The organism is Frankia sp. RB5, from assembly GCF_059816245.1.
Genome location: NZ_JCBATA010000015.1, coordinates 1 through 57,671, shown reverse-complemented (window position 1 = coordinate 57,671; position 57,671 = coordinate 1). Strand labels below are relative to the sequence as shown.

Below are 57,671 nucleotides of genomic sequence, written 5' to 3'. Positions count from 1 at the left end.
ATCATGACCGCGAACCGAAGGTGGACTCTGCGGCCGCCAGTTGAGCTGTGGGAGCAGGGATCGTTATGACCGATTCGACGGACGCAAATGCGGTGGGTACCAACGCGCTTATCACCCTGTCGGACGTCTATGTCGCGGGACACTGGGTCCGGGTCGGCGATGAGCAGATGATCGACTTGGTGGACTCGAGCACGGAAGACGCGTTCGCTCGGGCCCCTCTCGCCGAGATCGAGGTGGCGGTTGCTGCCGCGCGGGCCGCGTTCGACTCCGGTCCGTGGCCGGCGATGTCACGCAAGAAGCGGATGGCGTCGGGTATCGGGCGTGAGCTCGGCCCGGAGCGCCTCGACCCGTATATCGAGGTTCGGGCGACCTTCCTGGACGGCGCGCCGCGTGTGGCGCTGGCTCCGAGCATGGCCTGAGATGACCACGACGTTTGACTACATCATCGTGGGCGGCGGCACCGCTGGCTGTGTGCTGGCCTACCGGCTCAGTGCCGATTCGGGTGCGTCGGTGCTGTTGTTGGAGGCCGGCGGTCATGACCGGTCGCCCAACATCCGAATTCCGGCGGGTACGCAGCGGCTTAGCCGCAAGTACGACTGGCAGTACCGTGCCGAGCCGGACGCGTCCCGCGGTGGCCATGTCGACACCTGGGCTGCGGGCAAGGTGCTCGGTGGCGGCAGCTCCATCAACGGGATGGTCTGGGTGCGGGGCGACCCGGCGGATTTCGACGAGTGGGCCAAGGCCGGCTGCGATGGCTGGTCGTATGCCAATGTGCTGCCTTACTTCAAACGCGCCGAGCATTTCCACGGCGTCGGCGACCCTGGCTACCGTGGGTCGCAGGGGCCGCAGTCGGTGAGCCCGATCCGGGTCGACCATCCTCTGACCACGTCGTTCATCGATGCCGCCGTCGAGGCCGGACATGCGTTGAACCCGGACTACAACGGGCAGACTCAACTCGGCGTCTCCCGGGGGCAGGCCAGCCAGCGCCGGGGCTGGCGGGCCAGCACGGCCCGGGCCTACCTGGCCCGAGCGGCGCGGAGGCGCAATCTCACCGTCCACACCAATGCCGTCGCCTCGCGTCTGCTGTTCGAGGGGACGCGGGCGGTCGGCGTCGAATACCTCCATCAGGGCGAGGTCAAGCGCGCGCACGCCAGCACGGAGGTGATCGTCAGCGCGGGCAGCATCGGCTCGCCGAAGCTGCTGATGCTCTCGGGTGTCGGGCCGGCCGGGCGGCTGACGGAGCTCGGCATCCCCGTGGTGGCCGACTCCCCACTGATGGGCGAGAACCTGCAGGAACACCCATATGCACACATGTTATATGGCGTCACCATGCGCACCCTGAATCGTGAGGTCACGCCGGCCGGAATGGTGAAGCACGGGCTGAATTTCGTCATCCGAGGCCGCGGAGCGGCGACGGCATCCCTGGGGCACGCGGTGGTTTTCGCCGGTAGCAAGGATCGCACCGAGATCGAGATCCTCTTCGGCCCGTTCGGCGTGAACTCCGGCAAGATAAAAAAAATGTCGACAGCGCTACCCGACAGTGCGGAACTGAGCGAGTACGAGAAGTTCCAGGCCGTGCTCGCGTCCTCCGCGGCCTATGACCACGACGTGCACGACATGCAGCTGCTGCGCACGTCCAGCGTGATCGTCATCCCGTCGGTCACGCATCCCAAGGGACGCGGCCGCGTCGGACTGCGCTCGGCCAACCCCGCCGACCCGCCGACGATCCACCACGAGCTGATCGGCCATCCCGACGACCTGCAGGGCCTCGTCAACGCCTGCCTGACCGCCCGGGAGATCTTCACCCAGCCCAGCCTGAGCAAATACGTCACCAGCGAGGAACTACCAGGAGCGGTCGCCCAATCCGAGGACGACCTGCGCCAGTGGCTGCGCAAGTTCGCACACCGCGGCTCGCACGCCGCCGGGACCGTACACATGAGCTCCAACCCGACCGCGCCACTCGACCCCACCCTGCGCGTACGCGGAGTGGAGAACCTACGCGTCGTGGATGCCTCGGTCATGCCGACGCTGACGAGCGGGAACACGAACGCCCCGACCATCATGATCGCCGAGAAAGGCGCCGATCTGATCCTCGGCCGCTAAGAAGTAAGACCGCTCTAGGCCGGCGGCGGACCGCATCCTCGGAATCATACCGGTGTCGAGGACATCCAGTGAGCAAGGAGAGATTCATGGGAGCCGCAGGAGATGTCGTACGGAAGTTCTGCGCCGCGTTCGCGAGTCTGGACGCCAGCAATCTCCGGCCCTTCCTGACACCGGAGACCGTCTTCGAGAACGTCCCGCTGACCGGGCAGTTCCACCGGGCCGTCGGCGTCAACGAGATCGTCTCTCGGATGCAGTCGAAGCTGAGCATCTGCGTGGAGACCGACTTCAAGATCCTTTCTCTGATCGAGGACGGCGGCGTGGTCTTTGCCGAGCGCAGCGACTACTTCCGCTTCCCAGCAGGAACCTTCCCCACAATCGACGCTCACGAGTGGTTGGTCTGCTCGAGATGGGACGTGGCCGACGGCAAGATCGCCCTATGGCGCGACTATTACGACGTGACGAGCAGCCTGAGCGCGCTGGGCGTGTCCTGGCAGGAGTACCGGACATACCTCGAGCGCGCCCGGGCGGCTCTGGCGTAGTTCGCGATAGACCTCGAGGGGCAGTCCAGAGCGGCCAGCGGCTGGCCAAACGAACGAGGCGAGCTCGTACTCGGTCGCGGCCGGACCTCTGGCTCGGTCTGCATGGGGATTCGTCAACGGGATTGCGAACAGCCTGCAATGCGATGGGAGGGTTCGGCGCATTCCGTTTCGCGACATCCTCTTCGGACAAGTGGCAGGCAGCGCGTGATCGAGCGAGAGTCGGCATTCATCGACGGGAGTGGCGCGAGGCGGACGGGGCGGACCTCGAGACCATTGACTTCGACGACCGAGCTGCCATTCGGGCGGATGCGCCTGTCCACGGCCAACCAGGCGGGCGAGGCCGTCCAGGCTGCGGCACGGGCCCTGCCGTACTGGAGCGGGCCCACATCGTTCTCGGCCGTGCCAACTGGAACTACTTCGTCGTGTCAGATCAGCGACGGCCCCGTCCGACGCGCATATCAGGCAGGCGCTCCTCACGATGGCCGAGCAGGGGCGGGTGACCCTGGTCGACGAGGACATGACGATAGCGCCGGGCGTACGCCTGGTCCGCGGTCCCGGGCACACGCCCGGTACTCACTCTTTGAACTCCAGGATTCCGCCCATCATGAATCCGCGCTCTGCCGATCGTCGCCGGATTCCACTGGCAGCGCCGCGCGAAGGTCCGCCTTACGGATCTTCCCCGCGGCTGTCCGGGGGATCTCGTCGAGGTATTCGAACCTGGTGGGCAGCCACCAGCTCGGATACTCGGGGGCAAGATGGTCCCGCAGCTCACGCGCGGTCGGGTGCGCGCCGGGCCTGGTCACGACGCACGCGAGCGGACGCTCCCCCCAGCGTGCGTCCGGAATCGCGATGACCGCCGCGTCGACGACCGCGGGATGCGTGCACAGGGAGGCCTCCAGCGCGATCGAGCTGATCCACTCCCCACCGGACTTGATGAGGTCCTTGGCCCGGTCGACGATCTGGATGAATCCGTGCGGATCGATCGTGACGATGTCACCGGTCAGCAGCCAGCCGTCCGCCGTGAAGGAATCCGCGCCGCGCTCGTGCAGGTACCCGCCGGTGACCGACGCGCCGCGCACCTCCAGCTCCCCCGCCGTCCGGCCGTCCCAGGGCACCAGGCCGGCGTCGTTGCGTGCCCGCACATCCAGGAAGGGAATCGGGCGGCCCTGCTTCGCCCGCTGCGCCCACCGTTCGTCGGCGCTCGCGCCGTCAAAGGCGCTGGTGAGCACCGCCATGGAGCCCATCGGGCTCATCTCGGTCATCCCGAAGCCCTGGACCACCGGAATGCCATGGCACTCCTCGAGGCGGCGCATAACGCTCGGGGCGACGGGGGCCCCGCCGAACCGCAGGATCCGCAGGCTCGACGTGTCGTAACGGCCGGGCTCCGCGTCGAGGAGCTGGAGGACGCCCTCCCACACCGTGGACACTCCACCGGTGTGCGTCACGCCGTGGCGCTCGATGAGCGTCAACAGGTTGCCGGGTGACAGGTCCCGGTGTGGCAGCACCAGCGTCGCGCCCGCGAGCGCGGCGGCGTACGGATGCCCCCAGGCGTTGGCGTGGAACATCGGCACCACGACCAGAATCGTGTCGGACTCGCGAATACCGTGAAGATCCACGGCCATCAGAGCGAGAGACTGGATCGCGAGCGCCCGGTGCGAATAAACAACCCCCTTGGGATTACCCGTGGTGCCACTTGTGTAACAGAGCGTGCATGCCTGCCGCTCGTCGATACGCGGCGGATCGGTCCCCTCGTCCACCGCTTCCGCGAGCAGGTCTTCGTACCCGACCGCCCACGCGGGCAGCCGGTCGCCCACGACGATGACGTGATCCAGCGGTGCGAGTTCGCGCGCCTCCTCGGCCAGGTCCAGGAGCGTCTCGTCGACGATGAGGACTCGGCTGCCCGCGTCGTTGAGGATGAACGCGACGTCGCGGGCGCTCAACCTCGTGTTGACCGTGTGCAGCACCGCCCCGACCAGGGGCACGCCGAAGTACGCCTCGAGATGCTCGATGGAGTTCCAGCACAGCGTCGCCACCGGCTCGCCCTGGCGCACCCCCAGCGCCGTCAGCGCCGCCCCGAGACGCCGCGCCCGCGACAGCGTCTCGGCCCAGGTCGACCGCCTGGCCTGCCCGTCGGCGCCATATCCCACGATGGCTCGACTTCCCGCCAACGACTCGGCGCGCCGCGCGATCGCGTCAATGCCGAGTTGATAGTCCATCGTCAGGCCGTCCACGACCCACGCCCCTCGCGCATCACGTGCCCGTGCCGTGCCGCCTGGCCACGAGCCGCACGGCCGCGCTCCTGGCCAAAGCCGCCACGCCCCCGGGTGGCAAGGGGTAACGCCGTCACCAGACGCTCTTCCCGCCGTCGACCACGATGACCTGTCCGGTTACGTAGTCCGACGCGGCTGACGCCAGGAAGAGCACCGCGCCCTTGATGTCGTCCGCTCCGCCGTAGCGGCGGAGCGGTACGCCGTCGAGGATCTGCTCGCCGGCCTTGTCCAGGGTGTAGCTAGACATCGCGGTCGGGAACCAGCCAGGGGCCACCGCGTTGACGTTGACCCCGCGACCGCCCCACTGACAGGCCAGGTCACGGGTGAGCGCGACCACCCCGCCCTTCGACGCCGAATAGGCGGCCGCCTGCCGAATCGACGGCGGGGCGCCGCGCAGCGCCGCCACCGAGGCGACATTCACGATCTTGCCGCCGCCGCGCTCCAGCATCACGCGTCCCGCGGCCTGCGTTACCAGGAAGGTGCCGGTCAGATTGACGTCGATGACCTTCCGCCAGCCGGCGAGCGGCTGCTCCTCGGCCGGGGCACCCCATGTCGCCCCGGCGTTGTTGACGAGGATGTCGATGCCGCCGAAGCGCTCGACGACCGTGGCGATCAGGCCGGTCACGTCGTCGGGATCGGCGACGTTGCAGCTCAGCCCCAGGGACTTGACGCCCAGATCGGCGATCTGAGACGCGGTCTGCTCGCAGCGCGCGCCGTCGCGCGCGCAGACGACGATGTTCGCGCCGGCTTCGGCCAGCGCCGTCGCCATGTGCGTCCCGATTCCCGTGGCGCCGCCGGTGACGACCGCCGTTCGACCTGAAAGATCAAACAGCCGCATGACGCCGCGGACTCTCGTCATTTCAGGCCCTTCTCATTGTTGCCCGCGCTCGCTCTGCCACGCTCCGCTGAGCACTCGGCCCGCTCGTAGCCCCGGGAAGTGGCAGCCGACCGCGAGACCTCCGTTCTGATCAAGTTCGCGGAGATATGCCTCGCGAGTACGCTTGGCCGCGACCGGGTCGACGTCGCTGGAGGCCGCCCAGTCCGTGTCGGTCAGCTGCGCCGGGCAATAGATCGCGTCACCGAACAGGATCGCCCGGTCGCCGTCGGCCTCCAGCACGTAGAGCGAGTGCCCGGGCGTGTGACCGGGACCGCCGACCAGCCGGACGCCGGGCGCGATGGTGACGTCCTCGTCCACCAGGGTCACCCGCCCCTGCTCGGCCATCGTGACGAGCGCCTGCCGGACATGTGCGGCGGATGCCTTCAGCCGGTCGGACACGACGAAGTAGTCCCAGTCGGCGCGGCCGAGGACGACCTGCGCGTTCCGGAACAGGGGCTCGCCATGCTGATCGGCGATCCATCCGGTGTGGTCGGCGTGTAGGTGGCTAAGCGCCACCACGTCGATGTCGTCGAACGAGAAGCCGAAATGGCGCAGGTGCGCCGGCAGCTGGCCACCGATCATCGCGCCCGAGCCTCCGATGCGCGGACCGTATCCTGCGTCGATCAGCACGTTCTTCTCACCTGGCCACAGGAAACAGCCGATCGGCATCCGGGCCGGTGAGATCCCGCTGGCCACCAAATCGTCGTGCAACGCCGTCGGGTTGTCGGGCGTCCCGAGAAAGCGGGGAACAGTCTCCAGCGAGAAGAACCCGTCCGACATCCCGAGAAGCGTCCGCGTGCCCACCGGGAGCCGCATCGTGGCGAGCGTCGTGAACGGGTCGCCGCCGAGCGGATGGTGGGCGAGCGGCTGCGGATGCGCGTGCTGGCCGACGTGGTCCGACTCGCTGGAGTCCCCGTCGCGCGCGTCGCCGGCGTGTCGGTTCACGCCGCGCCCACCAGCCGAGCACTCCCTGGGCTACTCAAGTGCGATCTGGATGTTCTTGTGGTGTACGAACTCCTCGATGCCGGCACGTCCGCCCTCCCGGCCGAATCCGCTAGCCTTCGTCCCCCCGAACGGCGCGCTGGCACTCATCTGGGGGAACGCGTTCACGCTGATGTAGCCGGCGTCCAGCCGGTCGGCGACCCGATGGGCCCGGATCAGGTCCCGCGTGTGCACGTAGCCGGCCAGGCCATAGCTCGAATCGTTGGCCAGCGCGACGGCTTCGTCCTCGGTGGCGAACGGGGTCACGGCCAGCACCGGGCCGAAGACCTCCTCGCGCGCCAGGCGGCTGTCGTTCGCCACGTCCGCGAACACGGTGGGCGCCACGAAGTTGCCGGCGGGCAGCCTGTCGGCCACGGCATCGGCGCCGGCGACCACACGGGCCGTCTGCCTCGCCTCGTCGACATACGTCCCGATCCGACGCACCGCGGCCGCGCTGATCACCGGGCCCATGACCGTCTCCGGGTCCAGCGGGTCGCCCATCCGCGCCCCTTCGGCGACCGCCTTGACCCGGCCGATGACGTCCTCGTACACGGATTCCTGCACAAGCAGGCGCGTCGGGAACAGGCAGCCCTGACCCGCCCCCAGCACGGTGCTCATCAACGCCGCCATCTGGCTTGCCCGGTCGAGATCGGCGTCCTCGAACACAAGATTGGCCGACTTCCCGCCCAGCTCCAGGCAGACTGGAGTGAGTGACTCTGCGGCCAGGCCCATCACCTTCCGGGCGGTGCCCGGCCCGCCGGTGAAGGACACCTTGGCCACGTCGGGGTGTCTGATGATGGCCTTGGCGGTATCCGCGTCACCAGTAATGATGTTGACAACGCCGTCCGGGATGCCCGCCTCGGTGAGGAGCTGGGCGAAACGCATGAGGGCGAACGGTCCGAGCTCGGGAGACTTGAGCACGACCGTGTTGCCCGCGGCAAGTGCCGGCGCGAGCTTCATCGCCGCATTGATGACAGGTCCGTTCCAGGTCACCAACGCCCCGATGACGCCATACGGCTCGTACCTGACGTAGTCCAGCGCCTCTCGTGGATACGTCGCGACCAGCTCACCGGCGAACTTGTCGCACCATCCGGCGTAGTACTCGAAGTAGTCGATCGCCTGCGCGAGACGGCTCGTGGCCAGGGGCGTTCCGGTCTCGAGCGCGCTGATCTGCTTGAGCTCGGACTCGTGCTCACGAAGAGTGGCGGCGACCTGGCCGAGGATCGCCCGGCGTCGGTCCGCGGGTGACCGCCGCCACGCCGGAAACGCCAGCCGCGCCGCGCGAACCGCCCGATCGACCTCGGGCGACCCGGCCACGGGAAACTCGGCGAGCTTCTGCCCGGTCGTCGGATCGACGCGTTCGAGGGTTCCACCCGCGCCGGTCGAGACTACCTCGCCACCGATGTAGAGGCCGATGTCCGGAAGCACCTTCACGGCGAGCGCACTGTGGTCCTCGACGTTCCTCACCGCTCTGCCTCCTTTTGTTTGCGGAAAGCGCGCGAATCTATGACCGGCCGCTAACCCATCGTCAGAACTTCAGCACGCCGTCCTCGACGACCAGCTCACCGTCGATGCGGATGGTGACGTTCGGAACGAGACCGTCCAGATGAAGGTCACAGACCACGTTGCCGCCGTAGCCATTCGCGCTGTCGCCCATCGCGATGTGTGCCGTGCCGCGCCGCTTCTTGGCTTCGGTGATGTCGTCCACCAACCGAGCTCCGGGGTTGATCCCGATACCGAGCTCGCCGATGTTGAGGGCGTTGGGGACACCCTCGATGATGCGGCGCAGGTGTTCGGCTTCCACCCCGCCCTTGATCTCAGCGACCTCGCCCTTGCTCACGGTCCACAGGATCGGCTCGGCCACTCCCCCGACGTCGGTCATGGCCACCTCGACGACCACCTGGCCCTCGGCCGTGCCCTCAACCGGCGGCAGGGACACCTCCCCGCCCGGCCAGGCCATCGTCTCGCAGGGGTTCTCCGCGATTCCGGACAGCCATCCGACCGCCTTGCGGTCCGCGATCGACATGGTGATGTCGGTACCGTTCGGCGCGGTCACGCGCGCCGTCGACCCCTCGGTGAGGATCTTGCGTAGCTTCGCGGCCGGCTGCCGAAGCTCGATGAAGTCGTACTGCATAGCGCCGTCCGACCAGCCCGACTCATGGGGTGGCGAGTTCAGCGCTCCCCGGACCCCGGCCTCCTGGGCCAACGGCTTGAGACTCGAGTGGTAAGGCGACCTGCTGCATGCGCTGATGACGACGTTCGCCGCCACCACGGCGTCAAGCACGGACTTCGGCAAGTCCTCACCGCTGGTGCGCCGCGGAGCGATGGTGATGACGATCGGCTCGGCGCCCGCCGCCAGGGTCGCCTCACTGAGCGCGATCGGGATCGACGGCGAGGTGACGGTGTCCACGAGGATGACCACCTGCTCCCCAGGCGTGACCGCCAGGTATTTCTGAATCGCTCGCCGGGCTACCGCGCCGATGCGTTCCTGCGGTGTCATCCTGTTCCTCCGCGCTTCTTTTGCATCCTGCATTCAGGACGTAGGTCTACCGCTGGCTGTCGGTCGAGCCCGGCAGTCGTCCGCGTTGGTGCGGACGGCGACTCAGATCTCCAGGGTCAGTGACTCGGTGGCTGCCCGTGACACGCAGATCATCATGACCTGGTTGCCGGCTCGCTCGTCGTCCTCCAGCACCGAATCGTGGTGCTCGGCCACGCCGGCGACGATCCGGGTCTCACACGTGCCGCAGATGCCCTCTTCGCACGAGGTGAGGACCTCGACACCGGCATCCTCCAGCGCCTCGACGATGGTCTTGTCGGCAGGCACCTGGATCGTGACACCGGATGTCCGGGCGATGAGCTGAAACGGACGGCGCCGCGTCGGATCAGCGAGCGCGTCGGGGTTCGCGCTGAACCGCTCGACGTGCAGGGCGATGTCCGCCCGCGCCGCGCAGACCTCCTCGAGCCGGTTGAGCAGACCGGTCGGTCCACAGGCATAGATCGACGTGCCGGCGGGGCTCTCAGCGACGATCCTCTCGAGGTCGAGCTGGCCGAAGACGTCCTCGGGCTGCAGGCGCACCTGCTCCCCGTAACGCGCGAGCTCGTCGACGAACGACATACGTTCGGCCGCGCGGCCGCCGTAGACGAGTCGCCATGGCTTGCCCGCACTGTGCGCGGCCGCGACCATCGGCAACAGCGGCGTGATCCCGATGCCGCCCGCGACGAAGACGTACTCGTCCGCGGGGCGCAGCTCGAAGTGGTTGCGCGGGCCCCGGACCGCCACGGGAAGCCCGGCGCGCGCCGTGTCGTGGACGAGCTGCGAGCCGCCCCTGCCGTTCGGCTCTCTGAGCACCGCGATCCGCCACCGGCTCAGGTCGGCGGGGTCGCCGCACAGCGAGTACTGGCGGACGAAGGAGCCGATCTCGACGTCGATGTGTGCGCCAGGGCTCCACGCGGGCAGCTCGTGCCCGGACGGATCGACGAGCGTCAGCGCGATCACGTCGGTCGCCACGGCCCGGACCTCGGCGATCTCGAGGGTGAGCTCCCGCTCGCCTCCGGACGCCGGGTCGACCGCGACGGACACCGACGTGCCGACGGCGTCGGCGGTTGAGTCAGCAAGCATGGTTGCTCTCCTGAGGGCAGTGCGGTCGATCAGTTACCCGTACGCTGGTGCAATGCCGTGAGCGGTGGAACTCGGGACCTCGGGGAGGTCGACGGCGAGCCGTCGCTCCGGCTCGCGGCAGGGGACACGACATCGGCGAGTCACCGGAGGCTCGGACCGGCGACTCCAGGAAGCGCCGTGCCCGTGCCAAGCCGAGCACCTCCAGAGCGGGAATCACGGCTCGGAGGCAGCCGTGTACGTCCAGAACTCCGCCGACGTCGCGACGCGACAGGATGAGCGCAACGCGTCGATCGTCTGGGCGTGCACCTGCGGCGTCAGGTCGACGCAGCAGTCCTCCAGCACGCTCACCCGGTAGCCGAGCGCCAGGCCCTCCTCCGCCGTGGCCCGGACGACGTACTGCGTCGCGATGCCGACCAGGACGATCTCCTCGACCCCGGCACGCTCCAGTTCGGCCTGGAGCTGACCGCCGGCGAAGGCACCGATGCCGTCCTTCAGGGCGAGGGGCTCGCCCGGGCCCGGCACTCCGATCAACGGGTCCGGCGAGGCGTCCCGCTCGGCCGCGTCGCGTCCGGACATCAGGCGGATGAAGTCGGGGCTGGGCAGCACCCACACCACCGTGTCGGCCGCCGAGCGCGCCGCGGCCAGCGCGTGCCGCAGCGGCTCGACCACGTCATCGAGGACCGACGGTGGCGAGATCAGCTGCCCGAAGGAGCCGTCCGGCCGCGTGGTCTGGCTACTCAGATCGAGCATGAGCAGCGCCCTGGATCTGGCCACCGTCAGTCGTCCTCCACGTGAGTGCCTGCGTCGTTCCCAGCCGCCCGGTCAGAACCGGAACAGGTCGCGGGCGTTCAGCTCGACGATGCGGTGCACATCGTCATCCGGTATGTCGGTCACGGCCTCCGCGAGGAACTTGCGGCTGTTCGGCCACTCCGAGTCGTTGTGCGGGTAGTCGGACTCCCACATCAGCTTGTCGAGGCCGATCGCATGCCGGTTCTCGATCGCGGTGCGGTCGCTGATGAAGCAGGTCCAGAAGTGGCGGCGGAACAGGTCGCTCGGGGAGATGCTGCGATCCACTCCGACGCGCGTCCTGGCCCAGGTGTAGTCCATGCGCTCGAGCAGGTAGGGCACCCAGCCCGACCCGCCCTCGGACAGCGCGATGCGCACCTGCGGGTACCGATGCAGCAGGCCGGAGAAGGTGAGGTCAGCGAGCGAGGCCATCGAGTTCAGCCCGCACAGCGAGATGGGGACGGCGTCGGAGTGCGCCTCGCTCTCCGGCGACGGGGTCGTCAGTTTGCCGGACGTGCCGACGTGCATGCACAACACCAGTCCGGTCTCGGCCGCCGCCTCGAACACGGGGTTCCAGTAGTCCGTCCAGAAGGACGGCAGGCCGAGCGGGGAGGGTGTCTCGATCATGGTCACCGCGCGAGCGCCCTTGGCCGCGCACCTGCGCATCTCCGCGGCCGCCGCCACCGGGTCCCACAACTGGATGCAGATCATCGGGATGAACCGATCCGGCGCGGCGGCGCACCACTCATCGATCATCCAGTCGTTGTAGGCCTGGATGCACAGGGAGGCCAGGACCGGGTCCTTGTGGTTGAGGAACCGCGTGCCGGCGAAGCGGGGGAAGGTGGGAAAGACGAGCTGCGCCCACACACCGTCCTCGTCCATCGCACGTAGTCGCGCGTGGACGTCGTACGCACCGGGCACCATGTCGTCGTAGTGGCGCGCGTAGAGATCCTCACCGGTTCCGTCGGTGCGGAAGATCCGGGTCGCCGGGCTGCCCAGCAGGTTGATGCTGTAGAGGTTGTCCTCGTATCGCCAGGCCTGCGTGTGGCCCGGCTGGTCGACGATTGTCGGACCCGCCTCGCGGTACGCGGCAGGAAGCCGGTCAACCCAGACCCCGGGTGGCTCGACGACGTGGTCATCGACCGAGATCAGTTTGAAGTCATCTCGCAACACAGGAACGCTCCTCCTCGTGACAACGCCCGAGCGCCCGGAATTCGGGTATGTCAGATCTCGTCGTCCAGGTCGATGTCCAGTACAAGTGTCTGATATGCCTTGCCGTGGGGGTCCAGGGTGAGCCCGAGACCGACGCCGCCGCGCAGCGCGCGGGTCATCACGAAGTTGACCACGTGGATATTCGGGTACTCGTACCGGGTGATCTCACCCTGCACGAGAGGCCCAAAGCGCTTCTTGATCCGGTCGATGGTCAGATGTGTCCGGAGATACTCCCAGTCATCGGCATCGTAGGGCCAGACCGCGACGTTGCTGGTGTCCGTCTTGTCGCCAGAACGAGCCATGGCGATGTCGTAGACCCTCGTCGACATCTTTTCATCCTTCGCTGATCGCCGGTTCAGTCAACGCTCCGTGGTACGAGCGAGGCTCCAGAAATTCCCGATACCCGAACTCGCCGTACTCACGGCCCAGTCCGGACATCTTCAGGCCGCCGGACGGGGCGCCCGCGCCGCCGCCCGCGCCGTTCACGGTGATGGATCCGACCTGGACACGTCGAGCGAGCTCGACGCAACGATCATGATCGGCACCCCAGACCGCACCGTTCAGGCCGTACTGGGTGTCGTTGGCCAGCTCGACGGCGTGATCGTCGTCGTCGGCCTCCATCACGACGAGGACCGGGCCGAAGATCTCCTCCTGGGCGAGCCGCGACGTGGGGTCGACCGAAGAGAAGATCGTCGGCGTGACGTAGTACCCGGTCTCGTGGCCGGCGGGCGGTTCGCTACCGCCGACGAGCAGGTTGAGCCCACTGGAGATGCCGAGCTCGATGTAGCTTCGCACCCGGTCGCGCTGGGTCGCGGACACCAGCGGGCCGACCTCGGTCGCCGGGTCGAACGGGTCTCCGACCGGAAACCTCGACAGACCCTCCAGCAGCTCGCGCTCGACGTCCGCCCGGCGCGTCCGCGGAACGATGAGCCTGGTGACCGCCCCGCACGCCTGCCCCGAGTTGTGCAGGTACCGCTCCAGCGCATGCTCGACGGCGGCGGACACGACCTGCGGGGTGGCGTCGGCGAGGATGACCGACGCGCCCTTTCCGCCCAGTTCCAGGACGGTCTTCTTCATGCCTCGGGCCGCCAGCTCGGCGACACGTACTCCGGCGCGGGTGGACCCGGTCAGGCTCACGACCGCCACGTCGGGATGCGTCGTCAGAGTCTCGCCGATCTCCGGTCCGGTTCCGGACACCAGGTTGAAGACACCGGAGGGCAGGCCCGCCTCCCGCGTCGCCTCGGCCAGCACATAGGCGTCCAGCGGGGCGATCTCGCTCGGCTTGACGACCACCGTGCATCCGGCGGCCATCGCGTACGCCACCTTCTTGGCGATCTGGTTGAGCGGGAAGTTCCAGGGCGTGATGCACGCGACCACGCCGGCCGGCTCGAAGCGCACTACGGTCCGATCGAAGCGCTGCTCGTGGTGGAATGCGCGTGCGGTGTCGGCGGCGAGCCGGAACAGGCGGATCGGCAGGCCCACCTGCAGGGTGCGGCACAGCCCGGACGGAGTGCCGACCTCCCGTGTGATGATCTCGCGAAGTTCGTCCGATCGCAGAGCGAGCTGGTGCGAGATCGCTTCGAGATACCCGGCGCGCCGGTCGACACCCAACGCCGCCCACGACGGCAGAGCCTGTGCCGCGGCCTGCACGGCCTCGTCCGCCTGCTTGGCCGTGGACAGGCGCACCCGTCCGAAGGGCAGCTCGGTGGTCGAGTCGACGACCTCGACGTCCGCGCCGTCGGCCTCGTGCCACTCCCCGCCGATGAATGCTGAATCTCGCTCGATCACGCGCCGCCTGCCATCACTCGTCCGACGGGAATGTCCCGAAACGGAATGCCCCTGTCGGCCGCGGGCTCGCGCGGCAGTCCCAGGATCCGTTCGGCCACGATCGTGCGCTGGATCTCGTCTGTCCCCCCGGCGATGCTCGTCGACGGAGAGGCCAGGTAAGCACCCGCGACGGTCCGGCCAAGGCTGTCGTCGGGTCGATACGCGATCGACCGGTTACCCAGCAGGTCCATCCGCGCCACAGCCACCCGTTTCTGCAGCTGTGTGTTCACCAGCTTCGCGACCGAGCCCTCGGACCCCGGCGCGACGCCACGCTCGCGCGCGGCGCGCACTCTTGCCTGCAACTGCTGTAGCACCAGGTCAAGGGTGTACAGATCGACCAGCTCATGGCGAAGGCAGGGGTCCTCGACCGGACCGAGAAGCTTGACCAGGCTCAGCAAGGGCGCGACCACGCTCGAATTGCCCTGTCGCCCTCCGGAGACCGCCACCCGCTCGTTGGACAAGGTGGTTCGCGCGACCGTCCATCCTTCGTTCTCCGCGCCGACGAGGGCCGTCGGCGGCAGCGGGACGTCGGTCAGGAAGACCTCGTTGAAGTTCGTACCGCCATCCATCTGCCGCAGTGGCCGCACCTCGACGCCCGGTGCATCCATCGGAACGATGAACATCGACAGGCCCTGATGCTTGGGCACGTCGAAGTTCGTGCGAGCCAGCATGAGTCCGAACTGCGCATGGTGCGCGACCGACGACCACACCTTCTGGCCGTTGACGATCCAGCCGTCCTCGCACCGTTCGACGCGGGTCCGCACTGCCGCGATGTCAGAGCCGGCGGCGGGTTCGGAAAACAGCTGACACCAGATCTCCTCGCCTCGCAGCATCGGCGGGATATAGCGAGTGCGTTGCCATTCGGTGCCGTGGGCGAGGATCGTCGGCCCACACATTCCGAGCCCGATCCCGACCACTCGGGAGGTCACCTCGAACTCGGCCGCGACCGCGCTGAAGATCTGCTGGTGGCGCGCCCCAAGGCCCTGGCCGCCATACCGGGTGGGCCAGGTCAGCCCCGCCAGACGGGCGTCGAACAGCGCGGCCTGGAACTCCTTGACCGCGCGGACGAGCTCGGGCCCGGACTCGTGGACGCCGCCCATCACGACACCGTCCGAGTCCGGGGCGACGGCACGCCGCGTCGCGTGACGTTCCAGGAACGAGCGCACCCGGGCCTCGAACTGCTCCAGAGTCTCGTCGCTAGCCTGCGCCTGCGGCTCCACTACTGCGTTTACTTGCTCGGCTGCGGCTGACACGTCATCACCATACCAGAATCCTGGATCCAGCACTGCCTCATCGCGCACCCACCTCCGAGAGGACGACCGTCCGCTATGCGGGAACCGAGCCTTGCTCGCGGTCGCCCGAGGCGTCCTCCCCGGTGGTGGACAGGTAGGCGGACTCGATCTCCTCAAGACGGTCGCCGATGTCCGCCGTGGCTCCTTCGAGGACCACCCGTCCACGGGACAGGACGTACACACGGTCGGCCACCTTGATCGCCTGGCGGACGTGCTGCTCGACGATGAGCACGGCGGCGCCCTTGTCCGCGGCGGTTCGTACCGCTTGCAGTAGCGACGTCACGATGAGCGGAGCCAGACCCAGCGAGAGCTCGTCGGCGAGCAGGACGGCGGGGCCGCCGGCGACGGCCCGCGCGAGCGAGAGGTACTGCTGCTCGCCGCCGGACAACAAGCCGGCGGGGCGTGACAGCAGCGGCTTCAGCGCCGGGACCACCTCGAGCGCGCGCTCGACGCTCCCCCGGCCGAGCCGGAGGTTGTCGTGCGTCGACAGCGACGAGAACACCGACCGCCCCTCCGGGACGAAGGCCAAGCCGCCCCGTGACCGGGCCGCGAGGCTGGGAGCCGCCGGGCGCCCCGCGAGCCAGACCTGTCCGCTGCTGAGCGGCATCGCGCCGGCGAGCGTCTTGAGCAGCGTGGACTTGCCGGCGCCGTTCGGGCCCAGGACCGCGACGACCTCGCCGGCGCGGACCGAGAGGGACACGTCGTGCAGCACCGGGACCGCCCCGTACCCCGCGCACAGGTCCTGCGCGTGGAGGGCCGTGTCCGCGGCGTCCGGGGGTACCACCGGCGCCGGCTTCCGCTTGACGGTCAACGTACCGATCATGAGGACACCGTCGCCTTCGAGTCGACTTCCGCCACCGCCGGGTCCGCCTCCGCGGCACCCAGATATGCCTCGATCACCGCCGGGTCCCGCCGTATGTCGGCCGGCGAGCCGTGAGCGATCACGCGCCCGAAGTCGAGCACCACGATCTCGTCGCAGGCACGCATGACGAGGTCCACGTCGTGCTCGACCAGCAGGACGCCGATGTCGCGCGCGGCGAGCCTGCGGATCAGCTCGACGAGTTCGACACGCTCCCGGTCGCTGAGCCCGGCCGCGGGCTCGTCGAGCAGCAGGAACGAGGGCTCGGCCGCGATCGCGCGCGCGATGGCGACCAGCCGGCGCCTTCCGTAGGGAAGTTCCGAAGGAAGCCGGTCAAGGTCCGCCGCCAGGTCGAACTCCTCGATCGCTTCACGGGCGACGCTGGGCAGACGCGCGACGCCCGGCATGAACAGGTCGCTGACGTAGCGGCCGAACGCCGGCCGTTCGGTCGCGATGAGGAGGTTCTCGAGGACCGTCAGGTCCTCGAACAGTTCGAGCGCCTGGAAGGAACGGGCGACCCCAAGGCGCGACCGGCGCCGTGGTGACATGCGCGTGAGGGGCGCGCCGTCGATGCTGACCGAGCCCGCGGTCGGGGCGATGAAGCCCGAGACCGCGTCGATCAGCGTTGTCTTGCCGGCACCGTTCGGGCCGATCAGGCCGAGCACCCTGCCCGCCGTGATCTTCAGGCTCACGTTGTCGAGCGCCCTGACGGAGCCGAAGGTGATCGCCACATCGCGTACTTCCAGCTCGGCGCCGGCCGTCGGCGGGTGCGTGGCCGCCGACGAGCGCGCGAGCACCTTCTGGCTCGGGCTCATGTGCTGTCGTTGCGGCAGAACCTTCTTCACTTGGCGGCCGATAAACCGGACGCCCTCACCGGCATGCGTCACCATTCCACCGGGCGACCGGATCAGCACTCGGATGAGGATGATACCGCTGATCAGCGGCAGGTACTTCTGGAATCCATCGCCGAAGGCGAGGACACCGATGTTGGTGCCGAGGCTCGCTGGCTGAAGGGTCGCGCCGAACAATGGGCCGATGACAAAGCCGATGCCACCGACGACTGCTTCCGCCACGAGGGAGATGGAACCGAAGGCGATGTAGTCGGAGTACACGATGCTCGGGCTACGGAAGGCCAGCATCACACCCCCGATGGCGGCGATCACCGAGCCCACGACGAAGGCGTACAGCTTGGTGGCCACGATGTTGACGCCGAGTGACATCGCGGCGCGCTCGTTCGCGCGGGTAGCCAGGAGCTGCCGCCCGATTCGGCCACGGCGGAGGTTGGCCACCGCGAGAGCGACCAGCGTGAAAATCGCGATCGTGACGACGACGTACGTCCGGGGGTAGAGGATCGCGTTGATGTCGAGCCCGAAGATGTGCGGATCGCCGATCGACGTGCCGTCCCCGCCACCGGTCCAGTCTCTGTTGTTGAAGACCAGAGCCTCGATGGCGGCGCTGAGGCCCAGGGTCGCGACGGCGAGTTGCGAGCCCCGGGTTCTTACCGCGGGCAGGCCCACGACGATGCCGATCGGGATGGCGACCAGAATGCCGCACAGCAGCGCGAGTAGGAACGGCATGTTCTGTGTGGCGACCAGGCGCCCGGCGACGAACGCACCGAGGCCGGCGAGCGCGAACTGGGCCAGCGAGAGCTGGCCCGCGTAGCCGGTGACCACGATGAACGACAACAGCACGATGCCGACCGCGACGGTCACGCCCATGCCGTTGACCCAGTCCAGCGGGAGGAGCGCCAGCAGCAGCATCGAGCCGCCGAGCGCGGCGACCAGCCCGCCCCAGGACACGTTGCCGTGCCCGACCGCGGGCAGCCGCGACCGCTCGTGGGAGCGGCCCGGAATGGTCTTGCCGCGTAGCGCGAGCACGAGAATGATCACCAGGAACGGCGCCGCGGCGGACCATCCCGGGGCCGTGACGTACCAGCTCATCTCCGACTCGAGGATGCCGATGAGGATCGCGGCGGCCAGCGTGATCGGGAAGGACACCATCGAGCCGATGACCGCCGCCGCCAGCGCCGGGATGAGCAGGTTGGTCAGCTGCGTGACCGACAGTCCGGTGATCGGGGCAAGCAGGATGCCCGCCAGCGCCGACAGGGCGGACGCGATGCCCCAGTTCCAGGCCGCCACCATGTTCGCGGAACGACCGAGCGACTCGCTGACCATGACGTCGTCGGCCACGGCCGTGGTGGCGATCCCGAACTTCGTCCATCGGTACACCGCGGTCAGGCCGAAGATCAGGGCCAGCACGATACCAAAGATGATCACGCGGTCCTCGCCGATCCGCAGCCCCCACAGGTGCAGCGTGCCGGTCGGCACCGAGGACTGCATGGCCTCGGCCTGCGACGGATACCGGAGCTCGAGCGCGGACTGAAGGCTGACCAGTACGGCGATCGTCGCGAGCAGGCGGACCAGTGGCGACGCGTTCTGTAGGCGCCTGAGGAGGATCGCCTGGATCAGGAAACCGACTAACGCACTGACTAACAAGCTCGGCACGATGGCCGCCGCGAAGCTCCAGCCGTGGCGGTCGTGAAGCTCCCAGAACGTGTAGACGCCGACCATGCCGATGGCACCCATGGCGAAGTTGATCACTCCGCTCACCCGGTGCACGATGACGATGCCGAGCGCTACCAGGGCGTACAGCGCCCCGAGGCCCAGGCCAAGAACCGCGAATTCGATGAAGGTACGCATTGCGATAGATGCCCCCGGGACTGTCGGAGTCGTGGTCGGCTCCCGCTGCCGCGGTGGACACGGGGGCAATTTTGCATCCTGGACACAGGCTTTCGGTGACTGTAGTAGCGGCCCGATCCGCGGTCAAGGATCTACTCCGGGCCTCGCAGCAGCAGCCTGAGCGCCACTACTCCATCCCGAATCCTGGACTCAGGCTGCCGTCGCTGCTACCGTTCGCCAACCCGGCAGGCGCTCCACCGCCGGTCTCTGGCGCCGTCAGCGGATTGCGCCTTCACAACCCAGCACCGGACATCGAGCGGGAGGGCCTCGTGGCCAGGAATATGACACGCAGTGCCAGGGACAGTGGTCCAGTTCGAACGCCGCGGTGGCGACGCTTGCCGATCTTCACCGCCACGGCGGTCGCCGCGGTCACCGCGGTCGCCGCGTGTTCGTCGGGCGGCTCGTCGGACAGCTCGGGCGACTCCAAGTCGCCCATCAAGATCATGGTCATCAGCACGCTCCAGTCCGCGGCGTTCGGCTTCCCCGAGGCCGTCGACGGCGCGGAGGCGGCGGCTGCCAAGATCAACGCAGCTGGCGGGGTCGACGGTCACCAGATCGAGATCTCGTCCTGCAATGACCAGTTCGACCCGAACACCGCGTCCGCATGTGCCCAGAAGGCGGTCAGCGAGAAGTTAGCTGGCGTCGTCACCGGGTACACGTCCTACGGCAACAAGATCCTTCCGGTTCTTGCGGCCGCGAAGATCCCGTTCGTCGGGCTCATTCCGGCGACCGACACCGAGTGGAAGAGCTCGCTCGCGTTCCCGTTCGGCGCGGGTAGCACGGGCAACTTCACGGGTGTCACGATCAAGCTGTACGAGCAGGGGTGCAAGAAGCTGGGCTCGATCGCCAGCGTGGCCGCCGCCTCGATTGACACCGGTAAGAGCGTGGAGAACGCGTTCAAGCACCTCGGTGGTGAGGTCGTCTACACGGCCACGATTCCTCCGACCGCGGCTGATGTCTCGCCACAGGTGGCGGCCCTGGTGAAGTCCGGCGCCGAGTGCGTCGTCACGACGATCCCGCCGGCGGTGGAGCTGAGCTTCATCAAGGCCGCCTACGCCGCGGCCCCTGACATGCCGATCGGCCTGGCCGGCATCGACGACGAAGTGGCCGCGAAGGTCGGCCCTGCGGGCAAGAACATCGTGAAGGGCGACACGGCCTACCCGGCCACGTCCAACGAGCTGAAGCCCTTCGTCGAGGCGCTGCACGCGTTCAACGCGTCCGCCGCCGTCTCGTCCTGGTCGCTGAACGCCTACGACGGCGTCGAGGTCATCGCGCAGGCCGCGAAGGGCCTGGACAAGGTGGACGCCGCCTCGATCACCGCGGCCCTCAGCAAGTCGACCTCGGTGAAGGTGACCGGTTACCCGGAGCCGATCGACTTCTCGAAGCCGCAGCCGGTCAAGGGCCTGCCGCGGCTGTTCAACCCGAACGTCGTGGTGTCGCACTTCGACGGCAAGCACTTTATTGCCTTCCCCAAGCCTGTGAACGTCCTCAGTGCCCTGCAGGCGGTCCGCGGAACGGCCTGATCTTTCCGCGGTAGGCCAGCCATCACCGGCGTCCGCGCCGCGCTGACCGGCTGACCGACGACACGAGCAACGCGAAATCCTCTGAGCCGGATGTGCCGCTCGCGGCACTGGGCTCGGAGGATTTCGTCTTTCACCAGAACGCTCGCCCGCCCGTGCGCGGCGCACGAGCTGGGCCCGGGCGTCCAGGCGGCCACGCCGAAGCCGTTCAGGCGGCGCGCCCGGCGGCCAGCAGGTCCTCGCCCGGCCCTGACGCCGCCACCCCGGCCAGCGCCGCGAGCGGAGCGACCCACCGCCGGCGCCGTCGAGGACCGCATCCGGGGCCTTCGGCAACCGTTCGTTCGCCTCACCGGACCCGCGCCCCGCCGCGGCTCGGTCTATCGACCGACCGATGGGCTCTCCGGCGGAGAGCAGAAAAAGTGGCCCGGCCATGCGGCCGGGCCACCTCGAAAATTCAAAGAAATTCAGCTGTCGGCCGCGATCCAGTGCTCTTTCCGCGCCAGCCAGGCACAGCACCCGGGCCGCGTCAGGCGATGTTCCACTGCCCGCCGAAGCAGGTCATCACCGTTCCGGTATAGAAGCTCGCACGGGGCGAGGCGAGGAAGCCGCAGGCGTACGCCGCGTCCTCGGGCCTGCCCAGACGGCCGACGGGGATCCGGGGAATCGACGCACGCCGGCCCCCCTCATCAGGCGCGTCCCTGGTGGTGACGTGTGGGTGCGACCGCTCGTTGTGCTCCGTGTCCATTGCACCGGGCGCGAGATCGTTGACCGTGATTCCGTACGGGCCGAGCTCGATCGCGAGGCATTTGGTCAGCGCGCGCAGGCCCGCCTTCGCCGCGACGTTGTGCGGACGGTTGGCGACGCCGATGAAGGCGTCCGGCCCCGTAATGTGGATGATGCGGCCCCACCGCTTCTCCATCATTTTCGGCGTGAACGTCTTGGCCAGCCTGAACGAGGCGTTGAGCTGAATGTCGAGGATTCGCAGCCAGTCCTCGACAGTAGTGTCGAAGAATGACTGGAACGGGCGTAGCGCGGCGTTGCTCACGTAGATATCGACTGACCCGAACTCAGCTTCAGCGGCATCCTTGAGCGCGTCGATGGACTCCTGCCGCGAGATGTCGCCCAACTGCACGATTGCCTTCGCGCCGAGTTCACGGGCGAGCTTCGCCGTCGTCTCGGCCTCCTCGCGATTGGAGTTGGCGTTGACGACGACATTCGCTCCACGCGCCGCGAACTCCAGTAAGATCGCACGGCCAAGATTTCGACCCGAACCTGTCACCAACGCCGTCTTGCCCTCGAGATCCTTCTCCATGGCTATCCCTTCCTGAGCCGAGCAGCGACGGATACCTGACGTCGTGGTCGGCCGGGCGATCGCGGTGCCGTCGTCGACGGCCCCGGTGGCGCCAGGGCCGAGTGCCGCGGCACCTGACGCTTCTGTGTCCGAGAGCTGGGCCGCGCCGGTAGCGCCCGGCGGACGCCGCGGGCCCGGACGGCCTACTCGTTCGTCCGGAAATCGGGCAACGGCCGACCTGCCGCGAGCCTGGCGACCAGCCTGCAGGAGCGGACAGAGCCTGTGGCCGCGGCCCGAGCCCGGACCCGGCGGGACGACTACGGAGACGGGCCGAGCCAGCGCTGTCGCCGTTACCGGTGCCCGGCGCGGCTCCCCGCCGATCGACGAGCGACTACGCCGTCAGCCACTGATCGAACTGAATGACGTTGCGGTCGGGATCGAGGACCATGGCTGTCATGACCTCGTGGCCTTCCGCGGGCTCGGCGTTGGCCGGCCCGTCATGGATCGAGCCCGAGAACCACACGTCGAACCCGGCGGTCTTGACGGCCTCAACCAGCGCCGGCAGGTCAGGGGTGCGGAACGACAGGTGATGCACGCCGACGTCGAACAGCTCGGCGGCCTGTCCCTGCGGCGCCGGCTCGATCCGTTGGTCGAGCACGACGTAGGTGGCGCCCGGCCGGTCGTCCCAGCGAAGGTAGCAGGCCCGCCTGTTCTTCGGGCGCTCACCTCCGTTCGCTTCGGTGCGGTCGACGGTCAGCGTCATCCCGAGCACATCGCGATAGAACCGCAGCGACGCCTCCATGTCGGTGACACCGATCGCGACGTGCGAGATGCCTGTAGTAAGAGGTTCCTCCATCGTGGCACCCATCTCGTTCGATCGTCGGATCGTCAGATCTTGCGCCCGTCAGCCTGCCAGTACCGGTCACGTATCCGACGCTTATAAAGCTTCCCGTTGTCGGATCGCGGCAGCGACGCCTCGAATTCCACGCTGCGGGGCACCTTGAACTTGGCGAGCCTCTCCTGGCAGAACTCGCGAATCTCCACGGCGAGCGCTGGCGACGGCTCCAGGCCCTCGGCCAGCTGCACGACGGCCTTGACCTCCTCGCCCCACTCGGAGTTCGGAACACCGATCACCGCGACGTCGGCGACGGCCGGATGTTGCAGGAGGACCGCTTCGATCTCAGCCGGATAGATGTTGACACCCCCGGAGATGATGACGTCCGTCGATCGATCGCGCAGGAAGAGGTAACCTTCCTCGTCGACGTATCCGAGGTCCCCCGTGGTGAACATGTCACCGATGACGGCACTGGCGGTCTTGCCCGGGTCGTTGTGATACGTGAACGGTTCCCTGAGCTTCATGAAGACGCGTCCGATGGTGCCGGGCGAGACCTCATGGTCGTACTCGTCGACGATCTTGATCGCCGCGTTGGGTGACGGCCGACCGACGGTACCTGGGCGCTCGAGCCATTCCTGCGAGGTGACGCGAGTCCCGCCGCCCTCGGACGCCGCGTAGAACTCGTTCAGGATCGGTCCGAGCCACTCGATCATCGAGCGCTTGGTCTGTATCGCGCAGGGTGCGCCCGCATGGGTGATCACCCGCAACGAGGACAGATCATACGTGTCACGGATCGAAGCCGGCAGCTTCAACAACCGCTCGAACATCGTCGGCACCATCGTCGCGGAGGTCACGCGATGCCGCTGAACGACGCCGAGGAATTCTCGCGGGTCCCACTTGCCCATGAGCACCACCGTTTGACCGAGGTGCAGGGCGCCAACCGCCGCTCCCAGCGGGGCTGCGTGGTAGAGGGGACCCGACACCAACGTGACGCCGTCTTCGGCGAGCTCACGGCCGGACGATTCGAACAGGGCTTTGCTGGAACGCACGGCGAGTTCGTCGGGGTCGCCCTGGTTCCGGGGCTTGACGACACCTTTGGGACGTCCTGTTGTCCCAGAGGTGTAGTACATGCGCTGTCCCGGCTCACGATGCGCCGGCGGCGCGTCGCTGAGCCCCGCGATGAACTCGTCCGCGGCGAGGAAACCCTCGACCTCGCCCAGCGCGACTCGAACCGGCGCCCGCCGCGACACCTTCGCGGTGGCGACGGCCGTCGCCGCGGCGACGGCGTCCGGCAGGTCCGCATCGACGACCACGACCGCCGAATCGGAGTCCTCGAGCACGTACTCGATCTCGGCGGCGGTCAGGTGGAAGTTGACCGGGACGAGCCGCGCCCCGATCTGCATCGCGGCCAACACCACGACGAGATACTCGGTGCCGTTCTGCGCGACAAGGGCTACCCGGTCGTCGGGCTTGACGCCGGAGGCCTGGAGAGCGTTTGACCAGCGATTGACGCGGGCCTGAAGCCAGCCGTACGTGTACTCGACGTCATTCTTGTCGATCACCGCACGGCGGTCCGGGTCACAGCTGCCCCGCTGCCACGCGGACAGGTCGTTCGAGCCAGCAGAACCGCCCTTGGACATAATGCGCTACCTCTCAGCTGGTGAGCGGCCACCGACGACCGTTACCAGATCTTGCGAGGGCACACGGAATCCGTCGGTCAACCGATCGAGGCCGTCAGCCTACCGCGGATCCTGGATGCAGCCAATTGGTCAGGTCGGAGTGCCGAGCTTCGTATCCCAGAGAGAGCGAGCCCAGTGGGACGGGTTGTCGTCATCCCACCAGATCTTGAGATCCTCGATCCGGTCCTTGCGGATCTCCACCAGTCGACAGCCCTCCGGCCCAGCCGCCGTCGAGTACGGGACCATGGCCTTGGTGAAATACCCTTCGCCCGGTTCGAACCAGCGGCGACCCTGCCTGGCACGCCCCTCGAGGACCAACACAAGCTGGTCCATGTTGTGATGATGGCGCGGAATGACGAAGTTCGGCGCCAGCTTCATCTCGAGCATGTGCAACGAGCCGACCTGTTCACGCCTGGTAAACAGACCGCCCCGGAAGTATTCGAGGACGTCAGCGGTCTCGCGCACCACTTCCGGCACGTTGCCGTCTGGCGATTCGATATTCGGCTTGGACTGCTTCCATCCCTCGTCGACATCCAACTGAAAGTATGCGACCTTGGGAACGTCAGCACTGTCGAGGGTCATTTGAACCTCCTTGCGGCCCACGGCGGCCCTTCTCGCGCCAACCGACTGATGGCGCCGTTGCCGGCCGCCGCAAGTCCAGTATCCAGGATTCTACCCGCGAAGGGAAGAGGTACTGGTCAACGCCGCACGAGCTCGGACCGCATCGTGCGACGGATGTGTCGACGAGCGATCGTCTCGGCGTCGGAGGCCCCGCCACGGCGAATGGCCTCCAGTACCGCACGGTGATCGACTTCGCCCTCGGAGAGCAGGTTGGCGGTCACCGCCGGCTCCTCGGTTCCGAGTTCAGCGATGCGTCGCGCCAGCATCTGCGAGGTCAGCCGGACCATCGGAGCCTGGTTGATCACCAGCCGGTTCCTGGACAGCTCCACGATCCTCACATGGAACGCCGCATGCGCCGCCGCCCGCGCCGCCCCATCGCGTGGCGCGCTTGGATCGTAGGAATGCATCTCGTCGATGCGCCCGCTCAGCATCTCGTAGTCAGCGTCCGAGATACCTCGCTTGGCAGCCAGTCGAGCCGCGAGCCCGTCAATCACTTCACGGAACTGGTACAGCTCGACGATGTCGTCGTTGGTGAGCTCGACGACCTCCAGCGTCTTGTTCCCGTTCGTCACCCGCACGAAGCCCTCGTACTCAAGAATCCGAAAGGCTTCACGAAGCGGGGTGCGACTGACGCCAAGCTTTTCCGCCAGCTCGATCTGCAGCAGCGTCGTCCCTGGCTCCAAGGTGCCATCGATGATCATCGATCGCAGTCGAGCTGTCACGTCGTCCACGAGACGCGTGCGCTCGAACGTCGGGAACGCCACCCCTGGCTCGACCATGGACGACATAGTACAGCACGAATGCGGGATGCAGGTTACCTTCGGGTCCCGCAATCGCGGAGATCGCGATGCGACGGCGACCACATATGCCTGGCCGGCGGCCGCGGCGGCACATCCGACAAGCGCCGTCCGCCCCGATGGCGCGGTCCCGCCACGCGCGGCGCCTGGAGCACCCCGCTAGCCCCTCGTGCACTCGGGTGCCGGACTCCGGCGCTGGGCGACTCACGAGCCGGCCGCCGCCGATGTTGGCCGGTCTCGCGCGGCCGCGGCCTCGGTAGCGGGCCGCGCACAAGGGGCACAGGCAGGACTGCCCCGTCGGGCGTGAGCAAGACCGTACCCGACCAGAAGGCCGACGCCGGACGCTGCTCACCGGTCCCGTCGGTCGTCACCGCCCTCACTCGCCGAAGCATGCGGACCAGGTCATCGACGGCGACCACAGCCCGCACCGTCCTGGATCCTGCATCCGCGTGTTGGTAAAATCGGGTCATCGCCCGCGGCAGGCGGGCCGACGAACGAGGTGATCCGCGGTGCCCGACCCTCGCAGCCTTGGTAGAGGCGACTTACTCGCGTGCTACTACACGCTCTCCGGCGCACCAAACGGCCAGCCGGCGCGGCATTCTTTTGACGCCCGGGTGCACGCGGCCGCTCGCGCAGGATACGCCGGCATCGGAATGACCATGTTTGATCTCGATGCGTGCACTGCTGAGGGTCGCACGCTCTCGGATATGGCGCGCGTCGCCGCCGACGCAGGTGTCTCGGTCGCCGAGGTCGAGACACTGGCGATCAGCCCGACGCCGACCACCGAGGAACGCGCCGTCGCTCGACGAATGGTGGACGCCGCGCGCCAGCTGAACGCCCGGCACATCAACGTGCTTATCGACCGGCCGCCCGCTACGCCGATCGACAACGACGAGGCGGCGGCAGGTTTCGCCGAGATTTGTGATCTTGTGGCGGAGGCGGGGCTCCTCGCCGCGTTCGAGTTCATGCCGTTCAAGGCCGTGGCCACCTTGGACGTCGCGACCGAGATCGTGGTTCGCGCTGGGCGGGACAACGGCGGGCTGGTCGTCGATGCCTACCACTTCTTCCGCGGCGGATCGCGTCTCGAGGACGTCGCGCGAGTCTCCGGCGACCGCATTGTGACGCTTCAGATGTCCGACGCGCCGGGCAGCGCGCCTGACGACCTGCTCATCGAGACGCGCACCGCCCGTCTGCTGCCCGGCGCGGGCGGCCTGCAGCTCGAGGATCTCCTCAGGGCGCTTGACGCCACCGGCACCAACGCCACCGTCGGTGTGGAGTTGTTGTCCGACCCCCTCCGGGAGCTCGACGCCGACGAGGCCGCACGAGCGAGCTACACGGCGACCCGCGCCCTGGTCGACCGCGTGCGGGAGCTGGAGACGTCCGGATGACGCGGATCGAGCCGGTCGATCCGGCGGAGCTCTTCCCCAAGGTCACTTCCCGCTTCCGAGAGGGGGCCTTCTCGCTGTATGGCGGTCGGCTTCCGATGTTGTATCGGGTGCTTGGCAACTCGCCGACGTTGCTGTCGGCCTGGCTGGACGTCGCGTGGGCGCTGCGCTTCGAGTCGACGTCCCCGCGAGCGCTACGCGAGATCGCTATTCTTCTCGTCGGGCATAGGCTCGAGGCACCGTATTGCATCGGCGCGCATGTGCGTATGGCTCGGGAAGCCGGCGTATCCGCGGCCGAGATCGAGGCGGTGCCGGCCTGGTCCACGTCCGAGGTATTCAACGCACAACAGCGCGCCGTGCTCGGCCTGACCGAGGCGATGCTCGGCCAGCACGTCGGTGGCGACACGCTCTCCCTGGTCACAGACCTGTTCGGTCCCGAGCAGACCATCGAGCTCGTCCTGACGATCGCCTTCTACCAGATGGTCGCCTCGACGACGAAGACGCTGGATCTCGCGCCCGAGGGATAGTCTCGCGTGCGCTGTCTCGATCCGTTCAGCAACGATGTGACGTTGTTACCCGGCGGAAGCCAGGCCCCGGCTTCCGCCGGTGTTGCTTTCTGCCGGCAGAAGTTGGCCCGCGTGAACTGGCGTGCCGGAGAAGGCACTGGCATCAGCCAGCACGGGCCGAGCGGCTCGGCACAGACGACCCGGTCGCACAGACGACCCGGTCCGACACTTCGGGCTCATACATGACGGATCCGCCGTTTCCGGTGTGCTGGCAGCCCTTGTCACACATGGCCTGGGCGTGTCGCCACCGGAGACAGCGGATCTTCGTGACCGCCGGGCGGATACCCGAAGACGCGTCAGATGTTCCTCGCGGCGAGCCCGCCGCCGGGAGCCTCAGAACGCGATCACGGACCGGATCACCCGGCCGGCCTGCAGGTCGTCGTATGCGTCGTTGATGTCCTCCAGGCCGATCGTCTGGGACACCAGGTCGTCGAGGTTGAACCGGCCCTGGACATACAACTGCGCGTAGTGCGGAATGTCTTTCTTGAAGTTCGTGGAGCCCATGTAGACGCCGTGAACGGAGCGTTGCCGCAGAACGAGGTCGGCGAACGGGTCGATCACCAGCTCCGTTCCTGGGCGCTGCATGCCGATCATGTAGGCGACTCCGCCGCGGCGGAGCATCGACAGCGCCTGCTTCGCGGTCCCCGGCGACCCGACGACCTCGAAGGAGTGCTGCACGCCCTTGCCGCCGGTCAGGTCGAGCACCGCGTTCACGGCGTCGTCCTTCGAGGCGAGCACGGTGTCAGTGGCGCCGAACCGCCGGCTGAGCTCCAGTTTCGACTCCGCCGTGTCGATGGCGATGATCTGCGCCGCGCCGCACAGGGCGGCGCCCTGGATCGTGCTGAGCCCGACACCGCCGCACCCGATGACGGCGACTGTGTCACCGAACCGGATCTTCGCGGTGTTGATCGCGGCCCCGGCCCCGGTGATGACTCCGCAGCCGAGCAGCGCCGCCTGGACCAGGGGAACGTCGTCGTGGACCTTCACCAGGTTGGACTCGTGCACCAGCATCTGCTCGGCGAAGGCGGCGAGCCCGGAGACCTGCGTCACCGGCGTGCCGGCACGCGAGAGTCGCGGCGGCAGGTCGTCACCGCGCGCGGCGGCCCCCGGCCGCGCGCACATCCAGATCTGGCCGGAGACGCACTCCTCGCATTGACCGCAGAAGCCGGTCAGGCAGCCGACCACCTTGTCGCCGGGGCGCAGCCCGCCGACCAGGGGCCCCACGGCGGCGACGACGCCCGCCACCTCGTGGCCCAGGACGGCCGGCATGGGGTGGCCGTAGTCGTTCTGCGACACCGACAGATCGCTGTGGCACAGCGCGCTGCCCTTGACGTCGACGAGCACCTCGGCGCCACGGGGCTCGTCGACGGTGATGTCCTCGATCTCGAATCGCGCGCCGATCTTGTTAAGGACTGCGGCTTTCATGGCTGATCCTCGGTTCTCGCTGTTCCGGGTTGCTGGGTCGTCAGGCAATCAGCGCGGACTCACACCGTCACGATCTCGGCGGTGAGCTTGAACTGATCACGCGGCAGGTAGATGGGCGTGGGCGCGATGTGGCGGGAGTTCTGGATGAGCCCGGTGCCGCCCTGCCCAACTGTGATCCACACCGCCTGCTTGCCGACCTCCTCCGCCACCGCGTCGGCGACTTCCTTGTCCCGCACCAGCAGCGAGGCCCGCACCTGGACCTCCGCCGGCTCGGCGGTGGTCAGGGCATCCCCATAGAGGGCGTTGTAGCCGACGTAGCCGAAGTGGGTCGCGTGAATCGCGTCGCCGTACTGCTCGAACCGCTTGCGGAGGACCTCCTCCACCATCCGCGCCCGGGCAAGGCAGTTCGGGCCACCCAGGTTGGTGTAGCCGATGACGCGGTAGCCCCAATCGACGCCGACCAGCACCTTGAGCATGTCGGGGCGCCGAGTTCCGGTGATACCCGTCACGCGCACACGGTCGTCGCCCAGATCCTCGACCTCGGCGTTCTGGAAGTCGGCCGTGACGTCCGGTGTCAGATACCGCGCGGGGTCGTGAACCTCGTAGCTCAGCTGGGCGATCACCGTGTCCTTGGTGACGCCACCGCCCGTCCCGGGCAGCTTGGACACGACGATGTTCAGATCCTGGTCGACCGTCGCGTACGGGAAGCCCAGGCGCTCCATCCCGGTGAACATGCGCTTGCCTGGGTCGTTGAAGTTGCCGCCCGTCACGTGCTGACCGCACTCCAGCAGGTGTCCCGCCGCCGTCGCGACCCCGACCCGCTGCCAGTCGTCCAGGCTCCAGCCCAGTTCGTGGCAGATCGGGCCGACGTAGCAGGACGGGTCGGCCAGCCTGCCGCCGATCACCCAGTCGGCACCCTGCTCCAGGCACTCGACGACCGGCTCCGCGCCGATGTAGGCGTACGCCCCGACGAGCCGGTCCCCCAGCTCCCGCACCGACGACCCGATCTCGGGGAGCTGGATGTCCTGGGCGAGCACCGTCTCCAGACAGTCGTCGCCGTGCACGATCCCGACCTTGATCCCGCTGTAGCCGAGCCGCCGAAGCTCATTGACGATCAGTTCGCCGGCCGAGCCCGGGTTGGCCCCGCCCTGGTTGGTGACGATCTTGCCGCCTCGGGAGACGAACGGCGCGAACCCAGGAATGGTCCGGGGAAGGTGCTCGTTGTAACCCAGCTTGGGATCGGCCATCTTCCGAGCGTGAGCGAACGCGAGAGTACGCTCGGCGAGCGCGTCGAAGCCCATGTACGAGACAAGCCCTGAATTGGCCAGCTCGACGGGCCAGTCGATACGCTCCGCCGCGTCGGCCGAACCACAGCCAATACTGATCGACTCGGCTGCCACAGATCCTCCTCGATTCGACACAAGATAGCTTTCAGTGACCCACGGGACTGTCTGACTGCACCGGGGGTCGCCAGGTGCCCGCCGAACCACCACCGTCAACCGTGATGACCTGCCCGTTGACGAAGGAGGCAGCATCCGAACAGAGCCATGCGACCGCGTTCGCGATGTCCTCGACGGCAGCGAGACGTCCGAGCGGCACCTTCCGTGACTGATGCGCGAGAAACTCGGGGTCGGCAACGAGGTGTGCGACCCGCTGGGTTGGTGTGAAGGACGGGCGCACCGCGTTCGTCCGTACACCGCGCGGGCCTAGTTCGAGCGCCGCGATCCTGGTCACCACTTCCAACCCGGCCTTTGCGGCAGCGTAGGGAGCGACATACGGCGCCGCGTCGACCACCGAGCTCGAGGAGATGTTCACGATCGAGCCCCGGCCACGTGTGGCCATTCCCGGCCCGAGCGCGCGGATCAGTTGCACCGACGTGCGCAGGATCAGGCCGAGCTGAAGATCCCACGCCTCGTCCGGCGTTTCGAGGAACGGGAGCCGCCCCTGGCCGGGCGCCGCGTTGTTGATGAGGATGTCCACGTCGCCGGCCGCAGTGGCCAGATCCGCGACCGCCGTCGGGTCGAGCAGGTCGACCACGTGCAGCTCGGCCTGCCCGCCGGCACCCTCGATCGTCGCCCCGGCCTTCTCCAACCCAGGCTCGTCGTCCGCGGCGAGGACGACCGTCGTGCCCATCGAGGCGAGGAGAACCGCGATCGCCTCACCGATGCCACGGCTTCCACCGGTAATTAACGCGCGCCGGTCGGCCAGCGCGTCGGAACGAAACGTCTGCATGAGAACGTCCCTTGTTGTCGGATACATCCGGGAGTGGAACCTGACACCGCGGTCCGCTAGCGACCGCTGTAGGGCGGAGGTTCCTGGGTCCGATGAGCGGCCGCCTCGCGAGCGAGAGCGCTGTCCTCCATCGTCTGGAGGTAATACCCGTACGACCGCTCGAGATCGTAGAACTCGGACACCGCGAGTGCTTTGCGTACAAGATGGCGAGCGAACGCCACCGCGACCGGGGGCTTGGCCGCGAGCTCCTGACCAATCTCGACCGCCCGGTCAAGCGACTTGGCGTCAGGCACGATCTCGTTCACCAGTCCGAGCGTCAGCGCCTCGCTCGCCGGTATCCGGCGGGAGTTCAGGATCATGTCCATCGCCCGATGCTTGCCGACCGTCCGTGTCAGGTAGACGGCGCCGCCCGCGAAGGGAGCCTGGCCGACCCGCATCTCGAAGCTCCCGAATATGGCGGACTCGCCGGCGACCAACAGGTCGCAGGACTGCGCGAGCTCCCACCCGCCGCCCAGGCAGTAGCCGTTCACGGCGCCGATGAGCGGTTTACGGAAGTTGTGCAGTGTCTCCCAGACCTGTCCGTAGGCGTATCCATAGGCGAGGCGCATCGCCTCGGTGTCCTGATCATCCTGCGGGTACCTCGCCGGGCGCTTCTCGCCGAGGTTGGCTCCTGCCGAGAACGCCCGGCCCCGACCAGAAATCACGACGGCCCGCGTCACCCGGTCGCGCCCGAAGGAGAGCAGCGCCTCGTTCACCTCGGCGAGCGTCGTCCGGGCGTCCGTTGGGTTCAGCCGCGCTGGATCATTGAGTTCGATGATACCGACCGCGCCACGACTCGACGTGACGACGGTCTCGACAGCCTCGTCCATGCCCGCCCCTCCGCACCGGCCCTGAGCATCCCACTCGCAGGCATCCTGGATGCAAGGTCTAGCACAACGAGCTAGGCTGCGGAAGGGCCGGGGCGGTCGCGCCAGCCTGGGCGCCGTCGACGGGCATCTCGCGCCGAGGGTGGACGGCGACCCATCCGACCGCCTGGTAAATCGCGATCAACGCTACGGAGCTGCCTGTGTCGCATGATCCTCAACCGTTCCGGTTCGGGGTGCGCGCCGGATCGTCGGCCACACCCGCCGAACTGGTCGACACCGCCCGCGAGGCGGAGGATCTGGGCTACTACTCGGTGTTATTCACCGATCATTACCTTGGCCCCGGTCGGGCCATGGCCGCGGCCAACCATCCCGCGCAGCCTCTTGCCGCCATTCCCTCAGCCACCTTCGCGGCCGCACGCACGTCGACGATCCGGGTCGGCTTCCGCGTGCTGTGCATCGACTACCACAACCCGGTGGTCCTGGCGAAGGAACTGGCGACCATCGATCAACTCAGCGGCGGACGGCTCGAGATCGGGCTGGGTGCCGGCTGGATCCAGTCGGAGTACGACGCGATGGGCGTCCCGTTCGACACCGCCGGCACCAGGATCAAAAGGCTCGGCACCGTCGTCGAGCTGCTGCGGGCGGCCTTCGGGCCTGGTGAGGTCGACGTCGACGGCCACGGCGTGCGCGCGAGCGGCTTCGAGGCACTGCCCAAACCGGTCGCCGCGACGGGCCCACCGATCGCGATCGGCGGCGGCGGACGGAAGGTGCTCACCCTTGCCGGCCGCGCGGCCGACATCGTGGCCTTCAACCTCAACAACGCCGCCGGACGCCTCGATCCCAACGGACCACGGTCCTCGACGGCGGCGCTCACCGACGAGCGCGTCCGCTGGGTGCACGAGGCCGCCGCCGCAACGGCCCGAACGGCGCCGCCGATGCTGGAAGTGGGAATCGCGGCGACCGCGGTCAGCGACCACGTCGAGCAGGCCGCCGGGCAGTTCGAGGCGTTCTTCGGCCTTCCCGGGAAAGAGATCGTCGACCATCCACATGCACTCATCGGGTCGGTCGATGACATCTGTGAGACGTTGCTCGAACGAAGATCCCGCTACGGCTTCTCGTATATCACCATCCGTGACCGGGTGATGAAGTCGTTTGCCCCCGTCGTCGACCGGCTGGCCGACCGATAACCCGGCGCCTTGATCATGAACACCTACGGAGGAGGAAGACTATGAGCGAAGCATCGTTCGACGAGGACGAACTCATGCGGTGGGTCATGGGTGACGAGGAGTCGGTGAAGCGTTTCAAGGCGCGGCGCCGGTCACCGCTCAGCACTCCACACGCGGACATCATGACGTCGACCAGCCAGGCTGTCTGGTCGCGTCGAGTCCTGGACGGCAAGACCATGGCACTCGTCAACCTCGGCATCATGTCCGCCATCAACCGTCCCCACGAGCTCGAGACCCGAATCCGCGGCCTGCTCCGCGGCGGGATCAAGCCTGAAGAAATCGCGGAGGTGTTCCTTCAGACGGCCTTCTACTGTGGCAACCCCACCGGGGTCGAAGCACTGATCACCCTGGTGGACGCTGTCGACGACATGCGTGAGCGGGGCACACTCGCGCACGAACCCGTCGATCCCGACACCGCGCCCGCCACGTGAGGTACCGGCCGCTCGGAACGACCGGGCTACTGGTGTCCGAACTCGTGCTCGGCGCGGCCAACTTCGGCGACACCGTCGGCGACCAGGACGCATGCTCCCTGGTCGCCGCGGCGCTCGATCACGGGATCAACACGTTCGACACCGCTGATGTCTACGCCGGCGGGCGCAGCGAGGAGATCCTCGGTGCCGCGCTGCGGCACCGGCGCGACCAGGTGATCCTTTGCAGCAAGGTGGGGTCGCGGGTCGGCGACACCGAGGCCGACCTGCGCAAGACCGTCGGTGGCGACCGCCTCGACCACGGCGCTCGCTGGCAGGCAGGCATAGCGCCCAGCGACCAGGGGCTGTCGCGCAAGCACCTCGTGTCCGCGCTGGAGTCCAGCCTGCGCCGTCTGGGCACCGACTACATCGACCTCTACCAGTTACACCGCTTCGACCCCCATTCCGGAGTCGAGGAGGTCCTCCGCACGCTCGACGACATGGTGAGCGCCGGAAAGGTTCGCTATATCGGATGTTCCGGCTGGGCGGCCTGGCAGCTGTACAGGGGCCTGTGGCTGTCCGACACCGCCAAGCTGGCGCGGTTCCAAGCCCAACAGGTCCCGTACAACCTCCTCGACCGTGAAGCCGAGCGTGAGATCCTGCCCGCCTGCCTCGCCGGCGACGTGGGTGTGCTCGCGTTCCGCGGACTCGCCGGGGGCCTGCTGGGCGGACGGTACCTCGACGGCACGGCTCCCCCACCGCAGACGCGGCTCGGGTCACGCGAGGGCATACGGGCGCGCTACCTGACCGTTAGCGCCATCGCCGGAGCGGCCGTGGTCGCCGACTCGGCCGCGCGCGACGACCGGTCGGCGACCGACCTCAGCATCGCCTGGGTACTCGCCCAGCCCGGCGTCACTGCCATGCTGTTCGGAGCGTCATCGCCCCGGCAGCTGTCCGAGGGCATCGCGGCGATCGACCGTCCCCTCGCCGCGGACCAGGCCGCCCAGTTGGCACGCGCGGTTGCCGAGGCAGTCGCGGGGGCGCAGAACGTAGGAAGGTAGCCGGCCACGAGTTCGTGGCCGGGCCGCCACGGGTGCGGTGGCCACTCGTCGAGATCGAGTGGCCACCGCGACCCGTCGACGCGCGCCGGTCCCCGCCCGCCCGGGTGAGAGCCCAAGCCCGTTGAGCGTTCGGGCGGTCACGGTTTCGCGGTTCAGCCTGAGCACGAACCGCCATCATCTTCATGCGGGACAGCGCGCCTGGAGCGCCTAGATCCCGATCAGCTCGGCGACGCGGTCACGGTGAAACCCCGGAGCGCCGAACAGCTGCTGCGCGGACTTCGCCCTCTTGAAGTACAGATGGGCCGAGTGCTCCCAGGTGAACCCGATGCCACCATGCACCTGGATGTGCTCGGCCGCGATCTTCAGGAAAGCATCGGAACAGCATGCCTTGGCAAGGCTCGCCGCCAGTCCCGACTGATCGTCCTCCGTCGCTAGGAGCAGGCACGCGTAGTGAGCGGTCGAGCGCGCCGACTCGAGCGCGATGAGCATCTCGGCGCACTTGTGCTTGATCGCCTGGAACGAGCCGATCGGGCGCCCGAACTGATGTCTCTCCTTCGCGTAGTCGACCGTCGACTCCAGGCACGCCGAGGCGGCTCCGACCTGCTCGGCGGCCTGGGCGACGATCGCTCGATCCATAACCCATCTGAGGACCTCTTGGGCGCTGTCCCTCGACTCGATCACGTGGGCGGCTACGCTGTCGAAGTCGAGCCCGGCGATGCGTCGCGTCTGGTCCAGCGTGATGAGCGGCGTTTTGGTGAGACCAACCGCGTCGCCAGCCACCTCGAACAGCCGTGTGCCGTCCGAGGTCGAGCCTCGGACGAGGATGTGATCCGCGGTGGCTCCGTCCAGTACGAACGGCTCTGTCCCGCTGAGAACCCATCCCTCGCCGACCAGCCGCGCCTCGATGGACGGTGCGGGCAGGTCCCAGACGCCGTCGGGCCCCGCAACGGCCACGGTCGCCGTCGCTGCGCCGGACGCGATTGCCGGAAGCAGTCGCGCGGCGACCCTTTCGTCGCCGGCCCGCATGACGGTGCTCGCGGCGAGCGCCACCGTAGAGAAGTACGGCGAGCAGAACAGCGACCGCCCCATCTCCTCCAACACGATGAACGACTCGACGAAGCCGGCGCCCGATCCGCCGAATCGCTCGGGAATCGTCAACCCCTGCAGGCCGAGCTGCTGCGCCATGAGGCGCCAGAGATCACGGTCGAAGCCGAGGTCGCTCGCCATGTCGGCCCGGACCTTGCCCTCAGGTGACTTTTCGCGCAGAAATCGTCGCACCGTGCGCTGGAGTTCTTCTTGGTCTTCACTCAGCTCGAGAATCATGTCAGTACCGAGGTCCGTGGTCTCTCGAAGGGCGTGGACGTCGAGACCCGTGCGCCCCGCCAGACATCAAATGTCTGGCAACGGGCGGACGGGCGCCGCCGTCAGGCCAGCGGGAAGCGGAACAGACGCTCGGCATTACCGTGCGTGATCAGCTCGATCTCGTCGTTGGGAAGCCCACCGAGCGACTTGTGGACGATCTCCTGCGACTCCGGCCAGGTCGAGTCGGCGTGGGGGTAGTCGACCTCGATCATGATCTTGTCGACGCCGATCCGGTACCGCGTGTCGATCGTGGACGGGTCGTCGAGGCTGCAGAAGTAGAAGTTGCGCTGGAACACCTCGGCGGGCGAGATCTCCGTCGAGGACCAGGTGTTGCCGAAGGATCCGGCCCGGTCCTCCATGTACTCGAGCCGGTCGCGGTACATCGCCACCCAGCCGATGCCGCCCTCGGCGAGCGCGATCTTCAGGTTCGGGAATCGAAGCGGGATCTCCGAGAAGAGCAGGTCCGCCGCCGCGACCATGGCGTTGACCGGGAACAGGGACACCCGGATCGTCCGCGGACCGTCCGAGTTCGGCCGTGGCGCCCAGCGGCCAGACCCGGTGTGGATGCACACAACGGTCTCGGTCTCCTCGCAGGCCGCGAAGAAGGGATCCCAGTGTGCCGTGTGAAAGCTCGGCCGACCGACGTTCGTCGGGTACTCGGGGAAGGTCACTGCGCGGAACCCGCGCTCGGCATTACGGCGGATCTCCTCGGCGGCCAGAACCGGGTCCGGAAGCCAGGGGAGCTGGAGAGGAACCATCCGCCCCGGATACGTTCCCGCCCACACCTCGTGGTGCCAGTCATTCCACGCCCGCGTGCAGGCGAGCCCCAGCTCCTGGTCCTTGCTGTCGGCGAAGGTGACGCCCCCGAACCCGGCGACCTGGGACGGGAAGCACAACGACCCGGCGATGCCCGCCGCGTCCATGTCCGTGATGCGCGCGTGGATGTCCCAGGCGCCCTTGCGGATCGCGTCGAAGCGAACCGGCTCGTATCCCCACTGGTCCTTCGGGAGTCCGACCACCGCGTTCACCGCGATGTTCGGGAAGATCTTCCCCTCGTAGGTCCAGACCTGGGAGCCATCCTCCTGCTCGATGACGCGCGGCGCCCGATCGGCGAGCGCCGCGGGCAGCCGGCCCTCGAACATGTCCGGAGGCTCGCACAGATGATCGTCGACCGAAAGGATCTTGTAGGAACGGTGCGGCTCGGGCATGGCTAGCATCCTCTCGTCAACCTGGATGCAGGATACATGTGGCTGCATCCATCCGCCACCCGTACTATCGTCATCCTGGACGCAGGATACATGTCGAGCTGGCCTGTCGCACCGCGTGCGCCGAGCCACGCCGAGCCGGAGAGACCCGAGGGGGCTGCCGGCGGCCGTTTCCCGAAAGGAGGAGTCACCGACAGTGATCGAGTTATTTCACGTCGGGCTCTGTGTCAGCGACCTCGACCGGTCGATCGATTTCTATCGCTGTGTCGCGCGCATGGAGGTGGTGGAGAAGCATGTCCGGGCCTCGCCAGAGTTCGACGCCCTCAGCGGGAATCCGGGCAGCGAGGTGCGGGTCGCCTACCTTGGCGGCGAGGATGGCTTCCGCCTGCAGCTGATCGAATACGCGCGCGGTGGAGCGGGCAGAGCCACGGTGGCACACAACCGTGTCGGCAGCCCCCACCTTTCCTTCTTTGTCGACGACGTCAGAGCCGAGTACGAACGCCTTGAAAAGGCACCGAACGTACGGCTGACCTCGAAGGTCGTCGTACTGAACCCACAGATGACGAGCTTCTATACCGCCGACCCCGATGGCGTGCCGGTCGAGTTGCTGGAGCTGACCGAGCCGTGGCCTGGCGTCGCGGAGCGCCGGCATGGGCGCTGAACGCCCCCGCCTGGATGCGCCCACGGGGTGGGGACCGTTCTCGCTGACCGGCCGCCGCGCGCTGGTGACGGGTGCCGCGGGAGGAATCGGCCGTGCCATCGTCACCCGGCTGCTGGACGCGGGCGCCGAGGTGGTGGCGACCGATCGCCATCTCGACCGCACCAACGAACTGGCCGCGCTCGTACCTGAGTGCCGCTACCTGTCCGCCGATCTCAGTGTCCCGGACGAGGTCGAGGCGCTGTTCGCGCGGGCGGTCGCGGCCGCGGGCCCCATCGATCTGCTCGTCAACAACGCGGCGCTGATCACGAGCGCGCTTCTGCCCGAGACCGACGCGGACCTGCTCGACAAGGTCTACGCCGTGAACTTCCGTGCGCCGATCCTGCTCAGCCGCGCCTACGCCGAACTAGCCGCGTCAGATTCTCCGGGCGCGATCGTCAACATCGGGTCGGCGGGAGGCGTGCGTGCCGTTCGTGTCGGGTCGTCGGCGTACGGCTCGTTGAAGGCGGCGCTTGGCCAGGCCACCGCATACCTCGCTCGCGAGTTGGGCCCACGCGGCATCGTGGTCAACGCGGTGGCCCCGGGGTCGATCGCGAGCGGGCACAGCGTGGGCCGTTCGCGCGAGGCATCCGCAGCCTCACGGCGACTACGCGACGAGATCCGCGGCCGGTCGGCCCTGGGCCGGCTGGGCGTACCTGACGACGTCGCGCTCGTCGTCGTCTTTCTCGCCTCGCCGGCAGCCGCCTTCATCACCGGTCAGACCCTTCTGGTCGACGGCGGCTGGCTCCTCGGCTGATCTCACTGTTCGCGATCCTCCCGTGCTCCAGGCAGCCGGCTCGCCATGAGCCGAACCCACCGCCCCCGCCCCAGCCGGCACCGGCTGTTCGGTGGCCCGCACGTCGAGCGTGGCGGCCTGGCGCCCAGGTGGCAGCCCTGTCTGCACGACCGGAAATTAGATCTTCGAATCCAGATTGATACATCCGACCTGAGAGCACGGAGGCATGACATGTCGGGGCTGGTGGCAGGCAAGGTCGCACTCGTCACAGGAGCCGCGTCCGGAATTGGGCGGGCCTCGGCCATGGCTTTCGCCCGAGAAGGCGCGATGGTCACCGTGGCCGACGTCGACGCCGACGGGGGCGCGGAGACGGTGAGGCTGGTGGAGGCCGCCGGCGGCGAGGCGATCTTCGTGCGGTGCGACATCGCCGACGAGGATGACGTCCGGTCCGCGGTGGCGGTGACCGTCGAACGTTTCGGTCGACTCGACTGTGCCCACAACAACGCTGGCCTGGGCCACGGACAGGCGAAGCTGGCCGAGATCGATCGGAATCGGTGGGACCGCACGGTGGCGGTCAACCTGACTGGCACGTGGCTGTGCCTGAAGTACGAGATCCAGCACATGCTCGAGCGCGGTGAGGGCGGCGCGATCGTCGTCACCTCTTCCGCCACCTCGCTCCTGGCGTTCCCCCTGACCGCGGGCTACGCCGCGACGAAGGCGGGGATAAACCAACTCGTCCGCTCGGCGGCCAAGGAGTACGGCCGGGATGGGATCCGTGTGAACGCGGTGCTGCCCGGCCCGATCAGTACGGAGATGGTCGCGCGGTCGTTCGTCGAGAACCCGAGCCTGCAGAAGCACCTCGAAGAGGACGTGCCACTCGGCCGACTGGGCACGCCGGAGGAGGTCGCCGACACCGTGGTCTTCCTGTGCTCGGGGAACGCGGGCTTCATCAGTGGATCGATGCTGACGATCGACGGCGGGCAGACGCCCTGGTAGATCGAGTGCTCCGCATACCCGATCCTTCCCGGGGTCGACAGGTTCGCCGCGCTTCGTCCGCCGGGCCGCCGGGCCGCCGGGCCGCCTAACAACTTACGGAGCACGCAGGCCCGGGGCACCAGAGATCATTTCGATGGATGATCGTCGGTGCGAGTCTGGGCCCCGACCGGAGGCGGATCAAGGCCCAGACTCGGCGACCGCGATCAGCGCGGCCCCATCCGGATGGCGCCGTCAAGCCTGATGACCTCACCATTGATCATTACGTTGTCGACGATGTGCGCGACGAGGTTGGCGTACTCGGCCGGATCGCCGAGCCGGCTTGGATGCGGCACCTGCGCGCCCAGCGACTGGATTGCCTGCTCGGGCAAGGTCCTGAACATTGGAGTCAGGAACAGTCCCGGCGCGATGGTGACAACCCTGATCCGGTGCTGCGCCAGGTCGCGGGCGATCGGCAGCGTCATGCCAACGACACCGCCCTTGGAGGCCGAGTAAGCGACTTGGCCGATCTGGCCCTCGAAGGCGGCGACGGAGGCGGTATTGACGATAACGCCGCGCTCCTCCGCCTCGACCCCCGTCTGAGCGATCATCGCAGCCGCCGCCAACCGGATCACGTTGAAGGTACCGACCAAGTTCACCTCGACGACTTTCTTGAACGTGTCGAGAGGATACGGGTTGCCGTCCTTGCCGACGACGCGGATCGCGTTGCTGATGCCGGCGCAGTTGACCGCGATCGCGAACGGACCGTGCGACACCGCGGCGTCAACGACGGCCCTCACCTGCTCCTCGTTGCTCACGTCAGCGGGGACAAAACTTGCTCCTTGGCCGAGCTCGTCCGCGATCGCCTTCCCGTCACTAGTTGGCAGGTCGACAATGACGACGTACGCGCCCTGGCTGTGCAGCCGTCTGACGGTCGCCTGGCCGAGGCCTGACGCACCGCCGGTGACGATGGCGGACTTGCCGTCGACTTCCATAGAGGATACATTCTCCTTTGTCAATCCGAGCAGTCATGAGCGCGACCGACGGAGGCTGTCCTGGCGGAGCCGCCTGGCCACGCCCACCATCACGCCGACTACGCAACCTCGTCGTCCAGAATCCAGGATACTATTTTAGGACTAGGGTGGGACACGGCACGAGCACCATGCCCGATGCGTCACGCCCGCTCCGCATCCTGATCAACGCGACGCGCAGCCCCACTCGAACGCGGCGGCGATACTCCGCTCCTGGCCTCAGAAACGAGCTGAACGTGGACTCCGATTTCGATCTGTACCGGCTGCCGGACGAGCATGTCGCGTTGCGCGAGGCGGTGCGTGACCTGGTCGAGTCCGAGATCGTCCCGCACGCGGCGGACGTCGACGAGCACGAGCGCTTCCCGCAGGAGGCGTTGGACGCGCTGAACCGGGCCGGGTTCTCGGCGGTGCACGTCCCGGCCGAGTACGGCGGGGAGGGCGCGGACGCGGTCGCGACGTGCATCGTGATCGAGGAGGTCGCCCGCGGCTGCGCGTCGAGCTCGCTGATCCCGGCGGTGAACAAGCTCGGGACGATGCCGATCCTGCTGTCCGGCTCGGAGGAGCTGAAGAAGCTGGTGCTGCCGTCGGTGGCGGCCGGGGAGGCGGTGGTCTCCTACGCCCTGTCCGAGCGGGACGCCGGCTCGGACACGGCCTCCATGCGGGCGCGCGCCACCCGTGACGGCTCGGACTGGGTCCTCAACGGGACCAAGTGCTGGATCACCAATGCCGGCGTCGCCACCTGGTACACCGTGATGGCGGTGACCGACCCGGAGGCGACGCGGAAGGTCGACGGGATCTCCGCGTTCGTCGTCCACAAGGACGACCCGGGCTTCGAGGTCGGTTCCAAGGAACGCAAGCTCGGCATCAAGGGCTCCCCGACCCGTGAGATCCACTTCGTGGACTGTCGCATCCCCGCGGACCGGATCATCGGCGCCCCCGGTACCGGCCTGCGCACTGCGCTGGCCACCCTGGACCACACCCGGCCGACGATCGGCGCGCAGGCGGTCGGCATCGCCCAGGGGGCGCTGGACGCCTCCATCGCCTACACCAAGGACCGCAAGCAGTTCGGCCGGCCGATCGCCGACAACCAGGCTGTCCAGTTCATGCTCGCCGACATGGCGATGCGCATCGAGGCCGCCCGGCACATGGTCTACGTCGCCGCCGCCCGCGCCGAACGCGGCGAGCCGAATCTCGGCTTCATCACCGCCGCCGCGAAGTGCTTCGCCTCCGACACCGCCATGTCGGTGACGACGGACGCCGTGCAGCTGTTCGGCGGCGCCGGCTACACCCGCGACTTCCCCGTCGAGCGCATGATGCGCGACGCCAAGATCACCCAGATCTACGAAGGCACGAACCAGATCCAGCGCGTCGTCATGTCCCGCCACCTCCTCAAGGGCTGACCGCCGTCGGTCCTCCGCTGGCGGGTCGCGGGATCGAAACTCCGACGGGTCGGTGACATCGGTCGCAGACCATATTGGGGTCGGGGTCCTCGGTGGCTCTGGTCGGCCGGTAGCACATGGACCAGGAACCGCCTTGCGCCCGGTCGGCCGCTCCGTTTCCGTAGGCAGAGGCAGACGACATCTGTCGCTGACGAACAACGCTCCGCAAAATGCCCGATGAGTATCGCCGGAGTCACCCAGCGTCGGGGCCCTTCCTCCGCGGACCTATTAGGATATCGATCATGCGCGCGGTCGGGGTGAATACCTGGGGTGGACCCGAGGTCCTCGAAATCGTCGAACTGCCCGAACCACATGCCGGCCCGGGGCAGATCCGGTTGCGCGTCCACGCGGCGACCGTCAATCCCGCCGACACCTTGATCCGCAGCGGCGCGCGCGCCGACCGTATCGGGTCAATACCCCCTCCGTACGTACCTGGTATGGAGGTGGCAGGGATCGTCGACGAGATCGGTGACCGTACGGACGAGCTGCTGACACTCGGCTCGCCCGCGATGGCGATCGTGTTGCCCCTCGGCTCCTACGGCGCCTACTCGGAGTACGTCGTGGTCCCGAAGGGTTCCGTCGCGCCTGCCCCGGCCGGAACCGATCTCGTGCACGCGGCCACTCTGCCCATGAACGGATTGACCGCGCGGCGGGCGCTCGACCTGCTCGATCCGCCGCCTGGTGCAACCGTGGCCGTCACCGGGGCGGCGGGCGCGTTCGGCGGCTACTTCATCCAGCTCGCTGTGAACGCCGGACACCAGGTCGTGGCCGATGCCTCTGAGACGGACCGGCAGTTGGTCGCCGACCTCGGTGCGCACATGGTCGTTTCACGCGGCGCGAAGGTGGCAGAGCACATTCGGCAGGTCGCCCCGGACGGCGTTGCTGCCCTGGCCGACGGGTCCGTGCAAAAAGAGGCCGTGCTTGCCGCCGTTGCTGACGGCGGAGCGATTGCGTCAGTGCGGGGCCCCGCCGGTGTCACCGAACGCGGAATCCGGTGGACACCGGTGAGCGTGTATGACGTCGCCGAGGACCGCGCTCGGCTGGACGGTCTCCGCGTTCTCGTCGAATCGGGTGCCATCACACTCCGGGTCGCAGCAAGCTGCCCGGCCGAGAAGGCGTCGGAAGTCCACGAAAGACTGCAGCAGGGCGGCACTCGAGGACGATTCGTCCTCACCTTCTGAGAGCCTGTCCTGAATCTTGATCTTATGGGCCGCTCGCGGCCTATCCCGGACCTTCGTGGCGTGGTGACGTGAACCGCGAGACGGGCTGATCGCGGAAGGAACTCGGGACGATCTCGCCGCTATCCCTCCGACATATCGACTGCGGAGTGAATGTACGTCGCGCCGCTGCTGCCGGCGCCGAACACGGCCCGCCTAGAGGCACGATCGGCGCGATATCGTGGAAACGATCCCGTACGTGGCCGACAACGGGGTCATCTGACGGGCGCTGCCGGCGGACTTCTCGCGCTGGAAGAACGTCTACCGATTCTTCGACCGGTGGAAAACCAAGGCATTGTCACCCGCGTCCACGACGGGCTGCGCGACCATCTTTGCTGGGCCGAAGGCCGCGCGTCCGAGCCGACCGCCGGCGTAATCTGAAGACGAGCGCGAGCACGACCCCGAAGATGATGACCCTGCCCTCGCCGAACCTGGCACCCCACACGTGATGACGCCGAGCGCCACCAGCGCGTATCGCGCCGCGAGTGCCGGGCCAAGAACCGCGAACTCGGTGAAGGTGCTCCTTGCGAGGTATGCCTCTGGGGCTGTTGGAGCCGTCGCCGGCTCCCACCGCCAGAGACGACGCGGGTGAGTCCAGGATCCTGGATACAAGATGGAGTCGGTTGCGACTGTGAGCCATCCCCGGGACATGCGATCTCCCCGACACCCGGGCAACACCAGGCAAAGGCTACCTGCGACTAGCATCCTGGACTCAGGATGCTAGTAATGCTACCGTGCGGAACCCGGCAGCGGCGGCGTAGCCGGGCTCTTGGGCCGTCTGCGCCTCGCAACCCAGTACCGAACGTCAGCGGGAGGCTCTATGATCAGAAACGTTTTGACACGCGGCGCCGACAATGGCCATTTAGACCGAAAGCCGTACCGGCGCTCGCTGGTCGCCGCGGCCGCGGTCACCTCGGTCGCCATGGCGACGGCAGCCGCCGGGTGTTCCTCGAACGACTCGTCGACGAACGGCGGCAAGTCGCCGATCAAGGTAATGGTGATCAGCACCCTCCAGTCCCCGGCTTTCGGCTTCCCCGAGGCTGTCGACGGCGCGAAGGCCGCCGCCGCCAAGATCAATGCCGCTGGCGGTGTGGACGGGCGTCAGATCGAGATTGAGTCGTGTAACGACCAATTCGACCCAAATGCCGCGGCCGCGTGCGCCCAGAAGGCGGTGAGCCAGAAGGTTTCGGGTGTCGTCACCGGGTACACGCCGTACGGCTCGAAGATCCTTCCGGCCCTCCAGGCCGCGAAGATCCCGTTCGTCGGGCTCATCCCAGGTACCGACACCGAGTGGAACAGCCCGGCCGCGTTCCCGTTCGGCGCGGGCAGCACGGGCAACCTGGTCGGGGTCGCGATCGAGCTGGCCGACCAGAAGTGTACCAAGGCGGGCGTCATCACCGGCGTGGACTCCACCTCGAACGCCACCGGCGAGGCAGTGAAGGCGGCGTTCAAGCAGCGGAACGTTGACGTCGTCTACACGACGACGATTCCTCCGACCGCCGCCGATGTCTCGCCCCAAACGGCGGCCCTGGTCAAGGCCGGAGCCAAGTGTGTCGTCACGGTCATCCCGCCGGCCGTGAAGCTGAGCTTCATCAAGGCCGCGTATGCAGCGGACGACTCGATGCTCATCGGACTGAGCGGACTGGACGACCCGGCGGCTGCCAAGCTCGGTCCGGCGAGCAAGAACCTCGTGAAGGGTGACACGGTCTATCCGGCCACCTCCGACCAGCTGAAGCCCTTCGTCGCCGACCTGCACGCGTTCAATGCGTCAGGCGTCGTCTCCACCTGGTCGCTCAACGCCTACACCGGTGTACAGGCCATCGCCCAGGTCGCCGGAGGCCTGGACAAGGTGGATGGAGCGTCGCTCACCGCGGCTCTCAACAAGGCGGCCGTGACCCTGACCGGCTACCCGAAGCCGGTCAACTTCTCGAAGCCTTTGGCGATCAAGGGTATCACCCGGATGTTCTCCACGGATGTGGTCACGGCATCCTTCGACGGCGCGCACTTCATCGCCTATCCGCAGCCTGTGAAGAATGTTCTCAGTGTCATGCAGGCCATCGGAGGCGCCTCCTGAGCCCCGGGATCGGCCGTTACGGGCGCGCGCCCGCAAATCACTGGTGACACGGGAACCTCCGAGTCGCTGTGCTGATCCAAGGCACACGACCCGGAGGTTGCCCATATGACCAGAACCGTGCGGGGCGGTGGTGCAGCGCGCCCGGCGCGGGGCGTCTCACGACGAGGAGCGGCCAGTCACCGTCGGCTACCTCGCCCAGAACGAATCCGTCGTCAGCCCAGTTGAGGGTCTGCACGCCAGGCCGGGGCTCTCATCCGTCAGGTCGCGGCTGGCTCTCGGGTCGGTGGTCATCGAGGTCCAGCAGAGCGGCAGTTCCGCTGTCCAGAGGTGGCGGTCAAGGATACCCCTATCGGGTACGGCGCGGATTCCAGATGCCATCAGCCTCCCGTTCCCCCGCCGACCAGCCAGGTTTCAGACCAGTCTCGCCATCGCCAGGGGAGCTTCCATGCGTGCCTACCGAGTCACTTCGCCCGGACGGTCCGAACTCGTCGACTGCCCGTTACCCACTCTTGGCTCAGGCGAGGTGCTGCTGCGCGTGCAGGCGGTCGGCCTGTGCCACAGCGACGTCTTCCACCGGCAGGCTCCCCCCGTCCTTCGCCAGACCCTGCCGGTCACCCTGGGCCACGAGGTGGTCGGCGTCGTCGAGAAGGCCGCCGCAGACGTCACCGACTGGCGGCCGGGCACGAGCGCCGCGGTCTACGTGCTGGTGGGCTGCGGCCGCTGCTCCGCCTGCGCGCGCGGCGAGGACAACTTGTGCCGCACCGGCTACCGGGGTATCGGCACGCACCTGGACGGCGGCCTCGCCGACTATATGGCGGTCCCCGCCGGCAACCTGGTCGCCGCCGACGGGATCGACCCGGTTCTCGCGGCGCCGATGACCGACGCGGGAATGACCGCCTACCATGCGGTCGCCTCGGCTCTCGGACTGCCGAGATCCTGGGATGTCGGTCTCGTCATCGGAATCGGCGGGCTCGGCCATCTCGCGGTCCAGATTCTCGCCGCCGCCAAGGCTGACGCACGGCTCATCGCGGTGGACGTGGACCCGGCCAGGCTGGAGTTGGCGCGGCGGCTGGGGGCCACCGACACCGTGCTGGCAGGCCACGACACGGCCGCCCGGGTCACCGAACTCGTCGGCGGCCGTGAGGTGGACGCCGTCCTCGACTTTGTCGGCACCGACGGGACCATCGAGCTCGCCGCAGACCTGACCAACCGCGGCAGCGCCATCGTCGTCGCCGGCCTCGGCGGCGGCTCCGTGCCCTTCGAGGCGCAGCTGGCGACCCGGGTGAGCCCCGAGGTCACGCTGCGGCGGGTCTCGGCAGGCAGCCGCAATGACCTGCGCCACGTGCTGGACCTGGCCCGCGCCGGTAGGCTGCGAGCCGAGACGGTGCCCTATCCGCTGGAGAAAGTGGACGAGGCGCTGGCCGCGCTGGAGGCGGGCACCGTGCTCGGCCGCGCCGTGATCACGATCGCATGAACGGACTCGGACTCTCCTCATGGGGTTGGACACACCGGCGGCCTCGGGCATTCGACAAGGGCGACCGACGGTCGTGAGACCCGGTGGGAGGCATCCTTCGCACGGCCAGCGGGCACGACCGCCGTGGCCCGCGACACCGTGGCCGCAGTCTCGGCCGCCCTGCGACCGCAGCCGACGCCAGCTGAGCACGCGCCCTACGCACTCATCGAAGGCACCAACCAGATCCGGCGCGCATCATGTCCCGCCACCTCCTCAAGGGCTACCCGGAATCCCGAGTCCGGCGGGGGCTTTGGCTTCCTCGCGTGCCCAGCATCACCGAGGGCGCAGAAGCACGCCGGCGACATCCATCGCTCGCGAGCGGGCGGTGACAGGAGTCGGGTGCGTACGGCGTGGCCGCGGCCGCGGTCCGCCGGATCGCGGCCGCGGCCCGGACAGGCCGGCCGCCACCGCGGCCAGACGAACGTCATAATCCTGGCCGCGGGCCCAGCAGATCATTGACCGGCGACGCGGTCTCCGCACCATTCATTGGTGCCGGCGTCACTGGGTACTGTCTCGAAACCGGTCCCGGCGGCGTTGACGCGCACGAAGAAGTAGCAGTTGGGGCGGCCCCCGAGTGGTTCGTTCAGATTCACCGGCGATGGAAGCAGGCCGTCCGCGTCATATTTGGTCGACCGCAGGGCATCGATGAATTCTTGACGCGTCGGGCAGGATCCGGCGGCTTCGAGCCCGTGGAGGAATAGGTCCGCGGCGATGTAGCCGTCCATCGCGAAAACCTGCGCGGCGTTTCCGAGCTCGGGAGCGTAGTGATGCATGGCCTCCTGATACTCCCCCATCTCGGGAGTCTTCTCCTCGAATGGTTCGTAGTAGATGGAGACAGACATTCCCGCGATGGCGGGACCATAGCTCTCGACGAGGGCGCGGTCATATCCCGTCGGGCTGAAGGCGGCCTTGAATCCGATGTTCGCCGAGCGGAGCGCCGCGACCACCGACGCCATCGCGGAACCCGACACGGCGCCGATGAGCACATTGGCACCGGAGGCCGCGAAGTCGGCGGCCACCGCGCTGGGAGGCGTGACACCGTCGCTGAACTCCGCGCGTCCCACGACTGTGATGTCCTGGGAGGCGAGACTGGTGACCAGATTTCCAGCAACCTCGGTGGAGGACCGCGACAGTGGGGCAGTGAGTACGAAAGCCTTCGTGCCGCCGGACCTCCGGGCATACAAGCCAAAGGTCGTAGTAGCCTCGCCGACATATGGGAACGCCACGGCGACCATGTTCCGATGCAGCGCCCAGGCAGGTTCGACCGCGGAGCCGATCACCGGAACGCTATTCTCATCCAGGTACTAAGACAAGGGTCAAGCCAGTGCCTGTCATCGCTGCCGGCCGTCTCCGTTGCTTGCTTCCACCCATCGGTGTCCCTCCCAGTACCTGCCAGCGAATGACTCGCGACGGTTGCGCGAGATTCGCGTGTGTGGTGGCCGCCCTGGTCCGCGGGGTGGCAGCGCGTGAGCGGCACGTCGAAGACCGCTTGCACCACTGGCGTGGCAGGGCTGCCCAGGTCATCGGTTGCGCCACCGTGGCGAGCGCTTCTGTGCGAACGCGGCGAGTCCCTCTCGCATGTCGTCGCTGAGCAGGACCGCGTCGCGGGCCCGAGAGACATGCTGGACAGCGTCGTGGGGGTCGGCGATGCCGGCGGTCTCGTTCATCACCTGCAGCGAGGCGTGAACCGACGTCGGCGAGCTGGCGAGAATATCCGCGGCCAGCGTGCGCGCGCCCTGCAGTGCCGTGCCGGCCGGCACGACCCGGTTGACCAGGCCGTGGGACAGTGCCTCGGCTGCTGGCATACGTCGACCGGTAGTGATCATCTCGGTGGCGATCTTGATCGGGATAGTGCGCGGTAGCCGTACCAGGCCGCCCGCGCCGGCGATGAGACCGACTCGCGCCTCGCTGAGCGCGAAGGTCGCCGTCTCGTCAGCGACGACGAGGTGGCAGGCCAGCGCGATCTCGCAACCGCCGCCCATCGCGTATCCGTTGACAGCGGCGATCACGGGTTTCGTCATGTCGCGACGGCTGGTCAGACCGGCGAACCCGCTCCGAGGAAGGCTGACAGCTTCGCCTCGGGCGGACCAGACCAGGTCGTTGCCCGCACTGAAGGCTTGATCGCCAGCTCCCGTCAAGATCGCAACCCACAGGTCGGCGTCGGCGAAGTAGGCGTCGAACACCTCATCGAGTTCGCGGCTTGCGGGCGGATGTAACGCGTTGCGCACCTGTGGCCGGTTGATCGTGATTTCGAGCACGTGCCCGTCGCGGTGGACGAGCACGTGCTCGAAGTCGTCACGCAACACCGGCGCCCGCCGCGGAACGAGGCGGTCCATCGCCGCCGGGCTCGTCGCGACGCGGTTGCCGTTACCGAAGGCTCGCGCGAAGATCCGCTCGCCGATGGGCTGCTCGTCGCCGAGCAGCGCGAGCATCTCCTCGTCGCCCGCCACGGCGGTCGCCAGAAACCGTCGACCGTCCCGCTCGAGGCGGCCAACGACAATGCCAACCGGCGCGTCCGCGCGGTCGTGGCCGACAGTGAACGTCTCGATCGTGGCCCAGCCGTCGGCATGGTAGGCGACGGGAGCCGGGTCCCACGCGTCGATCTCGGCCTGCAGCCGCCCGCTGTCATCGAGCCGCCACGGGGTGGGCGCGGTGGAGTAGATCCCGACCGAATATTTGCTCAGCGCACCGCCGTTGGCGCCGACCAGACCGTAGGTTCCGGGCGAGGCCCGCATCGCCCGGACGGTCTCGGCGATGGCATGCATCGAGTAGTTGTTGCCCGCTCCGCCGAAAAACGGAAGTCCACCTGTCAGGGTCAGACCGCGCGGGTCATCCGGGCTAAGCCCAAGCCCGTCGCAGATGTTGAACACCGCGATTGGAAAGCAGCTGTACAGGTCGAACGTGGAGATCTGCTCCAGAGTCAGGCCGGCGACGTCGAGCGCGTGTTGGACGGCCATCACCGCCGCTGGGCTGGTCGTCAGGTCAGCACGATCGAGCAGGTCGCGCTCCCGCAGGTCGGCGTGGCCGTGCAGAAAGACCCACTTCTGCTCCGGCACGTCCAGCCGCCGCGCGGCGGCGACCGATGTGAGCAGCACCGCGGCGCCCTGGTTGACCTGGTCGCGCGCGATCAGGAACCGCGTGTACGGATCAGCGATAATCCGGTTGCGCACGGTGGGTGTCACGAGCTCCGCCGGGTTTCGCTCGACTGGAGCGGCCGCGAACCGATTCGTCGCGGCGACCCGGGTGAAGGGCTCGAACAGCCGTCCCATGGCTCTGGCGTAGGCCGTTCGGCTCAGCTTCAGCCTCGCCCGGCGGGCGTTCTCGAACAACGCGTACTGCCGCGGAGCGCCAGTCAGCTGGTGCTGCTGGAAATACCGCGTCACCAGGCCTTGTAGGCCGTAGCCGCGGTCCTCAAGATCTCCGCCGACGTGCTCGGTGAAGTCTGGCCGATCCTCGGTCAGGGCCAGCGCGCGCGCCGTCGAGATCGCCTCCGAGCCGAGCAGCAGGACCACCTCGGCCCCACCGGACGCGACGACCGCGGAGAACTCGTTGACCAGGTGCTGCGGTCCCTGTCCGCCGGACACCTCAAGCACAGCGCGTCGCGGGTCGGCGCCGATCCGCCGGGCCACCGCCCGCGGATAGTTGTCCGAGCGGCCCAGCGGCGCCCGCGCGTCCGGCGCGGATATCTCGAACTGACGCACCCCGGCCACCGTATCGATCACCGTTGGATCGATGCCCGCGTCCTCAAGAGCGCGGCGCGCGGCCGCCGCCGCCAGGTCGACTGGCGACATGCGGGCGTAGCCGGGTTCGTCCAGGCGTTCGGCGTACTGGCCGGCGCCCACCAGAACCGGCGTTGCGGGATCGAGGTCGTCAAGGTTCACCATGTGGGCGTCACCTCAAGAACCCCATCCTCGATAAGATCATCGATTTCGATGTCGGAAAGGCCCAGCAGTTTCGCGGCCAGCTCCCGAGTGTGCTCCGCGACGAGCGGCGCGGGGCCGACCACTGGATCCGCGACCTCGCGAAATCGGGCCTCACCATTCTGGGTGAGCAAGGGGGCGGCGAACTGCGGCTGCTCCTGGCGTACGAGGAACCGCCGCTCCACAAACTGCGGATCACTCGCCAGGTCATGGATACGGTGCATCTGCCCGGCGGGAACACCGTGCGCCTGGAGCACGTGGGCGACCTCGGCCGGTGACCGCGCCGCGGTCCACTTCTCCACAGCCGCCCGCAGCATGTCGCGGTGGGCATCCCGCAGCTGGGCCGTGATGAACCGCGAGTCGCCCAGCCATTCGGGATGGCCGATTGTCGTGGCCAGGCGTTGGAAAGTCTCGTCCCCGCGGACGTCGATGACACACCACTCGTCGTCGCCGGCGCAGGCGAACAGACCGCGCGGTGCGTCACCGCGCCGGTCGTTGCCCTCCGGTCGTACCGAGCCCGGCCGCAGATGCTCCTTCGCGAAGCTGCCAGCCATGTGCCAGCAGATCGTCTCGATCTGGGCCACGCTGGCCGTGCCGCCACGCCCCGTACGACGGCGGTTGATCAACATGGCCAGTGCGGCCGTCGCGCCGACCCGCGCCACGACATGATCAGGATAAACAGTGATCGCATCGCAGATTCCGTTTCCGGCATCCGGATAGCACCACAGGTTGCTCAGGCCGGCGGTCGCCCGCACAAGCGGCCCATAGCCAAGGCGTCGGCTCCATGGGCCGGTCGCCCCGAAAGCGCTGCTCTCCACAAAGATGATCTTCGGATTCACGGCGAAGAGGTCATCGTAGCCCAGTCCGAGCGATTCCATCGTCCCAGGCTTGAAGTTCGACACCACCACGTCCGCGTCCACCACGAGGCGCAGAAAGAGGTCACGTCCGTGTGGGTGCCGTAGATTGAGTCCCAGGCTTTTCTTGTTACGGTGGCCCCGGGCGAAACTCTCACTGACCTGGCCGCTGGCGTCACCTTGGCGACCGCCGTCGGGAAACGCCCTGTTCTCTATCTTGATCACCTCGGCTCCGTGGTCGGCGAACAGTCTGCCGATCTCAGCGCCGACCACGATGACACCCAGATCCAGTACCCGCAGCCCTCGAAACGGGTGACGTGGCGCCGGTTCATGCGCCGCCACGGCCGGAATCGCCGTCCCGCGGCGCGGCGCCGGGTCGTACGGAGCATCGCTGGCCGAATCCGCCTCGCGCCGCCAGATCTCGACGAGTTCGTCAGGATCGCACTCGCCCAGCGCCGGTGGCCCGGATCGGTAGCCGGCGCGCTGCCCATTGATCTCGACAAGCCCATCGGGGACGGGAACCGTCACGCCTGGCGAGAGCTCGATGGACCTGAACGCACCACGTGCCTGAGCGTGGCCGCTGGCCACGACCTCCGCCGTCTGGAGCAATGCCGCCGCAGGCACGCCGAACTCGACCGACTCCGCAATGATCTGGTCACGTGTTCGATCGGCGAACAGCGCCGAGATGAGTGGGTAGAGCTCGCCGGCGGCGGCGAATCGGGCGCCGAGATCGGCGTATCTCGGATCTGCGAAGCGTTCTGGCCCGCCCAGCCAACGCAACATCCCTCGCCATTGCCGGGGGCTCAGCACGCAGATCCGTACGAGGCCGTCGGCACAGCGGAAGATCGGGTATAGGTGACGGGCGTCCGGCCGCTCTCTCGGCAGGTCCTCGATACTCGTCCCGGCCCGTGCACTGCCCGCGATCCCATATCCGGGATCGATGGTCTGGGCGACGGCCTCCAGTCTGGAGAAATCCACGATGTCGCCCCGACCCGTGTCCAACCGGTTCGCGTGTGCCATCAGAGCCGCCCACGCAGCCTGCGCCGCGGCGCACTCGTCAGCGAGAAACTCGGGCGGCAGCAGCGGTGGAAGGCCAGGCAACCCCGATCTCGACAACAGTCCACCGACGGCCATCAGCACGTCGGGCGTCGCCGTCCAATCCCGATACGGTCCCGTCGAGCCGAAATCACTGATAAGGACTACGACGAGTGTCGGGTTGGCGGCGAGGAGGGCGTCCGGTGCGAACTCCTGCGTGGCGTGTTCGCCAGGCGACGAGGAATCGAGCACGATGTCCGCCTCGGCGAGCAGTCCGCGTAGTCGCGACCTGCCTATGGCCGAATGCGGGTCGAGCACGACCGACCGTTTGTTGATCGATCGGATGGCAAAATCCAGGCCAGCGCCAGTGAGAGGATCCAGGCGGCGAGCTGGTACCCCTCCTGGCGGCTCGACCCGAACGACCTGCGCGCCCAGCTCGCCCAGGTAGCGGCCGGTCGCCTCGCACCGTCCGTCCGTCCAGTCCAGCACTCGCACTCCCGCGAGCGGCAGGCCAGCGGGGAGCAAGGGCCCTGCCTCGAACATCCCACGTCCTCTCAGCACCCGACCACCCGGTCGCTGCGTTCCCACCAGACTCGGTTCCGCCTAGGTCATCCGGCGGCCGCCTGGTGAACGAGTCAGCCCTCGTTGCCGACCAGCTTCCGGTGACGCTCGACGATCTCCGTCTTCTCGATGACGTCGCTGTCATCCACGGCCTCGCGGTACGGGCACGCCACCGAGGGATCCGGCATGTGGAAGAAGCCGTCAGGTACAGGCCGCGAGCGCGCCGCGCTCCGGTCATGTACATCTCCGCAAATCTCGCATCCTGGACTCAGGATGCAGAGAGGTTATGCCGGCGCCGGAGGCAGGTCAAGTGCTCATGGTCCGGGAGCGGGCGCCACACGACGAAGACGATCACTTCCGTGAGCCGTCGCGGCGTTGGCTGCATCTCGGACCGCGGCACCCACTCGGCTGCCGCTCGGGCATCCTCCCCCGATACCGCCCCTTCCGAGCTACCGTCAGTCCTCGTCGTCATCGCGCCAACGCCGATGGATGTGTACACCACGCATTCCTTGTCCTCGACGCCGCACCGCGGGGTGGGGCCTCGTGCCTGTGCGCCACCGTCCAGTAATCCGACCGAACCGATCTACATCTAGGACCGTGAGTTCGGCCGGCTCGGCTACGGGCGCGCGAGATCATGGCGCCGACGGTCGATACTCTGGACGAAGACCTGGCCGGAGCCCGTCACCTGTGCTGGCAGGCTGCGGGCGCGGGCGGCGGCATCCTCGAACAGGGCATCGGCCCGCCTGACCGCGACGGCGGCGCGCAGTCCGGCCGCCGCCGCGGTCAGGCGCCAGGTCGGCTCACGATGGGCGATTACACCTCGGATTCACGCCTACACGCATGCCGGCGATGCCCTCGTCGGTCCAATCCAATGCACCGCCCCCGCAGACCATGAGGCCTGCAGACCACGAGCACAAAAGATCACTGACCGGCGACACGATCTCCGCACCACTTGGTGGTCTCGGCGTCGCTGGGTACTGTCTCGAAACCAGTTCCGGCCGCATCGACGCGCACGAAGAAGTAGCACATTCTGCGATCCCCGAGCGGCTCATTCAGGTTCAGTGGCGACGGGAGCAAGCCACCCGCGTCGTACCTGATTGACCGGAGCGTGTCCATGAATTCTTGACGCGTGGGACAGTCGCCGGCGCGTTCGAGCCCGTGGATGAAGAGGTCGGCCGCGATGTAGCCGTCTAGCGCGAAGGGCTGGGTGACCTTTGCTAGCTCGGGCGCGTAGCGATGCATTGCCTCCTGGTACTTCCGCATCTCGGGGGTCTGCTCCTCGAATGGCTCATAGTATATTGAGACCGACATTCCAGCAATGGCAGGGCCGTAGTGTTCCACGAGAGCCTGCTCATATCCTGTCGGACTGAAGGCCACTTTGAACTCGATATGCGCTGAGCGAAGCGCCGCCACGACGGAAGCCATCGCGGGACCGGAGACGGCACCAGTAAGAACGTTGGCACCCGAGGCCGCGAATTTAGCGGCGACCGCGTCGGGAGGCGTGATGCCGTCGCTGAAATCCGCGCGTCCAACGACCGGAATGCCCTGGGAGGCGAGGCTGGTTACCAGCTTTCCAACGACCTGATTGGATGACTGTGAAAGCGGGGCGCTGAGCATAAAGGCCTTGGTGCCGCCGGACTTGCGGGCGTACAGGCCAAAGGTCGTGGTGGCCTCGCCAACGTACGGGAACGCTATCGCGAACATATTTTTGTGCAGCGCCCATGCAGGTTCCACCGCGGAACCGATCACAGGAACATCATTCTCGTCGAGATACTGCGCCGACCCGGCCGCGACGGCGGTCTCCTCGATGAGACCGAAGACTCCTCCGCGCTCGACCAAGTCGTGGGCGGCCGCCGAATTTCCGCCTGGCGACGAGGCGTCGTCCCGCCAGTCGAGCACCACGCGGCGGCCGTGGATTCCGCCGTTGTCATTGGCAAGACCTATGCGGGCAGCTATTCCAGCGCGCACCGGTGACTCGGTCGACGCCAGAATGCCGGTATTGGGGTAGAGCAGGCCCAGACGAACCTCGGTCGGGCTGAACCCTGGGGAGGCGCACGCTCCGGTGGAGGAAGGCCCCGCCGAAGCAGAACAGCCTCCCACTAATAAGACAACGGCCAAGCCAGTGACTGTCATCGCGCCCGGCCGCTTCTGTCGTCTGCTTCTGCCCATCGCTGCCCCTCCGAATACATGCGGACGAAAGGCCCGCGGCGGTTCCGCGGGATTCGCATGTGTGATGGCCCTTCCCGCCCCACCTCACCGAGGTGACAATGCGTGATCGGTCGCGTCGAAGACGGTGCACCGATGGCCAGAAGCCGGCGATGTCGCAGGTCGGATCCAGGTTGCCCACCTCCCACGCACCTCACCATCCCACAATCCAGGATGCAGGATAGCGACAAGTCGGTAAGAGTAGGATGGGGGATCCAGGATCCGCAATGCTGCGATGGACTAGTTGATCCTCCGATGGTGGTGCGGAGTCCCTGTTGCATCGCTGCGCGCCAAGGAGGGTCAACCCGACAGCCCTGGCAGCTAGGGCGTTTCTCGTGGATCTTCGGCGAGCCAGATCATGATCGAGGCGATGATGACCTCGAAGAGCAGATCGGCGAGTTTGAAGCGGGCGTCGAGGTTGCCGGCGTCTGCACGTGCTCCCAGTTCTTCGACGTCGCGAAGTCCCACGAGCAGATCAGGGCGCCGTCAAAGTCAGGTTGTGCTGATCAGGTCGATGATCTGGAGGACGCGTTCGGGTCTGCGGGCGGTGGCTCGCATGGCCTGGGCGATGCTCTGGTGGCCCGCCGGGCGTAGCGCGCTGATCGCGGTGTCGCGGGCGATTGCCCAGGCGAGAGCGGCGTTGCCGGTGCGGACGGCGTGGCGGTCCTCGTCGAGCACGCGGTCGCGGACGTGGTGGACGGCCTCCACCGTCCAGTGCCCACGAGCCCGAGCGGCGAGGTGGCGGGGGTGGGCCTGTTCGGCGGGCAGGCTGGTGACCAGGTAGAACACCTCGTCGGACACTGTCGGCTTCGAGGTGACGGTCTTCTTGCGCCGGGTCCGTCGGCGCAGCTCGACGACCTGTTTCGTGCCCCGGAAACCGACGAGCGCCGGCGTGGTGACGGTCAGAGCCTTCAGCGAGCGGACCTCGGTCCGGCCGTGGGCCTTCTCGGTCGTCGTGACCAGGTCCGGTGACCGGTCCCAGGGCAGCCGGGTGAGGTTCGTGTGGACAGTCGACTGGTTTCCCTTGATCACGAAAAGCCATTGGCCGCCCCTGGACCGGATCTTCCGGGCGAGCCGGGTGTGGGAATGCAGCGAGTCCACCGTGACCAGGACATCGGTCAGGTCGAGCCGGCCGACCAGCGTCTCGACCGCGGCGATCTCGTCGCCGCCAACGACCCGCTGGTGGCCGGCGGCGATCCCGGTGTCGTGCCAGACCGCCTCGACGACCGCTTCCTGGCTCATCGCCCCGGTCTCGGTGAACGACCGGGCGCCCTTGAGGGTCTTCCCGTCGAGGGCCAGCCCCCGCGGCCCGGCCGGCGGGTCCGCCACCGCCGTGGCCCGGGCGATCCAGCCCGAGAGCGCCTTGTCCAGCGCGACCGGGTCAGCGCGCTCGACCAGGCGCCGGATCGTCCGCTCGGACGGCACCCCACGGCGCAGCCCGAAGGGCGGGGAGTAGGTCCACGGGCAGGTCGACCGCCCATTCCCAGACCGCGGCGAAGGTCTGCTGACCAGCCAGAACACCGGCGAACCACAGCGCCAGCACCGACGCCAGGCCGAAGCGGCGCCCGCGGCGCCGACGGCGGTCGCGCACCGCGCCCAGCGCGTCGAGCAGACCACAGGGCCGCTCGAGGGCCCTGCCCGCCAGCCGGGCCCGTTGGCCGTCGGGAACGAGGGCAGGCGACACTGAAGGCACGGACGCGGCCCCACTCTTGGACGATCATGATGTAGGAACCTCGATCATCCCGTGGGCGCCGCGTCCGCCCGTTCCGGGGCCCGCCCTCACCGCGCCGCCATAGCCGCTACCAGCCCCGCGACGCCAGCCGACACGCCGATCAC

Annotated in this window: 48 protein-coding genes; 16 read left to right on the top strand and 32 right to left on the bottom strand. The window is 67.9% G+C overall.

Translation table 11 applies throughout. The features are described from left to right. Positions 1–65: 65 nt before the first annotated feature. From AC6EXY_RS10145 to AC6EXY_RS10135, 3 genes are all read left to right on the top strand, one after another. A complete protein-coding gene (locus AC6EXY_RS10145) occupies positions 66–419 on the top strand; it encodes a hypothetical protein (RefSeq protein ID WP_499817289.1) in 354 nt (117 codons plus the stop codon). Next, complete coding sequence (locus AC6EXY_RS10140) at positions 391–2,103, top strand: GMC family oxidoreductase (protein ID WP_499842329.1); 1,713 nt, start codon at positions 391–393, stop codon at positions 2,101–2,103. The genes AC6EXY_RS10145 and AC6EXY_RS10140 overlap by 29 nt, the downstream gene beginning before the upstream one ends. A gap of 86 nt (positions 2,104–2,189) precedes the next feature. Continuing rightward, entirely contained in the window at positions 2,190–2,642 is a 453-nt protein-coding gene (locus AC6EXY_RS10135) for a limonene-1,2-epoxide hydrolase family protein (protein ID WP_133150517.1), read from the top strand. Between the two features lie 602 nt (positions 2,643–3,244). On the opposite strand, the gene AC6EXY_RS10130 is transcribed toward AC6EXY_RS10135, so the two are convergent. From AC6EXY_RS10130 to AC6EXY_RS10070, 13 genes are all read right to left on the bottom strand, one after another. Further along, positions 3,245–4,873: a long-chain-fatty-acid--CoA ligase gene (locus tag AC6EXY_RS10130; protein WP_207770081.1), complete on the bottom strand. Its 1,629-nt coding sequence runs from the start codon at positions 4,871–4,873 to the stop codon at positions 3,245–3,247. A gap of 112 nt (positions 4,874–4,985) precedes the next feature. Beyond that, positions 4,986–5,750, bottom strand: a complete 765-nt coding sequence (locus tag AC6EXY_RS10125; protein WP_243407040.1) for an SDR family oxidoreductase — start codon at positions 5,748–5,750, stop codon at positions 4,986–4,988. Between the two features lie 33 nt (positions 5,751–5,783). After that, complete coding sequence (locus tag AC6EXY_RS10120; protein ID WP_101829493.1) at positions 5,784–6,734, bottom strand: MBL fold metallo-hydrolase; 951 nt, start codon at positions 6,732–6,734, stop codon at positions 5,784–5,786. Between the two features lie 30 nt (positions 6,735–6,764). Next, a complete protein-coding gene (locus AC6EXY_RS10115; RefSeq protein ID WP_207770080.1) occupies positions 6,765–8,237 on the bottom strand; it encodes an aldehyde dehydrogenase family protein in 1,473 nt (490 codons plus the stop codon). A gap of 61 nt (positions 8,238–8,298) precedes the next feature. After that, on the bottom strand, positions 8,299–9,270 hold the full coding sequence (locus AC6EXY_RS10110) for an aminopeptidase (RefSeq protein ID WP_499817290.1): 972 nt from the start codon (positions 9,268–9,270) through the stop codon (positions 8,299–8,301). A 102-nt stretch (positions 9,271–9,372) separates the two neighbouring features. Beyond that, positions 9,373–10,389 (bottom strand): PDR/VanB family oxidoreductase, encoded by a 1,017-nt coding sequence (locus AC6EXY_RS10105; protein WP_101829491.1) that lies wholly within the window; start codon positions 10,387–10,389, stop codon positions 9,373–9,375. Between the two features lie 213 nt (positions 10,390–10,602). Continuing rightward, positions 10,603–11,163 (bottom strand): cysteine hydrolase family protein, encoded by a 561-nt coding sequence (locus AC6EXY_RS10100; protein WP_133150516.1) that lies wholly within the window; start codon positions 11,161–11,163, stop codon positions 10,603–10,605. A 48-nt stretch (positions 11,164–11,211) separates the two neighbouring features. Then, positions 11,212–12,348, bottom strand: a complete 1,137-nt coding sequence (locus AC6EXY_RS10095; RefSeq protein ID WP_207770079.1) for an amidohydrolase family protein — start codon at positions 12,346–12,348, stop codon at positions 11,212–11,214. A gap of 50 nt (positions 12,349–12,398) precedes the next feature. Further along, positions 12,399–12,716: an AtuA-related protein gene (locus AC6EXY_RS10090; protein WP_101829488.1), complete on the bottom strand. Its 318-nt coding sequence runs from the start codon at positions 12,714–12,716 to the stop codon at positions 12,399–12,401. A gap of 4 nt (positions 12,717–12,720) precedes the next feature. Further along, positions 12,721–14,175, bottom strand: coding sequence for an aldehyde dehydrogenase family protein (locus AC6EXY_RS10085; RefSeq protein WP_101829487.1), 1,455 nt, complete (start codon positions 14,173–14,175; stop codon positions 12,721–12,723). Further along, positions 14,172–15,515: an acyl-CoA dehydrogenase family protein gene (locus tag AC6EXY_RS10080; protein ID WP_499817291.1), complete on the bottom strand. Its 1,344-nt coding sequence runs from the start codon at positions 15,513–15,515 to the stop codon at positions 14,172–14,174. The genes AC6EXY_RS10085 and AC6EXY_RS10080 overlap by 4 nt, the downstream gene beginning before the upstream one ends. A 25-nt stretch (positions 15,516–15,540) precedes the next feature. Beyond that, positions 15,541–16,329: an ABC transporter ATP-binding protein gene (locus tag AC6EXY_RS10075; RefSeq protein ID WP_499817292.1), complete on the bottom strand. Its 789-nt coding sequence runs from the start codon at positions 16,327–16,329 to the stop codon at positions 15,541–15,543. Then, on the bottom strand, positions 16,326–19,133 hold the full coding sequence (locus AC6EXY_RS10070) for an ABC transporter permease subunit (RefSeq protein WP_499817293.1): 2,808 nt from the start codon (positions 19,131–19,133) through the stop codon (positions 16,326–16,328). The genes AC6EXY_RS10075 and AC6EXY_RS10070 overlap by 4 nt, the downstream gene beginning before the upstream one ends. Here AC6EXY_RS10070 and AC6EXY_RS10065 point away from each other — a divergent pair. After that, positions 19,118–20,626 (top strand): ABC transporter substrate-binding protein, encoded by a 1,509-nt coding sequence (locus AC6EXY_RS10065; RefSeq protein ID WP_499817294.1) that lies wholly within the window; start codon positions 19,118–19,120, stop codon positions 20,624–20,626. The two genes, AC6EXY_RS10070 and AC6EXY_RS10065, sit on opposite strands and share 16 nt — an antisense overlap. Before the next feature lie 523 nt (positions 20,627–21,149). Here the strand turns inward: AC6EXY_RS10065 and AC6EXY_RS10060 are convergent. The 5 genes from AC6EXY_RS10060 to AC6EXY_RS10040 form a co-directional block, all read right to left on the bottom strand. Next, positions 21,150–21,935, bottom strand: coding sequence for an SDR family NAD(P)-dependent oxidoreductase (locus tag AC6EXY_RS10060; RefSeq protein ID WP_101829483.1), 786 nt, complete (start codon positions 21,933–21,935; stop codon positions 21,150–21,152). Between the two features lie 370 nt (positions 21,936–22,305). After that, positions 22,306–22,782 carry a VOC family protein gene (locus AC6EXY_RS10055; RefSeq protein WP_101829482.1) on the bottom strand — a complete coding sequence of 159 codons (477 nt, stop codon included), beginning with the start codon at positions 22,780–22,782 and terminating at the stop codon, positions 22,306–22,308. Between the two features lie 20 nt (positions 22,783–22,802). Next, positions 22,803–24,389: an AMP-binding protein gene (locus AC6EXY_RS10050; RefSeq protein WP_101829481.1), complete on the bottom strand. Its 1,587-nt coding sequence runs from the start codon at positions 24,387–24,389 to the stop codon at positions 22,803–22,805. Between the two features lie 129 nt (positions 24,390–24,518). After that, the gene (locus AC6EXY_RS10045) at positions 24,519–25,010 is read right to left on the bottom strand and encodes a cupin domain-containing protein (RefSeq protein ID WP_101829480.1); all 492 of its coding nucleotides are present in this window, start codon (positions 25,008–25,010) and stop codon (positions 24,519–24,521) included. Between the two features lie 116 nt (positions 25,011–25,126). Continuing rightward, positions 25,127–25,813, bottom strand: a complete 687-nt coding sequence (locus AC6EXY_RS10040; protein ID WP_165818155.1) for a GntR family transcriptional regulator — start codon at positions 25,811–25,813, stop codon at positions 25,127–25,129. Between the two features lie 542 nt (positions 25,814–26,355). On the opposite strand from AC6EXY_RS10040, the gene AC6EXY_RS10035 reads away from it, so the two are divergent. Next, the gene (locus AC6EXY_RS10035; RefSeq protein ID WP_133150513.1) at positions 26,356–27,234 is read left to right on the top strand and encodes a sugar phosphate isomerase/epimerase family protein; all 879 of its coding nucleotides are present in this window, start codon (positions 26,356–26,358) and stop codon (positions 27,232–27,234) included. Beyond that, the gene (locus AC6EXY_RS10030; RefSeq protein ID WP_101829477.1) at positions 27,231–27,758 is read left to right on the top strand and encodes a carboxymuconolactone decarboxylase family protein; all 528 of its coding nucleotides are present in this window, start codon (positions 27,231–27,233) and stop codon (positions 27,756–27,758) included. The genes AC6EXY_RS10035 and AC6EXY_RS10030 overlap by 4 nt, the downstream gene beginning before the upstream one ends. Before the next feature lie 372 nt (positions 27,759–28,130). On the opposite strand, the gene AC6EXY_RS10025 is transcribed toward AC6EXY_RS10030, so the two are convergent. Genes AC6EXY_RS10025 through AC6EXY_RS10010 form a run of 4 tightly spaced genes read right to left on the bottom strand, consistent with a single transcriptional unit; the run spans position 28,131 to position 32,323 of the window. Beyond that, complete coding sequence (locus tag AC6EXY_RS10025) at positions 28,131–29,222, bottom strand: Zn-dependent alcohol dehydrogenase (protein WP_101829476.1); 1,092 nt, start codon at positions 29,220–29,222, stop codon at positions 28,131–28,133. A 59-nt stretch (positions 29,223–29,281) separates the two neighbouring features. Beyond that, complete coding sequence (locus tag AC6EXY_RS10020; protein ID WP_207770077.1) at positions 29,282–30,622, bottom strand: acyclic terpene utilization AtuA family protein; 1,341 nt, start codon at positions 30,620–30,622, stop codon at positions 29,282–29,284. Positions 30,623–30,653: 31 nt separating this feature from the next. Next, positions 30,654–31,454 carry an SDR family NAD(P)-dependent oxidoreductase gene (locus AC6EXY_RS10015; protein ID WP_165818154.1) on the bottom strand — a complete coding sequence of 267 codons (801 nt, stop codon included), beginning with the start codon at positions 31,452–31,454 and terminating at the stop codon, positions 30,654–30,656. 56 nt (positions 31,455–31,510) lie between these two features. Beyond that, a complete protein-coding gene (locus tag AC6EXY_RS10010; RefSeq protein WP_101829474.1) occupies positions 31,511–32,323 on the bottom strand; it encodes an enoyl-CoA hydratase/isomerase family protein in 813 nt (270 codons plus the stop codon). 197 nt (positions 32,324–32,520) lie between these two features. Between AC6EXY_RS10010 and AC6EXY_RS10005 the strand changes: the two genes are divergently transcribed. From AC6EXY_RS10005 to AC6EXY_RS09995, 3 genes are read left to right on the top strand one after another with little or no spacing between them, the layout of a single operon-like run. Further along, complete coding sequence (locus AC6EXY_RS10005) at positions 32,521–33,507, top strand: TIGR03621 family F420-dependent LLM class oxidoreductase (RefSeq protein WP_165818153.1); 987 nt, start codon at positions 32,521–32,523, stop codon at positions 33,505–33,507. A 41-nt stretch (positions 33,508–33,548) separates the two neighbouring features. Further along, on the top strand, positions 33,549–33,977 hold the full coding sequence (locus AC6EXY_RS10000) for a carboxymuconolactone decarboxylase family protein (protein ID WP_101829472.1): 429 nt from the start codon (positions 33,549–33,551) through the stop codon (positions 33,975–33,977). Between the two features lie 32 nt (positions 33,978–34,009). Next, positions 34,010–35,014 (top strand): aldo/keto reductase, encoded by a 1,005-nt coding sequence (locus AC6EXY_RS09995; protein WP_165818152.1) that lies wholly within the window; start codon positions 34,010–34,012, stop codon positions 35,012–35,014. 207 nt (positions 35,015–35,221) lie between these two features. Here the strand turns inward: AC6EXY_RS09995 and AC6EXY_RS09990 are convergent, their stop codons facing one another. Together AC6EXY_RS09990 and AC6EXY_RS09985 are read right to left on the bottom strand one after the other, a co-directional pair. Continuing rightward, positions 35,222–36,337: an acyl-CoA dehydrogenase family protein gene (locus tag AC6EXY_RS09990; protein WP_101829470.1), complete on the bottom strand. Its 1,116-nt coding sequence runs from the start codon at positions 36,335–36,337 to the stop codon at positions 35,222–35,224. A gap of 101 nt (positions 36,338–36,438) precedes the next feature. Then, positions 36,439–37,584 (bottom strand): amidohydrolase family protein, encoded by a 1,146-nt coding sequence (locus tag AC6EXY_RS09985; RefSeq protein ID WP_243407030.1) that lies wholly within the window; start codon positions 37,582–37,584, stop codon positions 36,439–36,441. 193 nt (positions 37,585–37,777) lie between these two features. On the opposite strand from AC6EXY_RS09985, the gene AC6EXY_RS09980 reads away from it, so the two are divergent. From AC6EXY_RS09980 to AC6EXY_RS09970, 3 genes are read left to right on the top strand one after another with little or no spacing between them, the layout of a single operon-like run. Continuing rightward, complete coding sequence (locus AC6EXY_RS09980; protein WP_165818151.1) at positions 37,778–38,242, top strand: VOC family protein; 465 nt, start codon at positions 37,778–37,780, stop codon at positions 38,240–38,242. Continuing rightward, positions 38,232–39,035, top strand: a complete 804-nt coding sequence (locus AC6EXY_RS09975) for an SDR family NAD(P)-dependent oxidoreductase (protein ID WP_101829468.1) — start codon at positions 38,232–38,234, stop codon at positions 39,033–39,035. The genes AC6EXY_RS09980 and AC6EXY_RS09975 overlap by 11 nt, the downstream gene beginning before the upstream one ends. Before the next feature lie 45 nt (positions 39,036–39,080). Continuing rightward, the gene (locus tag AC6EXY_RS09970; protein ID WP_207770075.1) at positions 39,081–40,010 is read left to right on the top strand and encodes an SDR family oxidoreductase; all 930 of its coding nucleotides are present in this window, start codon (positions 39,081–39,083) and stop codon (positions 40,008–40,010) included. A 203-nt stretch (positions 40,011–40,213) separates the two neighbouring features. On the opposite strand, the gene AC6EXY_RS09965 is transcribed toward AC6EXY_RS09970, so the two are convergent. Further along, complete coding sequence (locus AC6EXY_RS09965) at positions 40,214–40,981, bottom strand: 3-hydroxyacyl-CoA dehydrogenase (RefSeq protein ID WP_101829466.1); 768 nt, start codon at positions 40,979–40,981, stop codon at positions 40,214–40,216. Positions 40,982–41,253: 272 nt separating this feature from the next. On the opposite strand from AC6EXY_RS09965, the gene AC6EXY_RS09960 reads away from it, so the two are divergent. The 4 genes from AC6EXY_RS09960 to AC6EXY_RS09945 all read left to right on the top strand — a co-directional run bounded on the left by AC6EXY_RS09960 (position 41,254) and on the right by AC6EXY_RS09945 (position 47,221). Beyond that, positions 41,254–42,417 (top strand): acyl-CoA dehydrogenase family protein, encoded by a 1,164-nt coding sequence (locus tag AC6EXY_RS09960; RefSeq protein WP_101829465.1) that lies wholly within the window; start codon positions 41,254–41,256, stop codon positions 42,415–42,417. A 281-nt stretch (positions 42,418–42,698) separates the two neighbouring features. After that, a complete protein-coding gene (locus tag AC6EXY_RS09955) occupies positions 42,699–43,637 on the top strand; it encodes an NADP-dependent oxidoreductase (RefSeq protein WP_101829464.1) in 939 nt (312 codons plus the stop codon). Positions 43,638–44,493: 856 nt separating this feature from the next. Beyond that, positions 44,494–45,747, top strand: a complete 1,254-nt coding sequence (locus AC6EXY_RS09950; RefSeq protein ID WP_101829463.1) for an ABC transporter substrate-binding protein — start codon at positions 44,494–44,496, stop codon at positions 45,745–45,747. Between the two features lie 445 nt (positions 45,748–46,192). Next, positions 46,193–47,221 carry an alcohol dehydrogenase catalytic domain-containing protein gene (locus AC6EXY_RS09945; RefSeq protein WP_101829462.1) on the top strand — a complete coding sequence of 343 codons (1,029 nt, stop codon included), beginning with the start codon at positions 46,193–46,195 and terminating at the stop codon, positions 47,219–47,221. A 491-nt stretch (positions 47,222–47,712) separates the two neighbouring features. Here AC6EXY_RS09945 and AC6EXY_RS09940 read toward each other — a convergent pair whose 3' ends face one another. From AC6EXY_RS09940 to AC6EXY_RS09910, 7 genes are all read right to left on the bottom strand, one after another. Beyond that, on the bottom strand, positions 47,713–48,561 hold the full coding sequence (locus AC6EXY_RS09940; RefSeq protein ID WP_101829461.1) for an ABC transporter substrate-binding protein: 849 nt from the start codon (positions 48,559–48,561) through the stop codon (positions 47,713–47,715). Between the two features lie 219 nt (positions 48,562–48,780). After that, the gene (locus tag AC6EXY_RS09935) at positions 48,781–51,144 is read right to left on the bottom strand and encodes an acetyl-CoA acetyltransferase (protein WP_101829460.1); all 2,364 of its coding nucleotides are present in this window, start codon (positions 51,142–51,144) and stop codon (positions 48,781–48,783) included. Continuing rightward, the gene (locus AC6EXY_RS09930) at positions 51,138–53,612 is read right to left on the bottom strand and encodes a CaiB/BaiF CoA-transferase family protein (RefSeq protein WP_101829459.1); all 2,475 of its coding nucleotides are present in this window, start codon (positions 53,610–53,612) and stop codon (positions 51,138–51,140) included. The genes AC6EXY_RS09935 and AC6EXY_RS09930 overlap by 7 nt, the downstream gene beginning before the upstream one ends. Positions 53,613–54,551: 939 nt before the next feature. After that, complete coding sequence (locus tag AC6EXY_RS09925; protein WP_165818149.1) at positions 54,552–55,763, bottom strand: ABC transporter substrate-binding protein; 1,212 nt, start codon at positions 55,761–55,763, stop codon at positions 54,552–54,554. A gap of 393 nt (positions 55,764–56,156) precedes the next feature. Beyond that, positions 56,157–56,303 (bottom strand): hypothetical protein, encoded by a 147-nt coding sequence (locus AC6EXY_RS09920; protein WP_165818148.1) that lies wholly within the window; start codon positions 56,301–56,303, stop codon positions 56,157–56,159. Positions 56,304–56,327: 24 nt separating this feature from the next. Further along, positions 56,328–57,260, bottom strand: a complete 933-nt coding sequence (locus tag AC6EXY_RS09915) for an ISAs1 family transposase (RefSeq protein ID WP_499817295.1) — start codon at positions 57,258–57,260, stop codon at positions 56,328–56,330. Continuing rightward, positions 57,217–57,519 carry a transposase family protein gene (locus tag AC6EXY_RS09910; protein ID WP_499817296.1) on the bottom strand — a complete coding sequence of 101 codons (303 nt, stop codon included), beginning with the start codon at positions 57,517–57,519 and terminating at the stop codon, positions 57,217–57,219. Before AC6EXY_RS09910 ends, AC6EXY_RS09915 begins: the two co-directional genes overlap by 44 nt. Positions 57,520–57,671: the final 152 nt, after the last annotated feature.

What these genes read in the sequence shown, in the direction of transcription:
- AC6EXY_RS10145 (WP_499817289.1), top strand. Translation starts at nt 66, where the DNA reads ATGACCGATTCGACGGACGCAAATGCGGTGGGTACCAACGCGCTTATC.
- AC6EXY_RS10135 (WP_133150517.1), top strand. Translation starts at nt 2,190, where the DNA reads ATGGGAGCCGCAGGAGATGTCGTACGGAAGTTCTGCGCCGCGTTCGCG.
- AC6EXY_RS10125 (WP_243407040.1), bottom strand. Translation starts at nt 5,750, where the DNA reads ATGCGGCTGTTTGATCTTTCAGGTCGAACGGCGGTCGTCACCGGCGGC.
- AC6EXY_RS10110 (WP_499817290.1), bottom strand. Translation starts at nt 9,270, where the DNA reads ATGACACCGCAGGAACGCATCGGCGCGGTAGCCCGGCGAGCGATTCAG.
- AC6EXY_RS10105 (WP_101829491.1), bottom strand. Translation starts at nt 10,389, where the DNA reads ATGCTTGCTGACTCAACCGCCGACGCCGTCGGCACGTCGGTGTCCGTC.
- AC6EXY_RS10090 (WP_101829488.1), bottom strand. Translation starts at nt 12,716, where the DNA reads ATGTCGACGAGGGTCTACGACATCGCCATGGCTCGTTCTGGCGACAAG.
- AC6EXY_RS10075 (WP_499817292.1), bottom strand. Translation starts at nt 16,329, where the DNA reads ATGATCGGTACGTTGACCGTCAAGCGGAAGCCGGCGCCGGTGGTACCC.
- AC6EXY_RS10060 (WP_101829483.1), bottom strand. Translation starts at nt 21,935, where the DNA reads ATGGAGAAGGATCTCGAGGGCAAGACGGCGTTGGTGACAGGTTCGGGT.
- AC6EXY_RS10055 (WP_101829482.1), bottom strand. Translation starts at nt 22,782, where the DNA reads ATGGGTGCCACGATGGAGGAACCTCTTACTACAGGCATCTCGCACGTC.
- AC6EXY_RS10050 (WP_101829481.1), bottom strand. Translation starts at nt 24,389, where the DNA reads ATGTCCAAGGGCGGTTCTGCTGGCTCGAACGACCTGTCCGCGTGGCAG.
- AC6EXY_RS10045 (WP_101829480.1), bottom strand. Translation starts at nt 25,010, where the DNA reads ATGACCCTCGACAGTGCTGACGTTCCCAAGGTCGCATACTTTCAGTTG.
- AC6EXY_RS10030 (WP_101829477.1), top strand. Translation starts at nt 27,231, where the DNA reads ATGACGCGGATCGAGCCGGTCGATCCGGCGGAGCTCTTCCCCAAGGTC.
- AC6EXY_RS10025 (WP_101829476.1), bottom strand. Translation starts at nt 29,222, where the DNA reads ATGAAAGCCGCAGTCCTTAACAAGATCGGCGCGCGATTCGAGATCGAG.
- AC6EXY_RS10015 (WP_165818154.1), bottom strand. Translation starts at nt 31,454, where the DNA reads ATGCAGACGTTTCGTTCCGACGCGCTGGCCGACCGGCGCGCGTTAATT.
- AC6EXY_RS10010 (WP_101829474.1), bottom strand. Translation starts at nt 32,323, where the DNA reads ATGGACGAGGCTGTCGAGACCGTCGTCACGTCGAGTCGTGGCGCGGTC.
- AC6EXY_RS10000 (WP_101829472.1), top strand. Translation starts at nt 33,549, where the DNA reads ATGAGCGAAGCATCGTTCGACGAGGACGAACTCATGCGGTGGGTCATG.
- AC6EXY_RS09990 (WP_101829470.1), bottom strand. Translation starts at nt 36,337, where the DNA reads ATGATTCTCGAGCTGAGTGAAGACCAAGAAGAACTCCAGCGCACGGTG.
- AC6EXY_RS09985 (WP_243407030.1), bottom strand. Translation starts at nt 37,584, where the DNA reads ATGCCCGAGCCGCACCGTTCCTACAAGATCCTTTCGGTCGACGATCAT.
- AC6EXY_RS09975 (WP_101829468.1), top strand. Translation starts at nt 38,232, where the DNA reads ATGGGCGCTGAACGCCCCCGCCTGGATGCGCCCACGGGGTGGGGACCG.
- AC6EXY_RS09970 (WP_207770075.1), top strand. Translation starts at nt 39,081, where the DNA reads ATGAGCCGAACCCACCGCCCCCGCCCCAGCCGGCACCGGCTGTTCGGT.
- AC6EXY_RS09965 (WP_101829466.1), bottom strand. Translation starts at nt 40,981, where the DNA reads ATGGAAGTCGACGGCAAGTCCGCCATCGTCACCGGCGGTGCGTCAGGC.
- AC6EXY_RS09955 (WP_101829464.1), top strand. Translation starts at nt 42,699, where the DNA reads ATGCGCGCGGTCGGGGTGAATACCTGGGGTGGACCCGAGGTCCTCGAA.
- AC6EXY_RS09950 (WP_101829463.1), top strand. Translation starts at nt 44,494, where the DNA reads ATGATCAGAAACGTTTTGACACGCGGCGCCGACAATGGCCATTTAGAC.
- AC6EXY_RS09945 (WP_101829462.1), top strand. Translation starts at nt 46,193, where the DNA reads ATGCGTGCCTACCGAGTCACTTCGCCCGGACGGTCCGAACTCGTCGAC.
- AC6EXY_RS09935 (WP_101829460.1), bottom strand. Translation starts at nt 51,144, where the DNA reads ATGGTGAACCTTGACGACCTCGATCCCGCAACGCCGGTTCTGGTGGGC.
- AC6EXY_RS09930 (WP_101829459.1), bottom strand. Translation starts at nt 53,612, where the DNA reads ATGTTCGAGGCAGGGCCCTTGCTCCCCGCTGGCCTGCCGCTCGCGGGA.
- AC6EXY_RS09925 (WP_165818149.1), bottom strand. Translation starts at nt 55,763, where the DNA reads ATGACAGTCACTGGCTTGGCCGTTGTCTTATTAGTGGGAGGCTGTTCT.